Here is a 57,671-nt window from a genome sequence, read left to right on the forward strand (position 1 = left end):
AGGGCGCTTAGCTCAGTTGGTAGAGCGTCTGCCTTACAAGCAGAATGTCGGCGGTTCGATCCCGTCAGCGCCCACCATAATTTCTATCAGAAATTTAAAATCCCCTAAATTCATATTTATCTATAAATATCCTATACTTACATGTAAATTTATTTACTATGTGGTTCGGTGTAGATACAACTTTTCTATTCTAAAAATAAAGACCTTATATCTTTAATTTATTCTTTTTACTGATCGCTATTTTTTTAGTTTTTAACATTAGTATTTCTTCATGCTTTTGATGAGATTCCTCAAGCTCATTAAATTGCGTTACTAGTGGTTAAAGATAAGCATCTAGCCTGTAATTTACTAGTTCTAGCTAATATCAACTTTGTATTTGTACCGATCACTAATATTTTCACAAAAAAACTGCTATTTTTTTAAATAGCAGTTTTTTTATTAAATTATTTTTTAATATTCGTTTAAAATCCATCCACTTGCATATGCGAAATATTCCCGTAACCATGCATTGTAGCGAGTAGCTAATGGTGTCTCGGCCGCTATCCCATAAACTTGGGTATAGCCCTGTTTTTTTGCAATTGCTATTGCTCGAGGAATATGAAAATCACTTGTCACAATAGCGATTGGCTGGTCTAAGGTAATGTGGTGCTGTTCTAATAAGGGTTTACTATTTTTTAAGTTAAGCTCTGTGCTGGTGCTTTTATCTTCAAGGATCATTTGATCTCTTGCGATATGATACTTTTGTTCAAGATAACGAGACATAACCAATGCTTCGCTTTCTTTTTCTGAAAAATCAAGACCACCTGTTAGAACAATCTGTGCTTGCTGCTGTTTTAGGGCTAGAGGGGCGGCCGTATCTAAACGTTTTGCAAGAATTGTGGATGGCTGACCATTCTCAACACCGCTTCCTAAGACAATAATTGCTTTTACTGGAGGAATATTATTTGAAGTATCTTTATTTTCTTTAATAAAGCTAAAAAAATAGCCTAAGCCAATTAACCATATCCAGAAGCATAACCATCCAAAACGCCAAAGTGTGTGTAAGCGATAGTGATAGAAGAAAAAGCGTTCTAAATGATAATAAAATAAGGAATATAGGCAGAAGAAAGCACCTAAAATTAAAGGAATAACGGTACCTACATTAATTTTATTGAGACAAATTAGAACTAATCCATCTAGAAATAAAATCGAACCAATGATTGCTAGGAAAATACGGATCCACTTACTGACTTGCATTGTGCTTAGAGTTGCAATTTAAATTGCAGACAGTGTATGCAAAATCATTCTGAATGCAATAAAAAACCGAGTAAAGCATTTAAGCTATTACTCGGTTTTTGTTTTTATTGATCTTTAATAAACATCACGGCGGTAACGGCCTTGTTGTCTTAAATCATCTACCTGTTCTTCACCTAGAATTTCGATAAGTGCTTGATCGACTCCACTTGCCATACCATCAATACTACCGCATACATACAGAACAGCACCCCGTTCTACCCAGCTTACTAATTCTGCTGCATTCTGACGGATTACATCTTGAACATACATGCGTTGTTCTTGATCTCTCGAAAATGCTAAATCGAGGCGTTTTAACATTCCTGTGGTTTTCCATGCCTCAATAGTTGATTCATAGAAGAAATCACATGCTCTTTGACGTTCACCAAAGATTAACCAGTTTTCAGTGTAATCATGACGTGTACGGGTGTGTAATAGGCTCATTAAGCCAGCAATACCTGTTCCGTTACCAATGCAAATAATAGGGCGGTTATCATCAATAAGATGGAATGATTCATTGGTACGAATACGCAAAGCAATTTCATTATTAACTTGTGTATGTTGAGTCAGCCAACCTGACCCTAAACCTAAATTACCAGACGCATCAAATTGTTGGCGTACAACCAAACGAAGGACTTGCTGAGAAGGAATACTCGCAATCGAATACTCTCGCGTTGGTAGAGTAGGGAGCTGCTCTAATAAATGATCCAGATTGGCAAATGGTTCAATTTCTCCCGTTAAATCTTTGTTCCAAAGAGCTTTTTCAATTGAAATCTGTAATGAATCAACTTTTGAATTTTTAAGAATATGATGCTTTTGCAAAAAAGCGTGAATACGTTCAGGACTATTACCAGGCTGGATTTCGGCAATATCACCCGCTTGCCATATCGCTTCATGATTTGCTTTAAGTTCAATATTATAAGCAGGCTGACCTAAGCTATTTGGATTGAGTAAATCACGTTGCTGCAATGTCCAACTATCAAATACTTTTTCCAGATTTACAGCATGTAAATCTAATTTGGTTGCTTTAGTGAGAGATTGATTCCAATTTTGAATATCCGATGGGTTTGCATTATCAACTTCAATTGTATTGAAGAGAGCATGGGCACCATTTGCTTTAAGCCAAGCATCTACTGCATGGCCGAAACTACAGTAAGTGTCTGGATATTCTTTAGAGCCCAGCGCTAGAACAGCATAGTTGATGTGCTTAAGATCCACATTCAATTTTAAAAGTTTTTTAGCAAAGCTTGTAGCAAGATCAGGAGCATCACCAGTACCGTAAGTACTGATCACGAATAAGACCTGTTGATGTTGCTCTAAATCAGTTTGTGTTAGCTGCTGTACAGGTTTTACCTGAACAGGTTGATGAGCCTCCTGTAAACTTGTTGCCGTGCTCCAAGCGAGTTGTTCAGCTACGCCGGTTTGAGTTGCATAAGTAATAAGCCAAGGCTTTGCATTTGGATCAATGTATTGTCCTGCTAAAGACTGACGAGCCGCCTGTGTTAATTTTTTCTGTTTACGGCGTTTAAGATACAGCATCCACCCAGTAACCAAGAACAAAGGCATTGCTAGAGAAGCAAGCATTGCAACGAATTGATAAATTGGTCCAAAGAAGCTACCGCGGTGTACGGGTAACATGCTGCTCATAATCTTTTGATTAAGCTTTTTGTCTTCGTAAAGCTCCATCTTTTCGATGTTGCCAGTTTGATAATTATAGATGGCTTGGTTACGTGCCCGTTCGTGTTGTGGGGTAGCATCGACAAAGCTTAACTCAATTTTTCCATCATCTTTTTTCGGTAAGCTTAATGTTAGAGTCGAATAATCACGTCCAACCTGACTATTGAAGCCACTCCATGTTTGATTAAGTGCTGTAATGAGTTGAGTATTATCTAATTGAGGCTCTGATTTTTTATCATTATTACGGTCAGATTGTTTACCTTGCTGTATTCCACGATTTTGATTTTGAGGAGTAGCGCCATGATCTTGTCGTTTAGGCTGTTCAACTCCCATCACTTTGAACATGCCACTACGCCACCAATCATAAGACCAATATAGTCCTGTACATGCGAAAAGAAGATAAAAAACAATGACCCATGTGCCGACAACAGCATGTAGATCCCAAATAAAATTCCGGCCTTTGAGTTTCGGTTTAACAGCAAGCCATTGACGAGCAGAGTGCTTTTTAGGCCAACGTAAATATAACCCACTGAGTACGAAGTAAATTAGCATGAGTGCGCAGGCACCAGTAATTTGTTTACCAACTTCACCTGCTGTTAAATTACGATGAATTTGTTGTATGAGTAACAATAACTTTCGACCTTTAACATCTGGAAGAACCTCAGCGTTATAAGGGTTCACCATCATATTGTAGCCACGGCGTTCACCTTCTTTTTCAATGTTTACAATAGAAGAAGAGGTGGGGTCCTTGGCAATCGTAATGCTATTAATTTTGATTTCAGGTTGGGTTGTATTGAAATGCTGGTAAAGCTGAGCAGGAGTTAATTTTGGAGTGTTTTCAGCTTGAACAACATAACTATCAGAATTCACCCATTTTAAAATTTGTTGGTCATAAGAATAAATTGCCCCTGTAACACCCATAATGGATAAGATGAGGCCAGCAGTAATACCCAGAAACCAATGAATTTGAAATAAAATTTTTTTAAACATGGTCGAAAATGTAAATATGATGGAGATCTTGTAACGAAGTATAGCCGAAGATTGGGGAGATAATATGGATTTTGGAGATAATATTAATTTTCATTATCATTTATTTTTAGCTTAATAAAAAACCTCCCTAAGGAGGCTTTTTATAAAATCTAGAATTACAAGGTTTTTGGTTCGCCTACAGATTCTTTTAAGTGTGTGCGAATTGTGTTGAACGAGAAGTTTTTCGAATCCATGCGCTTAGGTAGGATATAAGCACCTTGTTGTTCTTGGCCTTTTGGATCTTTTACTTTGAAATTGACCAAAATAAAATCAGGTGTATTGTACCATTCGTAGATATTTTTCCATCCAATAGTACCTACGCCTTCTTGTAAGCCCATTTGTTGACGCATCACAATACCATGAGGCTGCACACCTAAACGAATACCTTTGATTTCCTGTACCGGAAATTCATTCATTTTGCGTTTAACGTACCACTCTAATCCGTATTTACGACCTAGGTAGTAAAGTACTACAGCAACAATAGCAACCCAGCAAAAAACAGTAGAGTAGTTCTTAATAAAAATAAGACCTAATATAGCTAGGGCTAAAATGACACCCATAATTGCCCAAATTTTTGTGCTGATTTTATTGGTGCTGCGCCAGATAAGAAGCTGTGCATTACGTTGTTCAGCTTCTGACACATCATAGGGAACAGGCTGAAGCGTATAAGCGTATAAAGTTTTCGCGGTCATAGTGCAAATAACAAATTGTAAACTGTTTTAAGTTTAGCATTAATTGGCATAAGTCAGGAAAGGATATTATGCCAATTTCATACTAATTTCCGACTCAAATTTATAACGATGCAAGCTCGCTGGCATCATTATCAAGATCATGACTTAGGCGTTGTTTTAGCATACTAAAACGGTTCAATACACCAAGCATGAGTGATAGCTGCTGTAAAATGATGAGTGATTTCTGGTCCTCTTCATTATTTTGACTCAAACGTTGACGTATCGTCTGAAGCATATTTTGTGCTGTAAGATCAGGCATCTCATCTCTTAATAAAGCCCCCTGAATATCATCCAGTGCTTGATCTAAGAGTTTAAGAACAGCTTGATCTTGAATGCTTTCTCGATGTGCTCCAAGTGCTGCGATATAACTTAAAAATGTATGGTTTAAACATAAAAATTCAAAGATATCCGACTTACGGGTAGGGTCAAAGTCTGGCTCTGTTGCTAAAGTTGAAATAAGTGAAGCAACCTCGGCATCTGTATTATGAGCAGCACGTCTTACAATACGGTAATTCAGCGCATGATTGCGACCTTCATGATATTGTTTAACAACTTCAGCTAAATAATTGCATTGAGCTTGTAATGAACGTCTGATGTTGCGAGGTAAGCGTCGGAATTTCCAGTCAGGCCAAATAAATGTCACTCCAAACCAAGCTAGAGCACATCCAATTAAAGTATCTACAAATCGCGGAATAGCAGCAGCCATTGCCGAGCCATCTAGATTAAAGTTAATTAATGCCAAAATTGTAATAAAAGCGGTTGCTTGAGCATATTGCTTACTGCGTAACTCAAAAAACAATACCCCGCTTAGGATTAACATTAATAGTTGTCCTTCGACAGAAGGTACGAGAAATACAATGGTAAGACCAACAATAATTCCGACTAATGTTCCGACAATTCGTAAGCGTAAGCGACGTTTGGTTGCGTTGAAGTTAGGTTGGCTTACAAATAGGGCTGTAAGCATAATCCAATAGCCGTACTCGATATTGGTCATTTGAATCAGCACATACCCAATAAAAAGAACAATTGAGACGCGAATTGCATGGCGGAAAAGTACAGATTCAGGAGTTAGATTTTGCTTTATTCGGATGACAATATCGTTCCATCCTTGTAAATCATCATCTTTAAGCTGGTTCTCTGCTTGTTTAACTTTATCAGACTGAATGTGTTGTTCCGTTTCTAAGTTGAGTAACTGAGAGTCGATAGATTTTAAATTTTGGTATAAAGCGAAGAGAGCATTTACCCATAACAGATCATAATGCTGATCACGTCTTAGTTTCTCTAAAGATAGTCTTAAGTTCTCAAAACTCTGCTTGAAGCGTTTGTTATGGTTATAAGGTTTGCGTTGTAAAATACATTCGTTTAACTCTTGGCAAGCTTTGCCTTGAACCGCCAAAATTCGTTGAAATCTAAATAAAATATCACTGTGCTGAAAAATTTTGGCTAACTTTTGATAGTCGATATGGGCTGAGTCAGCACGCTCATGAATGTCTTGAGCGACAAAATAATAATGTAAGCTTCGGCGTGTATCTTTTTGCCCACGGTCACCTTTTAAACGAGTCAATAAAGCTGTTTTTAAGTCGTTAAAAATCGTAATTAACTTACCATTTTCTAATGACAGCTCAATCATACTTTGCTGATAGCTGGCAGGAGTCATATCTACATCAAATAAATTTGATTTTGCAAATAGAAAATCACCTAGAGATGCATAAGACGCTGCGAGTTTATCTTGAAGTTGGCGAACCGGAAATAGTAAAAAGCTAATAGTAGCAATGAGGCCATACCAAGCAGCACCTGCAACTAAAAGAGCAGGTTGAATATACCAGTGATCGAAAAGGTGAACACCCAACATGGTATAGACCGAAACAACCAAACAGCCATAAGAAATAGTGGCGTAACGACGTCCTAATGAACCTAGTAAAATCCAGCCAATACATGAAGCAATCAACCCTAAAGCAAAAGCCATTGGGTAGGGGAAAAGTAGTTGTACCGAAGCTGCGGTAACGAAGAACCCAATATAAGTATAAATTAGGTTCATGATTCGCACGGAAAAGCGATCATCAATATCACTCAAACCTGCTGCGACTACACCTAAAGTGAGTGGAATAGTTGCTAATTGATAGCCTAAAAAATAAGGCACGAAAGCAGTTCCTGAAAAGGCTATCAGCATTCGCACGTTATACATAAATGTTGTGTTATAAGTCGCTCTTTTTAGGCGTTTAAACCAAGATTTCAAATGAAGTCCTTGCTGATCAACCTGAGTGATAAAGGATTTGTGTATTTCTACACCAATGTTGCACAAATCATACGATAGACAGTGTAAGCTTGTCTGTATGCAAATGAGTGAAAAATGAAATATCGTTATGTCTGAACAAACAGCCCAGCGTCAATACTCTATTGGCTGGATTATGTTGCTCGCTTTACTTACGGCTTTAGGGCCGTTATCCATTGATATGTACTTACCTGCGTTACCACAAATGGCCCATGATTTTGGGGTAAGTACGCAAATGGTGGCAAATACACTACCAGCATATTTTTTTGGTTTAGCCATTGGGCAGTTGGTTTATGGTCCTTTAAGCGATCGTATCGGTAGAAAGAAACCACTTTACTTTGGCCTCGCGCTTTATGCAGTCGCAAGCTTATTTTGTGTAATGGCTACTAATGAATGGAGCTTGATTGCGGCCCGTATTTTACAAGCTTTAGGTGGTTGTGTTGGCGTAGTCATGGCTCGTGCGGCAATACGCGATAAATTGGACGTTCAAGGCTCGGCACAAGCTTTCTCAAGCATGATGATTGTCATGGGACTTGCACCAATTTTGGCTCCTATGATCGGAGCATGGATTTTAATTTGGTTTCCGTGGCAGGCTATTTTTATTGCGCTTTCAATTGTGGGTGCGCTGTGTTGGCTGTGCGTACATTTCTTTTTTAAAGAAACTTTGGCAAATGATAAAAGGCTTAAGCTATCGCTCTATCAAGTGGTGACTTTATATGGAGCTATTTTCAAAGATGCGAGTTTCCGCTTACCTATGTTTGCAGGTTGTTTAACAGGGGCTGCATTGTTTTGCTATATCAGCTCAGCACCTGCCGTGTTTATGGATCAGTACGGACTTAATCAGCAAGAGTTTGCTTACGTGTTTGGACTAAATGCTTTTGGCATTATGTTGATGTCTTCTTTAAACAAGCATTTAACAACACGTGTTGAAATTACCAAACGCTTAAAATCGGGTTCCCTTGTGCAAGTGACTGGAGCCATCATTGTATTTATTGCTGGTTTAATCCCTGCAGCGCCTTTATGGCTTGTTATGGTAGGGTTATTTTTAGCTATTTCGGGTATTGGTTTAACAGGCCCAAATGCTATGGCGTTAGCAATGTCCAAACAAGGTGCTCGCGCTGGGACAGCAAGTGCAATTATGGGAAGTATGCAATTCGCTTGTGGCCTTTTAGGTGGCGTGCTTCTTAACTTCCTGATTTGGTCCGCATCGCTCAATATGGGCGTAATGATGGTGTTATTTACACTAAGTGGTTTTATTGTCGTATTGAAAGCGACACAACAGGTCAAAACCAAGCCATTCTCATAGCTTTTAGAGAATGGCCACTTATAGCTTATTCGTCTAGAAAAACTGTGAAATTTTCAACAGGTTCTCTAGGCGTAATAAAGGTATTTACAATGTGGTTAGGATCGGCATGACCTAATGCAATTGCACATACCAGTTCTTCGTCATCTGATGCACCTACTATATCTAAAACAATAGGGTGAAAATGATTCCAAGCTGCTTGTGGGCATGTATCTAAGCCACGTGCCTTGGCAGCGACCATCACGTTTTGGATCATCATTGCGATATCCATTTTAGAACCGATTCCCATCGTTTTATTTACGGTAAAGAAAAGGCCGACTGGTGCATCAAACAATTTAAAATTACGTAGCTGCTGTTCAGCCATTTTTTCTTTTTCGCCCTTTTTGATTTCGAGTAAACCGTAGAGTCCCCAACCATTCTCGCGGCGGCGGTCAATAAAAGGGGATATCCATTTTTCAGGGTAATAGGCAAAAGTTTCTTTATATCGTTCTGCAAGTTCAGGATTTTTTGAAACTTCAATTTGTGCAGCACAGACACGTTCAACCATTTCATCACGTTTTTTACCTGTGACCACATAGACTTTCCATGGTTGAGTGTTTGTTCCAGAAGGTGCTCGACTTGCGACTCGTAATATATCTTTAATGACTTCTGACTCAATTGGAGTATTTAAAAAAGCGCGGACAGAATGTCGAGAAGTGATAGCTTCATCAACGAGACGAACTTGTTCCAGATTCATGCGTACTCCTATATCTTTTCTTAAATACTTAATACTTTTTTGAAGTTTAATTTGATGTTTTGAAAGTACTTCATTTATAAGCAAAAAATATTAGAAAAGGGATATCCTTAAAGATATGATGATGTGTTTAGTTTGGATATAATGTCTAATTAAATCTAATGTGAATATGCCACTTTAGATCTAAATAGACAAAAAAGTATGATGTTTTTGACTATAAAAATAAATTTATAGCATCAGTTGGATTAAAAATCACTCAATTGAAAAAAAGGTATAATATGTTTAAAAACAGTACAAAACAGATGATTTTGGATAAAAAATAATCAGAAATAACATAAATTTTTAATCAAAAACATACACAAAATTTTAAATTTCTGCATAATACCGACTTTTTTACGCAGGTATGATTTCTCCATACTCATGTTAGGAAAGAAATGGCTGCATACAAAATCCCTTTACAAAAAGGATTTGAATGTAGAAATGGAGAAATACACGAGGAATAAGGAGCTTTACATGAGTTTACCGCTCATCAACAAGCAGTTCATGAAACAAGGATTGGCGATTACCATTGCAACCATGAAAATGAACGTAACTCACGCAACTACTGAGCCACAAGAAATACAACAGCTTGGTACAGATCTAAATGCACTCTTCTCCACTCAGCGGGAAAAGGGCGCAGATAGCCGCGTTATGGCGATGGCTCGTTACAGTCTTTGAAATTCATATCCATTTTAGACATTCGCTCTCAAGTATATGTAAATATGCTTATTGGCTTAAATCCAGATTTTTATAACTCGATTAATTGATGGGAATCATTAAACGAGCTGATTTAGCGGTGGTCATTTGTTAGTTTCCAAGTTTGTAGCCGAGTCGATGCATTCTGTTCACCCAAATGGGAATATGTTCAGTGGTGCGATGAATTCATTTTATCTGAAGGGTGCTTTCTCTCATGCGACCTTCAAAGGCTTAGTGCTGGGCATTATGTTGCTTAAACTTGTGACGTTAATTGCTATTCAAGTGACATTAAAAGTTTTTCCTTAAATGTACTGAAGAAGTCCCTATTTTGAGGGGCTTTTTTGTTTATTGCAGTATTTTGGCTTGTGCTATTAGCACATTAGCAAGAACGTAAGCGGACCGAGTATGAATGAACAACTCAATGCCACACTGATGTCGTGGGTACAATTTTTTAATGATCCTTTATGGGATTTTCTGGTTATTTTCTTGCTGGCTGTCGGTATTTTTTATACAGTCTTAACAGGGGCAGTGCAGATCCGCATGTTCTTGCAAAGTATCCGTGTCATGAAAAGCAGCCGTACAGAAGGCGAAGATGAGCATGGACTTACACCTTTCCAAGCTTTTGTAACGGGTCTTGCGAGCCGTGTTGGGGTGGGTAACATTGCAGGTGTGGCAATTGCGATCGCAATTGGTGGCCCTGGTGCTGTGTTCTGGATGTGGGTAACTGCTGTACTTGGTATGAGCTCTGCTTTTATTGAGTCTACACTTGCTCAGCTCTTTAAAGTTAGAGATAACAAGACTAAACAGTTCCGCGGTGGACCAGCTTACTACATTACCCAAGGTTTACGCAGTAAAACCTTTGGTGTGGTTTTCGCACTAGCACTCATTTTTACCTACGGTTTCGTATTCAACTCAGTCCAAATTAATGCGATTGCTAATGCTTCTTCACATGCTTGGGGTTGGGACAAAGCTAATCTTATTGCTCATTTAGGTGGTGTTGATCTAGAAATTTCATGGGTTGGCCTTGCGCTTGTCGTGATGGTTGCATTGGCAATTTTTGGTGGTATTAAACGTATCGCTAAATTTGCAGAGATGTTTGTACCTTTAAAAGCTGGTCTTTACCTATCTGTTGCTCTTTATATTGCAATTAGTAACTATGCAATTTTGCCTGATATTTTAAAGCTGATTGTGACTGAAGCTTTCCACTTCAATGCTGCGGCAGGTGGTTTCTTCGGTGCGGCAGTGTCAATGGCAATGATGCAAGGTATTAAACGTGGTTTGTTCTCAAACGAAGCAGGTATGGGTTCTGCGCCAAACGCAGCTGCTGCATCTGATGTAAAACATCCTGTAAACCAAGGTTTAGTACAGATGCTTGGTGTATTCGTAGATACGTTCATTGTATGTACAAGTACTGCAATCATCATCTTAGTTTCTGGCGTTTACCAAGACGCAGGTTTTGTTGGTGTTGAATTAACACAACGTGCCTTAGAAACTCAAGTTGGACATTGGGGATCTGATTTCCTAGCGGTTCTATTATTCTTATTCTGCTATTCAGCTGTATTAGGTAACTATGCTTATGCAGAAGGTAATGTACAGTTTATTAATAACAACCCGAAAGTCATGTTCATCTTCCGTATTTTCGTATTGGTGATGGTGTACTTCGGTGCAATCGGTAGTGTTCCGCTCGTTTGGTCTATGGCTGACTTGTTTATGGGTATCATGGCAACCATTAACTTGATTGCAATTTTACTATTAACGCCGATGGCACGTACTTTGTTAAAAGATTACCGCGAGCAATTAAAACGAGGCATTAAAGAGCCTGAGTTTAAAATTGACAAGTATCCGGAATTGAAGAAAAAAGTTGATTCAGATATCTGGTAAGTTTCAAAAGGCCTCTTATACATAAGGGGCCTTTTTCATATAGGCGATAAATAAAATACTTGAGTCTAAATTTTAAACATGACAAATTAAATAAATTCACTACAGCTTTTCACGAAAGTAGCAACTAAAATTGCAATCCGAACTTAATCCTCATAGTACGAAGATGGGCCATGAAACAGCTTAAATTGTGGGTTCTCGGACTCTCTATGGTGTTGGCGGGATGCCAGACCACCACACACTTGTCTGCTGCTCTAAAACCGCAAACGACAGAAGCTTATGCTCGTCCTGTCGATCAACCTTTTGCAAGAATTAAAAAAATGCAAAAACGTCCTGTTGTTGCGCTTGTATTGGGTAGTGGTGGGGCACGAGGCTATGCTCATATAGGGGTGATTGAAGTTTTAGAACAACATGGTATTCGCCCGGATTTTATTGTGGGTACGAGTGCGGGTAGTATTGTTGGGGCAATTTATGCCAGTGGTAAAACACCTGCTGAACTGCGTGATACTGCTTTAAAAATGAAAGCTGGCGATGTCCGTGACATTAGTATCGGTTTAAAAGGTTTTTTTGATGGTAAAAAAGTAGAGAACTACGTTAACCAGCAAGTAAATAACATGCCACTCGAAAAAATGAAGATTCCAATGTATGTGGTGGCAACTGAACTAAAGCATGGCACTAAGACCGTATTTAACTACGGCAATACCGGTCAAGCCGTAAGAGCCTCTGCTTCGATTCCGAGTATGTTTGTGCCGACTAAAATTGGTAAATCTGAATATGTAGATGGTGGGTTGGTGAGTCCTGTCCCAGTTGAAGTGGCTCGTGATTTAGGGGCTGATGTCATTATTGCAGTTGATATTTTAGCTCAGCCTATTTACACAGAAACATCGAATGTATGGGGACTGTTTAACCAGAATATTAATATCATGCAAGGGCGTTTGGCAGCAGAAGAGTTACAATATGCAGATGTTGTTATTCAGCCAGATTTAAGAGAAAAAGCGCATATTTTTGATGTCAAAGGCCGTGAAGCTACTATGAAATCTGGTATAGATGCAGCTAATGCCAAGCTTTCTGATATTCAGTTTGCTATTGATGAAAAAATAGCTGAACAAAATATGTCTACGGAAGGCTTGAGTGCTCAAAGCCAATAAATAAACGTTAATATTCTGAAAATTATAAAAAAAGCCCACATAGGGCTTTTTTTATGGAAGTCTAAATCTTCAATTTTTGGAATAAAATTTTTTGTATATTAGAGACATGTTGGATATGCTGAAAACTCTAATGGTTAATATGAAATATTGTTGCCGTTTTTTAAAAATAATTGATTTGTAGTGTATTGAGGCTGACTAGATAAATGATACAGCAACAGGTTAAAAATGGCTTTCCAACATTAGATGATGTTCATGCTGCCGCAGAGCGTTTGGAAGGTTTAGTTGTAAAAACTCCCTTTGTTTTCTCAGAAACCATTTCTAAAACCTTAGGGGCTGAGATGTGGTTGAAATTTGAAAACTTACAATTTACAGCTTCATTTAAAGAGCGGGGTGCTCTAAATAAACTGTTGTGTTTATCTGAGCAAGAAAAGCAACATGGTGTTATTGCAGCCTCGGCAGGCAACCACGCCCAAGGTGTAGCCTACCATGCTCAGCGGACAGGTGTGACCGCGACCATTGTGATGCCGAAATCGACACCAAACGTTAAGGTACAACGAGTACGTGAGTATGGTGCACGCGTTATTTTGCATGGGCAGGACTTTTCGGAAGCTGCTGCTGAAATGCACCGTGTTGCACAAGAAGAATCTTTAACGATTATCCACCCATTTGATGATGCTGAAATTATTGCAGGTCAAGGCACCATTGCACTTGAAATGCTCGCGGCTGTGCCTGATCTGGATATTCTAGTTGTGCCAATTGGTGGTGGTGGTTTAATTTCTGGTATTGCAATTGCTGCTAAGGCGATCAATCCAAAAATTAAAATTATTGGGGTGCAATCAGTTGTATACCCAAGTATGGCAAAACTACTTTGTAATTATCAACATGCCGTTTCAATGGGCTCTACTGTTGCTGAGGGTATTGCGGTAAAAACTCCAGGTGAGCTTACGACCCAAGTTGCTAATGAATATGTTGATGACATTGTCGTTGTCACTGAGGACATGATTGAAGAAGCGATTGCACTATTACTTAATATTGAAAAAACAGTATGTGAAGGAGCAGGAGCGACAGGTGTTGCTGCAATTATGTCGCGTCCTGATCTGTTTTTAGGTCATAAATTGGGCGTGGTGCTGTCGGGTGGCAATATTGATACACGTGTTATGGTCTCTGTGTTGCAACGTCATTTAACTCGAACAGGCCGTATGGTGCGCATACGTGTTGAATTACCGGACAATCCAGGTGCCTTAGCTCGTTTAACAGCCATTATTGCTGAGCAGGGCGGTAATATTTATGAGCTGCGTCATGAACGCTTTGCGGCAACAAGCCGTGCCAAAGAAAGCGCTGTGAGCGTTGATGTCGAATTAAAGAGTGCCTCAGACCTAGATTTGCTCATTCAAGCAATGCAATTAGAAGGCTATATTGTTCGTAAAGAAGAGATTTAATCTCTGATATCACTGTGTTATAAAAGCTGTATATGGCTCTATTGAGAGTCATATACAAGGTAATTTAAATGGATTAAATTGCCAAAAAAGGGATTAATTTACAAAAAAACGATCAAATCCTTCAATGAAACAGGAAAAACTGACAATTCTCTAAACTTTACCCTTCACAATTTTAAGGTTTAGGTTTTAGTATTCCTTTCATTGTAAATTTGAAGAAATATAGGGATATCCACGCTCAATGTTCAAATCATTTTTTCCATCACCAAGGTATTTCTTTATATCTGCGGTCATTTGGATCGCGCTCAATATGGTGCTCTGGTATACAGGTGGAGATCACTGGGGAGAGTATTTAGGCTTTCCGCAGGGTTATGCAGAGGCTGAATTGCCTATTGGTGTAAGCCGTTTTTGGTCGCCTGCTTTTTTATGGTTCTATCTTTGGTTTTTAATCTCTACTGCGCTTTTTGCTGGCTTTTGGAAAATTATTTCTAATAATCCATGGCAGCGTTGGTCAGTCTGGGGCTCTGCATTTATTTTGTTCAATATTTGGTTTGCTGTTCAGGCTAGCGTTGCGATTAATGCATGGTATGTACCATTTTGGGATTTAATCCAAAAAATGCTTTCGAGTGGAGGAGGAGATCTCTCAGCACTATATAGTGAGACAATGGTCTTTCTTTATATTGCTATGGTTGCGGTGACTCTTGCTGTGATTAATGCCTTTTTTACAAGCCATTATGTATTCCGCTGGCGTACAGCAATGAATGAATACTACACAGAGCATTGGGAAAAACTACGTCATGTTGAAGGTGCTTCGCAACGTGTGCAAGAAGACACTATGCGCTTTGCAACAATTTTGGAAGATTTAGGGGTAGAGTTAGTAAAAGCGGTTATTACATTGATTGCCTTTTTACCTATTCTATTTCAACTGTCTAAACATGTTCCCGTTTTACCAATTGTTGGTGAGTTAAATCACTCTTTAGTATGGGCCGCAATAGTGTGGTCAATTTTCGGTACAGTTCTATTAATGGTAGTAGGGATTAAGTTGCCAGGTTTGCAATTTAACAATCAGAAAGTAGAAGCGGCTTATCGTAAAGAATTAGTTTATGGTGAAGACCATGCTGATCGTGCAAAACCTGCTACCTTGCGTGAGTTATTTAGTAATGTACGTAAAAATTATTTCAGACTTTACTTCCATTATGCCTATTTTAATATGACAGCTATTTGGTATGGCCAACTTGATGTTTTATATAATTTGGTTGTTCTTTTCCCATCAATTGCTGCTGGTAAACTCACATTAGGTTTAATTCAACAAATTGCAAATGTATTTGGGCGTGTACGGGAATCCTTCCAATATTTAATTAGTTCATGGAAAACAATTATTGAACTGCTTTCAATTTATAAACGTTTAAAAGCTTTTGAGTCGATACTACACAAATAAAATATAAACCCGCGAAAGCGGGTTTTTTATAAGTATTGGATTAGTGCGTTGTATTATAAAAATTAAGGATAGGGCCAACTAAAGACTGCTGCGATTTATCTAAGGTGATTTGAATTTCTTTATAGTTAAAAGTGTCTTCATCATAATATTTAGCAATACCATGCGTTTTATTGTTCACTTGTGGAATTTGATAACTAAAAAAAGCCACTTTCTTAGAAGGGTGAACAATATTGATGAGTTTTTTAGGGTCTTTATAGCCACCGAATTCATTTTCAAGACTTTCTTTTAATAACTCTGGGAAATAGAGCGTTGCATTTGGTAGTCCGCAGCCAACACAAAATGAAGAATCATAGAGTTCTATTGCTTGTTTTTGATCTGCACTCATTATTAGAGCAAAACCAGTCCCATTAGCGCCTGCATTTGCTTGCACATCTTGCCAATTTCTTGGAACGAGCACTAAGCCTGTTTCAGGTAATGCAAGAAGCTTGAGTTGTTTTGCATGTTGAGTATCGAGTTTAAAATTAAAATGGCAGCTTTTAGGTGTACAGGTTTCAAAGTCTTTAAGTAAACCATTCTCTGTTGGGCTTTGTGCTGTAACACCATAAAACGGGACTGTAACGCCGTTTAAAAACTTTGCCTCTCCTAGAGCGTAGAATTGATTATCTGCTTTGCGGGTTGCAGCAGAGCTATAAAATTTTGGGAAATGGGGAGTAAAGCTTTTTACTTCTGCATAAGCAGTTGAAGTTAGACTGATCAATGCTGTGCTTAATAAAAAATTTAATTTTTTCATTTTTAGAAAGTAATCAATTTAAATCTTATATAAATCTAACATATTCTTTTAAACTATAAGGCAATTCAAAATTGAAAACAGTTTTTAACTTCATAATAAAACAGACCAGCAGAGACATGAAAAAATGAAAAAAATCCTTTCAATTTGCTGTTTATCAGTCATCAGTTCTTATGGTTTTGCTCAAATCATAAAAGGTATTTCATTTTCACACCAAGAATGGGAAATCTCGTGTAGCAATACGGGTACATGTAAAGCCGCAGGCTATCAAAGTGAAGAAAATGGCGATAATCCGGCATCGCTTTTATTGGTACGCAAAGCAGGGCCAAAACAACCTGTACAAGCTGAATTTGCTTTATCAGACTATGAACAAAGCATGCCAATAAATCAGCTTAAAAATATTCATTTTTATATAAATGGCAAAGATTTAGGCGCGGTGACTGTAGAGGGTACTGAGTTACCACTTATGGGTAAACTGAACAGCTCGCAAGTCAATGCTGTACTACAGCAGTCCAAACAGAAGACTGAAATTTTATTTAAAAATGCGCAGCATGAATGGAAGATTTCTGATGCTGGAATGACCGCTGTGTTATTAAAAATGGATGATTTTCAGAAGCGTATCGGAACTGTTGGTGCTTTGGTTAAAAAGGGCAGCGCCAATGAAACCAAAGTGCTTATGCCTGAGCCAAAACTACTTGTTAAACGTATTAAGACTTCAAACAAACCTTATTTAACTTTACAGCCTAAAAGTAAACAGTACCAAGCAATACACCGTAGTTTGATGGCTGCTAAACCGAATCCGAAAGAAGATGGCTTTTGTGAAGGCGTTTATGGCGGTAATAGCGATGGAGCTGAACCACAGAAAATTGAGCTATATAAACTAACCAATAAGAAAGTTCTGGCGACTACGTTGTGCTGGAGAGGTGCCTATAACGAAGGATATGGTGCTTGGGTGTTAGATGAGTCTTTAAATGGTAAGGCAACATTTGTGTCTGATTCCGCTTCAGATTTTGATAGCGGTATTATCAGTAGTGCTCAAAAGGGAAGAGGCATTGGAGACTGCTGGGCAAGTGAAGAATGGGTGTGGGATGGTAAGAGTTTTGTACATACTAAGGATATGTGGACGGGTATGTGTAAAGGCTTGGCAGCAGGTGGGGTGTGGGAACTTGATCGAATAGAGTCTGTGGTGAAATAGGTATTTTGCGGTTACAGAGTCATAACAGGTAACTTTAGTGACTCTGTGATAAAAAGAACAGATTGTTTATTGGAGCCAGACCTATGTCACATCATCTTTACGCTATTGTTCGCCGTAAGTTTTCACACCTGAGCCGTTCAATATGTGTGGCTGCTGCTGTATTGGGGACTACTCAAATTACGATGGCTGGTACAACAGTTGATCAGCTCAGTGACTGTCTGGTTAAGGCTACAACGGCTTCAGACAAAACTACTGTACTTCAATGGACATTTACAGCTTTAGCGGCTCATCCAGATTTAAAAGCATTTAGTAATGTAACGCCTGAGCAAAAAGATCAGTTAGATCAAAAACTGGCTCAGGTTTTACAGCGTGTGATTGTTGAGCAATGTTCTGTTCAGACCAAAGCTGTAATTCAGGCTGAAGGTGTGAAGGCAGTTGGGGAGGCTTTCCAGCAGTTAGGCCAAAGTGCGGGTGAAGATATTGTTAAAGACCCAGCCGTTAAACAGCAGTTGCAGGGCACATTACGCTATATCGATTTAAATAAATTGGTTACAACGTTTTTAACACCAGAAATTTGGAATAAATTAGGAATTACAAGATAAAAATCTAGTTTCCTATTTTAGTAATAAAGCCTGCTATCTAAATGCAGGCTTTATTGTATTTGGGATGAAGAGTCTTATTAGATACTAATCTTAGCGCCTAAAACTTTCACAAATTGTGCTAACCAAGCTGGATGTGCAGGCCAAGCTGGTGCTGTCACTAAATGTCCATCTGTAACTGCTTCAGTCACAGCAATATCTGCGTATTGTCCACCTGCCAATTTTACTTCGGCCGCACATGCTGGATAAGCCGAGCAGAGGCGGTCTTTTAACACATCTGCCGCAGCGAGTAACTGAGCACCGTGGCATACAGCTGCAATTGGTTTTTTCACTCTATCAAACTCACGTACAATTTCGATAACACGTTCATTCATGCGTAAATACTCTGGTGCACGGCCACCAGGAATCACTAGACCTCCATAGTCTTCGGTATTAATGGCATCAAAATCATAATTAATGGCAAAGTTGTGGCCACGTTTTTCACTATAAGTTTGTTCGCCTTCAAAATCATGAATAGCCGTCGCAATATGATCACCGTTCTTTTTATTTGGGCAAACAGCATGCACGGTATAGCCTAAACCTGTTAAGAACTGAAAAGGAACCATAGTTTCATAGTCTTCGGCATAGTCACCGACCAACATTAGAATCTTTTTAGACATGATTTATCTCTCTTTTTAAAATGTAATTTATCTAAATTCTTAATTTAAATTAGCATAGTCGGTATGTCATTTTTCAGAAAAAAGCGCATTCTTTAGTCGAAAGGTGCTTTAAAAGGATATAAAAAAGCCCCGATAAATCGAGGCTTTTTTGTTGAGTTAGCTAATGAAATTAACCAATCAATTTTTTCATTAATTCATTTACTTGAGCAGGGTTAGCTTTACCCTTAGAAGCTTTCATGACTTGACCAACAAGACCGTTAAAGGCTTTTTCTTTACCAGACTTGTACTCTTCAACCATTTTTTCATTGGCTGCAAGCACTTCTTTAATAATTGCTTCAATTGCACCAGTGTCGGTTTCTTGCTTTAAGCCTTTTTCCGCAATAATGTCATCGGCAGATTTACCTTCCGATTCCCACATAAAGCCAAAGACTTGTTTAGCAATCTTACCGCTAATGGTGTTATCAACAATGCGTGCAATCATGCCGCCAAGTTGTTCAGCAGAAACAGGAGAGTCTGCTAAGTCTAGGCCTGCTTTGTTTAAAGCACCAGAGAACTCACCCATTACCCAGTTTGCAGATACTTTACCTTGCTTCGCACCACCAGCAGCAGCCACAACAGCTTCATAGAAGTCCGCCATTTCGCGTGAGAGCGTAAGTACATGTGCATCGTACTCAGTTACACCAAAGTCTGCGATAAAGCGCGCACGGCGAGCAGCAGGGAGCTCTGGAAGTGCAGCGCGAGCAGCTTCGATTTGCTCATCTGCAATAATCACAGGTAACAAATCTGGATCTGGGAAGTAGCGATAGTCGTTCGCTTCTTCTTTAGAACGCATAGAGCGTGTTTCCATTTTGTTTGGATCGAACAAACGAGTTTCTTGGTCGATACTTCCGCCGTATTCCAAAATTTCCATTTGGCGTTCAATTTCAACATTGATCGCTTGCTCAATGAAACGGAATGAGTTGAGGTTTTTAAGCTCGCAACGTGTACCAAACGGTTGGCCCGGACGGCGTAAAGATACGTTACAGTCCGCACGGAATGAACCTTCAGCCATGTTACCGTCAGAAATACCTAACCAACGTACTAATGTGTGAATTGCTTTGATATAAGCAATAGCTTCTTCAACCGAACGCATGTCGGGCTCAGAAACGATTTCAAGTAAAGGTGTACCAGCACGGTTTAAGTCAATGCCAGACATACCTTCAAATTGGTCATGTACAGATTTACCCGCATCTTCTTCAAGGTGAGCACGAGTTACACCAATACGTTTAGTCGTACCATCTTCAAGTTGAATGTCGATGTGACCCAAGCCCACAATTGGGTTATCCATTTGGCTAATTTGGTAGCCTTTTGGAGAGTCTGGGTAGAAGTAGTTTTTACGTGCAAACACAGATGCTTGGTCGATGTATGCATCAATTCCAAGACCAAAGCGAATTGCAAGATCAACTACTTTTTCATTTAAAACAGGCAATACACCCGGCATTGCCAAGTCTACAAGGCTGGCTTGTGTATTTGGGTCTTGACCAAATTCAGTCGATGAACCTGAGAAAATTTTAGAATTGGTTGCAAGCTGAGTGTGAATCTCGATACCAATAACGACTTCCCAACCGTCAATCAATTTCAACTTTTGAGCTTCAGCCATTATGCATTCTCCTCAGCAATTGCCGCACGTTGAGTATGGAAATCGGTGTTTTGTTGGTATTGATAAACAATCGACAACAATTGTGATTCTGACCAGTAGTTACCAATTAATTGTAAGCCTACAGGTAAGCTGTCTTTATCAAAACCAACAGGAGCATTAATCGCTGGTAAGCCTGCCAAGTTCACTGCAAGTGTATAGATATCGCCTAAATACATTTCAGTTGGACTTAAGTTCGCACCAATTTTATATGCAGTTGTTGGAGCAGCAGGAGCAGCAATCACATCTACATTTTCAAATGCCTTTAAGAAGTCTTGTTGAATTAAACGACGTACTTTTTGTGCTTTCACATAGTAAGCATCGTAATAACCCGCAGAAAGCGCATAAGTACCAATGAGAATACGACGTTGAACTTCTGGACCAAAACCTTCTGAGCGAGAGCGTTTGTAAAGATCCATCAAATCAGCTGGGTTTTCACAGCGGTAGCCGTAACGAACGCCATCATAACGTGACAAGTTAGAAGATGCTTCAGCTGGTGCAATGAGATAATACGTTGGGACATACGCTTCAGTCATGTTGAGGTCGATCTCAACAAGCGTTGCACCCATTTCTTCAAGCTTTTTCAATGATTCTTCAACACGAGCTTTTACGTCTGCATCTAAACCTGCAACGTTAAAGTACTGTTTAGGAATACCAATGCGTAGACCTTTTACAGATGTGTTGTTTAAGTTTGCAACGTAGTCATCAACTTCTTTTTTAACCGAAGTCGAGTCTTTTGCATCGTGACCTGCAATTACATTCATTAAGTAAGCACAGTCTTCAGCAGAGCGTGCCATTGGCCCCGCTTGGTCTAAAGATGATGCATAAGCAATGATCCCGAAACGAGATACACGACCATAGGTTGGTTTTAAGCCTGTTAAACCGCAGAAAGAGGCAGGTTGACGGATTGAGCCACCTGTATCAGTGCCTGTTGCAAAAGGGGCAAGATCAGCCGCTACAGCCGCAGCAGAACCACCTGATGAGCCACCAGGAACGTGGTCAAGCGCCCATGGGTTGCTTGTTGCGCCAACATATGAGCTTTCAGAAGTTGAACCCATTGCAAACTCGTCCATGTTCACTTTACCTAAAGTGACAAGACCAGCTGCTTTAGTTTTTTCAACAACAGTTGCATCGTAAGGAGAGATGAAGTTGTCTAGTATTTTTGAACCGGCAGTTGTTTTAATGCCTTTGGTACAAAAGATATCTTTATGCGCAAGAGGAATACCCGTTAAAGCGGTTGCATTACCTGCTTTTAATGCAGCATCGGCAGCGTCGGCTTCAGCAAGCGCTTGTTCAGGCGTAACCGTCACGTAGCTTTTTACCAGTGGGTCAATTTTAGCAATACGTTTTAAATAGTGTTCAGTCAGTTCGCGAGATGAAAACTTCGCTTGGCTTAAGCCCTCAGCAAGTTCACGAATTGATAAGCGATGTAAATCAGTCATGAGTAAAATTTCTTTACATTCAAAATAGGGAAGATGGGTTAATTGAGTAAAAGTTATTCAATCACGCGAGGAACAAGATACAAACCATCTTGAGTTGCAGGCGCAACTGCTTGGTATTCATCTCGATGATTGCTTTCAGTTACCACATCAGCACGTAAAGGTTGAGGATTGTCAAAAGGACTTTTCAAAGGTTCTACGCCTTCCGTATCAATGCCTTTTAAGGTTTCCATCATGCCTAAAATTTTATTTAGACTTTGAGCATATTCAGCAGATTGCGTATCATTGAGCGACAATCGAGCAAGATTGGCGATTGCTGAAACTGTTTGTGCATTTAAATCTGCTGAATGCTGTGCATCCGATGTAGACATAACATCACCTAATCAGTATTAAAAATTTTCAAAATATCGTGCGTTATAATAAGCGATTGACTTGTTCAAATCATCACATTTAGTTTAAAGTTGCCACCTTGCATCCACATGAAAGTTTAACTGAGAACGAACCGTGATTCTAAAACGACTAATTGGCTTGTTTTCGCCGGATCTAGCCATTGATTTAGGTACAGCAAATACACTTATTTATGCACCAGGCCGCGGCATTATATTAAATGAACCAACAGTTGTGGCAATTCGTCACAGTGGTTCACAAAAAATTGTTGCTGCTGTAGGTCTAGATGCTAAGCAAATGCTGGGCCGTACGCCTGCGAATATTTCTGCAATTCGTCCAATGAAAGACGGTGTAATTGCGGATTTTGAAGTGACTGAAACCATGTTGAATCAGTTTATTGGTAAAGTTCACGAAAAACGTTTGTTCCCACCTGCACCTCGTGTAGTTGTATGTGTACCATGTAAATCAACTTTGGTCGAGCGTCGTGCGATTCGCGAAGCAGTATTTAATGCTGGTGCCCGTGATGTTCGTTTGATTGAAGAGCCTATGGCGGCAGCAATTGGCGCAGGTATGCCAGTTGAACAAGCATGTGGTTCTATGGTTGTGGATGTTGGTGGCGGTACAACAGAAATTGCAATTATTTCATTGCAAGGTTGTGTCTATGCTGACTCTTTACGCATCGGCGGCGATGTTTTTGATGAGCAAATCATCAATTATGTTCGTAAAGCTCACGGTTGTGTGATTGGTGAAACCACTGCTGAAATTATTAAAAAAGAAGTAGGCATGGCTGTTTCTGATGGTACAACATTAGAAATCGAAGTACGTGGCCGTAACCTTGCAGAAGGTGTGCCTCGTGCAATTACCGTAACTTCTGACGAAATTACTCAAGCCATTTCTGATCCATTACAAAGCATTGTAAGCGCTGTGAAATCTGCTCTTGAGCAAACTCCTCCTGAACTTTCTTCTGATATTGCTGAGCGCGGTATTGTGTTGACAGGTGGTGGTGCGCTACTTCGTAACCTTGACAAGTTATTGGCTCAAGAAACTGGTTTACCAGTTGTTGTTGCTGAAGATCCTCTTACTTGCGTAACCCGTGGTGGTGGTAAAGTATTAGAATTCTTCGACAACCCGAACCATGACATGCTTTTCGTCGGTTAAGTTTAAGGATTAGGCGGTGCAACCGAATATTTTTTCAAGACAGCCGCCATCTTTCCGCTCGTTCATTATTGCGGTTATTACATGTTTGGTTGTGCTGTTCTTTGATTGGCGCATGCCTTATGTAATTCAGCCAGCAAGGGATGTCTTGTACGCTGCATATAACCCAATTTATGCATTGGCTAGTTATCCGGTACTGTCGAGAGAATGGCTGAATCAACAAACAAAATCTGAAGCACAACTGCGTCGTGAAAATACCGCGATGCAGGCTGAGCTTTTACAAGCTCAAGTCCGCTTACAGAAACTTTCTGAACTGTCAGCTGAAAATACCCGTTTACGAGGACTTCTTGATACACCATTAATTATTGATGGTCGTATGGAAATTGCCGAAGTGATTGGGACAGATGCAGATCCATTACGTCATATCATCATTATTAACCGAGGGTCTACGGACCATCTAAAGGTCGGTCAAACGGTTCTGGATGATAAGGGGATTATGGGGCAGATTATTAATGTATATCCTCATAGCTCACGTGTGATGTTGTTATCAGATAAAGAACATTCACTGTCGGTACGTCTTGAACGTACAGGAATGCGGGCGATTGTTTCTGGTACAGGTGATTTGGGCCGTTTAAAAATGGAATATGTCCCGACCAGTGCGAATATTCAGGTGGGTGATAAAGTGTTTAGCTCAGGCTTGGGTGAACATTTCCCAGCAGGTTACGCAGTGGGTACAGTTGCCAAAATAAAACGCCATAATTCAGGTGAGTTTGCTGAAATTGATGTAACACCATCAGCACAATTAGCAACAGGCCATCATGTAGTTGTACTTTTCTCTGAATCATTAGCGAAGGAGCAGCCGTATGCCGATCGCTAAACTAAAACGAGAAAAGCGTAAAGATCCATTATGGGGAATTATTCTCTCCGTTATTGTGGGTTCTGTACTTATGGTTTATCCGCTATCTTATGATATTTCAGGATGGCGGCCACTATTCATGTTAATGATTATGCTATTTTGGGTAGTATGTCAGCCAACATGGTGTGGGGTCTGGTTTGCATTTGGGATGGGGATTTTTACAGACTTACTGCTTGATGCGCCTTTAGGGCTCAATGCCTTAAGTTTTGTAATTGTGACTTTTCTTACCCGTTTTTTAATTCGGGAACGCCGTATTTTAACTTTTGTTAATTTATGGACGATAGCAACGCTGGTCATTATTGCCCATTTAGCATTTATGTGGGTAACACAGACGATGGGTGGAATTCATTTTTCGATTGCTAGACATTGGCAACCTTTGATGACAAGTATCATCACGTGGCCAGTCGTCTATTATTGTTTGGCAAAATGGCGCATATAGTTTTAGCATCTAGCTCTCCTCGTCGGAAGGAGCTGTTGCAACAGCTAGGCTTAGATTTTGAAATCTATAGTCCTGACATTGATGAGTCTGTTCATGAAAATGAGCTGGTTCATCATTATGTTGAACGGTTGGCTAGAGAAAAAGCTCAGACTGTATTGAAGCTTTTTCCAGAAGCAATTGTTATTGCTGCCGATACAAGTCTGGGACTTGATGGTCAAATTATTGGTAAGCCTGAATCGAAAAATCATGCCTTTGAAATCTGGAAACAATTATCTGGACGTTGGCATGATGTGTTTTCTGGACTGTGCGTTGCGACTCAACAACAGATGTTAAGTCAGGTAGTGCAAACACAAGTTGAGTTTCAGCGCCTGACTACACAGGATATGGAAGATTATTGGACCACGGGTGAGCCTGTTGGAAAAGCGGGTGGATATGCAATTCAAGGAATTGCCTCGCAATATATTCCCCAAATTCAAGGAAGTTATAGTAATGTGGTAGGACTTCCTTTATACGAATTTGCACAGTTATTCAAAAGAGTAAAGACATAAGGGGTTGTTATCATTCTTCATTGAATAGCATTGTCGATGAACACCAGACAACGTTAAAGTTAACAGCTTCTCTGACTCTTTAATAAAAAATTTTATAATGCTTTGAGTTTATGTATGTCAGAAGAACTACTTATTAATGTCACGCCTATGGAGTGTCGGGTGGCATTAATCGAAAATGGAACTGTTAATGAACTGTATGTCGAGCGTACAGTTAAACGCGGTCTAGTCGGCAATATCTACAAGGGTAAAGTTGTACGAGTGCTTCCGGGCATGCAAGCTGCCTTTGTGGATATTGGTTTGTCTCGAACAGCCTTTTTACATATCAATGATATGGTTTGGCCTCGTTCGCAGCCTACCCCAAATGTCTTTGAGCTATTACATCCTGGGCAAACCCTTACTGTCCAAGTAATGAAAGATATGTTGGGCACAAAAGGTGCACGGCTAAGTACAGATCTTTCAATCCCTTCTCGCTATTTGGTTTTAATGCCGTATGGTAACCATATTGGTGTTTCGCAGCGTATTGAGTCTGAAGAAGAGCGAGATCGACTGCGTAATATTATTGAAGGTATTCAATCTGAGCATAATTTACCCGGTAGCGTGATTGTCCGTACGGCTGCAGAAGGTGTGGATGAGGCAGAAATTGCTCAGGACATGTGCTATCTGAGCAAATTGTGGGAGTACATACAGCGTAAGCAGACTGACGTTGCTGTTCCTTCTTTAATTTTTGAAGAACTTCCATTACCTCAACGTATTATTCGTGACTTAGCAAGCGAAGAAACTGCAAAGATTTATGTAGATTCGCGAGAGATTCACGCAAAACTGCTTGAGTTTGTGGATGAGTTTGTCCCGAATATGAAGAGTCGCCTCATCCATTATCCGGGTGAGCGACCACTATTTGATCTTTATAATGTTGAAGAAGATATTCAAAAAGCCTTACAAACTCGCGTAGCTTTGAAGTCGGGTGGTTATCTGATGATCGACCAGACTGAAGCCATGACAACGATTGACGTTAATACAGGTTCATATGTAGGTGGTCGTAGTCTTGAAGACACTGTTTTTAAAACCAATATGGAGGCGACTCAAGTTATCGCGCGTCAACTTAGACTGCGTAATTTGGGGGGGATTCTCATTATTGATTTTATTGACATGCAAGAAGCAACTCACCGTGAAGAGGTGATGCGTCAGTTTGAGAAAATGCTTGAGCGAGATCACGCGAAGACCAAAATTACTCAAGTGTCAGAACTTGGTCTGGTCGAAATGACGCGTAAACGAACTCGTGAATCATTAGAACACTTGTTATGTGAATCATGTCCAACATGCCAAGGGCGGGGTTTTGTCAAAACAGCGGAGACAGTGTGTTACGAAATATTTCGTGAGATATTACGATATACCCGCGCATTTGAGTCAACGAGTGGCTTTACTGTTGTTGCCCATCCTTCTGTGATTGACCGATTATTAACAGCAGAAGCACCAGCAGTAGCCGATTTAGAGCATTTTATTAACCGTGTTATTAAATTTCAGGTCGAAAATTTATATACGCAAGAGCAATACGATATCATTTTAAGTTAAAGTTGTAACAAGATATCGCTTAATCCTTGTTACAACTGAAATTTTACTTTCATTCATGAATTTTAAATACTACTTACATACAGTAGCCCTAGACGTTCTCCCTATTAAACGTCTTAGCAAACAATAAGAGGTATAACCCATGAATGTAAGTGAAAACTTAATTAGCAACGGTCTTAAACATGTTTTAGAAAGCACGCCAGTAAATAGCTGCTATATGTTGAATGACCAAGGTAAAGAAGTACCAATCACAACTGCAATGATTCGTTCAGTATGTCATCAGTTGCTTAACCAGTGCCGCACAATCAAAAAATAAGGGGCCAATTCAAAGCCCCTTAACTTTTTCTAACTTGCTGAATGATGTTTCAGCTGTTTCTCTGCAATAATTTCTTCAAAACGTTGAATCTCATCTTCTAAATGAGTCAAAAGGTTTTGCATTTTCGGCAAAGCATTTCGACAAGCTGTTAATCCAACTTCAAGCTTATCTAAATAACTAGTCATGGTAATATTTAGAGCTTGTCCATCCATGACAATCGAAGCAGGGTAGAGTGCATCTAATTTCGCGCCATTCCAATAAAGCGGCTCACGTGGTCCTGGTACATTGGAAATCACTAAATTGAACGCCTGACGCTTAGGAAGCATTCCTGACATGATGTTTAATCCTGCCGGACCATAAACAACTGCACTATAGTTTAAAATTTCATTCGCAGTCATGCGGCTAAAGCGTTGCTTTGAATTTTGCATGCTACGGCGAATGATTTCTAGACGTTCTAACGGTTGATCTTTGTGCGTCCCTAAATTTGCCAAAATCATGGTAATCCGGTTACTCATGTCAGAATCATCTGTACGTAATGAAGCTGGAACCATGGCAATCAGTGGCTTTTTTGGTAAGCTGTTTTGGCTAATCAAATATTCACGTAAAGCACCTGAACATACAGCCAGCACAACATCATTAATCGTTACGCCTAATGCTTTTGAAATTTTTCTAAGGCGGCTTAATTCAAATGATTGGGCCGCAAAACGACGTGAAGCACTCACTCTTTGGTTCAAAATCGACACTGGCGCCTGAAAAGTAGAAACATAATCAGGATTTTTGCCCATTTCTTTAAATATAGTCTGAGATAGCTCTTGCATAACTTTAGGAGCTATATCGAGTTGAGACTTAATGCCGCCTAAAATACTCTTAATTTTACTAGTACTTGGAGTTGGTACTTTTAGACGCTTAGCTCTTTTACTCTCAACACACCATAAGGGAACAACATGTTTCTCTTCCGGCGTTTTTGACAGAGATTTCTCGATCAAACGCATACCAGCAACACCATCTACCATTGCATGATGGATTTTAAAATACATGGCAAAACGATTGCCCTCGATTCCTTCAATAATGTCACAAGTCCAAAGTGGCTTTGCGCGATCAATTAGTGAGCTATGCTGCTGTGAAATATACACCAGAAGTTCACGAATACGGCCAGGATGAGGCAAAGCAATGTGGCGAAAGTGATGATCGATATCGAACTCTTCATCTTCATCCCAAAATAGACCACTTAAACGATTATTGAAGGGTGGAATAGGAATGCTCTTTGAGCGTTTAATATCTTCTACTAAATCATGTACAAAGGTTTCTGGTGCATTTTCAGGAATTTCAAATAAAAATAATCCACCGACATGCATGGGTTGCTGTCTTTTTTCAAGTGACAAAAAAATGAAATCAATTGGGTGTAATGGACGCATAAATCATTGTGCCTCATGCATTTTTCTAAGAAGCCCTTATATGAGCTCTTATTAGAATTATAGAACCGTAGAATTAAGTATATAGCGTTTAGAGTAGAGAAAATATGACTTTGTGTACGGAACATGACATAAAAAAAACCACTGATTTGCCAGTGGTTTTTTGATATCCAATTACTTTTTCATATTACCAGCATGTAAGCCACACTCTTTTTGAGTGGCTTCTTCCCACCACCAACGTCCTTCACGCTCATGTTGATTTGGTAATACAGGTCGCGTACATGGTTCACATCCAATAGAAACAAAACCACGCTCATGAAGAGGGTTATATGGAATTTCCATCATACGGATGTAGCTCCATACCTCAGCACTTGTCCAGTTCGCTAGAGGGTTATATTTAATGAGTTGCTTACCTGGGCCAGAGAAACCTGCATCAGCTTGTACTACAGGAATTTCTGTACGCGTACCTGGGCTTTGATCTTTACGTTGACCCGTAATCCAGCCATCTAAAGTCGCAAGTTTTTTACGTAAAGGCTGAACTTTTCGAATACCGCAACATTCTTGATGCCCATCTGTAAAAAAGCTGAATAAACCTTTTTCGTTTACCATGTTTTGAACAGCTTCAGATTCAGGGAAACAAATTTCGATATTGATATTGTAATGTTTACGAACAGTTTCAATAAATTGATAAGTTTCGGCATGCAGGCGGCCCGTGTCGAGACTAAATACACGGAAAGGTTTACCTAAGCGTGAAGCAATATCGATTAACACAACATCTTCTGCTCCCGAAAATGAAATTGCAATTTCACCTTGTTGGCTTAAGGCAAGTTCTAAAATTTCTCGAGGGCTTTTGGTTGCATATTCAGCAGCAAGAGCATCTACGATATCAATAGTCGGAATAACGGTCATGTGTGTTCCTGGCAAAAGGCTTGGGCGCATTGAGTTATGAAAAATATTCTAAAGGATAGTTGATAAAGTGCTTAGCACTTTAATTTCGATCCTTATGAATAAAATTGATTTGATCAATAACAACGCAAAACTGAAAATCTTAATGGTATGATACAGCAATTTTTAACCAACGTTGGAAGCATTCATGGAAATCGTATGCCTAGATCTTGAAGGGGTTTTAGTTCCTGAAATCTGGATCAATTTCGCTAAAAAAACAGGGATTAAAGAACTCGAAGCAACAACTCGTGATATTCCGGATTATGATGTTTTAATGACTCAGCGTCTTAATATTTTAAAACAACACGGTTTAGGCTTAAATGACATTCAAGAAGTCATTGCTGAGATGGGGCCATTACCGGGGGCAAAAGAGTTTGTTGAATGGGTGAGTACGCATTTCCAACTCGTGATCTTATCAGATACCTTCTATGAATTTGCACATCCTTTAATGAAGCAATTAGGGTGGCCAACGATTTTCTGTCATAAGTTAGAGACAGATGAAGAAGGCATGATTACCGCTTATAAACTACGTCAACCCGATCAAAAACGTGAGTCTGTTAAAGCACTGCATGGCTTGAATTTCCGTGTAATCGCTGCAGGTGATTCGTATAACGATACAACCATGCTTGGTGAAGCGGACCATGGTTTCTTATTTGATGCGCCTGCAAATGTGATTGCTGAGTTTCCACAGTTTCCAGCTATTCACGGGTACGATGCATTAAAAGAAGCAATCCGTTCAGTTTCACAGCGTACAATCCCAGCTTAAGAATAAAGAATAAAAAAGGCGCTTAAAGCGCCTTTTTTATATGCATAATTTTTTAAACTTAGAATTTATAACCAAGTTTTAAACCATAAGCGATGGCATTGTTGTCAGAAAAGTCTGCAACATATTGATCACTACCAGCTTGTGCGCCAGTTTGAGCTTTAGCATCACCCAACCAGAAGTATTTTACACCGCCAGCAAGGAAAGTTTGTGGAGTAGGACTATATTGAAGACCTAAGCCTACGTTCCAGTAACCTTCAGTTGGGCCTAAGGTTGTTACAGGATTACCCGCGCCAGAGTCCCAGCCCACAGAAACGTTACCCGCCCACTTGTCACTAAGTTTACGGCCAACACCGGCATTAACAGACCATTGGTCATCAGAGTATTCAACTAAGTTAAAACCATTTGGACGTCCAACAAGCCCACCTACAGCTTCCGATACTTTGCCGAATTTATATGGTTGGATAGAGAAGTCTTTCCAGTTTACCCATCGTACATTCGCGAATGCCACTGTATTTGCCATGATACCTGTTTGGAAATCAAGGTTTACAGATTGAGGGGTAGTAATTGTAGTTTTGCCTTCTGAATTAATAGCTTGAAGCTTAGATGCAGGAACATCTAAACCAGCGAGCACAGAAGTAAGACCAGGAAAATTTAATAAAGATAAGTCTTCATTAATATTGGTTTTATGGTCGATTTCAGAACGATAAGTTAAAGATGCTTTAAGTGCAATTTCTGGAATTTGATAAGCTGCACCTGCTAACCAACCTACACCAGTAGTTTCTTTAATATTCGCATCATAACCATTGTAAAGGCTATAAGCTTGACCTCGAAGACTTACATTACCTTTAACTGTTTGTAATACTGGACCTGCATAGAAGTTAAAGTTTTGGTTTGGTTGGAAGCCAAAAACAAAAGATAAGTTTTGTGTATCTACCTCTACTTTAGTTCCACCAGTACCTAAATATCCATTAGCCGCTGTCAAAGCACCAGCTAATGCTTTAAAACTGTCACTTGCTAGAATTTGGCCCTTTGCACCAGTTAATGTTTGTTCATTAACAGGTATACCTCTTGATTCTAATAATTGAATTGCTTTTTTAGTAACAATCCCATCAATTGCAGCAGCTGATAAAACTGAGTCAGAACCTGGATTTGAAACGAATGCGTTATTACCTGTGTATTCTGCATCTGAACCAAATGGTTGGTCATAAAGTAAACCAAAAGAGAATTTATCGTTAAGTTGTAATTTTAAGGCTGCACTTGGGAAAAAATAATCATCAGCCATATCGCCAATATTACGACTTGTTGTGCTTGATCCTGCTTCTTTACCTGCTACATCTGGGTCTAGAATAGAAATACCAGCTTCAAAGTAGTTACCAGGTTGTAAGAATGCAGACATTGACTGTCCAGAGCGATCCAATGCTGCTGCAAAAACCCCAGTTGCAGGCAGCGTTGCTAAAATCATTGCAGTGCTCAGATGTTTTAATTTCATTTTAATCTTTCCTTGAACTTCAAGACATTTTTTTAAAAGTAACAGAGTTAAACCGTTTAAACTGTGTTGCCTTCAAAGCTCCTAATTACAAGTAATAGAAGCTTTGATAACTCCATGTAACAAAAATAGCATAATTACAATAAGAGTAAATCTGTTATATGAACTGAGGAGTACTCACTTTTTATACAAATAATGCCAATAATGGGTGAAATATGAAGGAATATTTGTATTGTTAAATTAATTTAATTAATTGATATTTATATTTTTTATCTATTAGTGGTGACCTTTGTTTTTATGACATTTTTGTCACAAATTCAAGAAAAATGGTCAAAGATTTTTTTGTAAAAATATGAATTAAGTGATTATGAAATGAGTATTAGTTGTCATTTTTAGTTGATAAGTCCAGTTTCTCTACATCTGTATATTATTGATTAAATTTTATATTATTCATTTTATGAAAAAGTTTACCTTAATTTTTTTACCAATTGATCTATTTTTTGAGCGAATTTGGATTCTATATTTGAAAGTTATGTGTAATAAAAAACCGAAAATAATGATCTAAATTCGGCTATTCTATTTTTAGAGCTAAAACACAGCATTAGAGTGGGTATAACTTTTCATCAAATTGCTCAAGTTTGGGAAATTTTAATGACTCGAGCTGGTCCAGATGAGTAAGGTAGATTACATAGTCTTCAAGAAGGGTTTGTCGTGCTTCTTGGCTAATATACGGTACATGGTAAGCAATAAATGGAGGTAGGACTTCAAAACCAGCATATGCCAAAGTACCACGTTGAAGCGGCGATAAATAATTTTCGATTGGGCCGTGAATCGAGTTTTCTCCAAACATGTGTGTTCTACCACCGAGTGTTAAACACAACATCGCTTTTTTTCCTGCCATGCCACCATGGTTGTAAAACCGCTTGCCCCCATAAAAAAGTCCAGAGACAAACACACGATCAATCCAGCCCTTTAAAATTGCTGGAACAGATGTCCAATAAAGTGGGAAATTTAAAATGACGAGATCAGCTTTTTTTATCTTTTCAATTTCTGCTTGAATATCTGGAGCTAGAAGCTGATTTTTGCTGGCATTTCTTTGTTCAAGTGCATAGTTAAAATAATCAGGTTGGTTAAGCTCTAAAAAATCTTCTTTGGATGCAACCGGGTTAAATTGCATCGCATATAAATCTGAAATTTCTACGCTGTGCCCCAATTCTTCTAAGGTTTGCTTAGCTGTACTTTTTAGAGCAGTGGTGAAAGACTGGGGTTCTGGATGAGCATGGACAATCAGAATGTTCATAGGGGAGGACCTGTATTCTTTTCAGAAATTGTGCTGTCTAGTGCAATTCAGCGGATTTTGTTTTGAATAACTATGCATCAATTTAAAAGCATGGCATAGTTCATGAACTGACAGTTTTTACCATTTCGCGCCATTTTATTTTGCTGATTGGGTTATTTATGAATCCAGAATTACCCGGAACTTATATTAATTTAATCGTCGAGACTGTTAAGCGGTGGGGGGTCTTTGGTGAGCAGCTTTTAAATGGAAGTGGAATAACTTTAGACCAATTAGAACAGCCTTACTGGTACGTTGAATTCAACATTTTAAATCAGCTTATTGAGCGGGCGATCGAGTTATGCAAAGAGCCAGCATTAGCTGGATATTTAGCTTTAAGCATGACGGCTTCATGTTATGGTTCAGTCGGAATGGCTGCCATAGTTTCTCCAAATTTAGAAGAGGCGCTGAAAATACTTGAACAATTCATTGGTTCACGTTGTAAGGTTTTTAAACCGGAATTAAAACAAGAAAATAATGATGCATGTTGGTCAATTCATCAGCCTGTTAATCAATTTCAATTGAGTTCAAATGCCAATATTTTTTTGTTAGTCGGTTTTGTTCAAATTGCAAAAAAATTAACAGGGCTTTCTCATTTGGGAAAAGTTGAATTACAAATGCCAGAGCCGATAGGTTTTTCACAAATAGGTCATCAACTGGCTGTCACTTATTTATTTAACCAAAAGCGTAATCGTTGGATATTTCCAAAAGAGTATTTAGCACAACCTGTATTAACGGCAGACCCAATGCTAGCGCCGTTGTTAAATGCACAATGTAAGCGGGATATAGAGAAATTAAACTTAAAAAGTGGTTGGAAAGGCCAAGTCAAACAAGTTGCCGAAAAATTGCTTTTAAATGGGAATATTGACGCATTAAAAGTTGGGCAAGTGGCTCATATCATGAATATGTCTGAGCGAACTTTGCAACGCTATTTAGCTCTTGATCATACTAGTTTTACCCTCTTGGTAGATTCACTGAAAAAGGAGCATGCCCAGAAACTTTTAGCTCAAAATAACATGTCGATCGAAAAAGTCGCTTTAATGCTAGGTTATGCCGAGACTTCTCACTTCACTCGTGCGTTTAAGCGCTGGATGGGGATGACGCCTAAATATTTCCAAACCCAGCATAAAATGGCGGATTCAAATTAAAGGGCCACAAATTTAAATTCATGGCCTTTCATTTATTATTTGAGTCAATTAAGTAGATTGTTCTGGCTTAGATGAGAGTGATTCAATTACTTCAAAATAGCTAGGTGGTGCCGGAACATGTCCTCGGTCTCTCAATAGACGGTGCATACGCGGCAATTTGAAGTAGGGCACCGAAGCCATTAAATGATGTTCCATGTGGTAATTGACATGAATAGGGGCCACAAAGCTTCTAGCAATCCAACCTGCACGTGTTGTACGGGTATTAGTTAAAGCTGTATTAGTCGTTTGCATCCCTGCATGTTCGGCCATGGAGCGAATTCTTAAAAATAATGGAAATGGTGTTAAATACGCTAAAGGCCATAACCAATAAAACCGTTGTTGACCAAAAGCTTTTAAGACACCATAAAGAGCTACATTGGTCGCAATGGCTCCGCTACTGTTTTTTATAATACTTTTAGCATAGTCAACGAAGTCTTTATTACTTCGGTCTAGCCAGGCTTGATCATTTGCAACGGTCCATTTCATTAAATCGAGATCCATTAACACTCGACCAAAGCTAAACTTTAATCCCGTCATACCCGTTAAGTCGCGTAAGAATTTACGAGTAAGCGATTTCTTGCTTACAGGAAAACCAGAAACTAACGAAAGATCTGGATCATCTGGAGTAGAGGTTTTTGCATGATGACGGACATGATGTACGCGATATTTTTTTAGATCATTCCAGATTGGACGGGCACATAGCCATTCACCTACAAAGTCATTTATTTTTTTATTTTTGAATAAGCTCTTATGAGATGCATCATGCATCAAAATTGCTAGGCATAACTGGCGACCTGCCAATATAGCTAAAGCTAGCATACAAGCAAGTAATTTGCCCCAGCTAGGTAAGTAATCCCACATCATGATTAAGCTAGCAAATGTTCCGCCAATAACAGCCCACGTACTTGCAACCGCCCAAGCACCGTATATATCTGAGGGTTGTGTGAGTTCCTGTATTTCTTCTCTGCTAAATAGATCCGTCACACTCACTTGTGCATTCATTTTTATTCTCCCAAATCAGATTTTGGCATTCATATTTTATATTACAAATATAATCATAAAATTTTAAAAAGTGAAATATTTGTTTGTAAAAAAATAAATCGCCTGTTAGTGGGCTAATTCATTTTCATAAAGTTTTTGCCATAGCTTTTGTCCAATCGAATCGAGCTGCTGTACATTTTGAGCAAACTGATTGCGGGCATGTTCATCAACAAATGGAGAGGGCAGTAGAGGATCATTCATGAGTAAGGTAATTGTTTCACGTCCTAATAACAAAGCTTGGGTAGCGGCCTCATTTAAGGATAAATTTTTATAGTTCAAAAGCCATTCTTGAATATCTTGACTATACATTTCATAGTTCTTTTCAAGCTGTTTGGTATCCCACAAAGAAGGAATTAACGAAGCTGTTTTTGCGTCAAATTTTTGAATAATAGAAATTTTAGCTTCATTTTCAAGACCCGCTAAAATGAGCTCTTCACATGTTTTTTCAAAGCTATACGCTAAATTATCTGGACGTATATAAATTCCAGTTTCGAGTTCTCTAAAACCAAATTGACTTAAAGCGCGTTCTCTCTTTTTTAAAGCGGTCCGATCAATACGACCTAAAGTTCCAGTAAAGACTGCCAGATATTGATGTTGCCATTCTTTAGTCTGCTTAATGCCATTTTTACGATTCAAAATAACTTTTGCCCAGTCTTTGGTGGATGGCGAAAGTTGATAAATACCGCGTTCTACACTTTCTATCATGCCTTCATTTAATAGCCGCGTTGTAGCCACACGAATACCATTGTCACTCATATTAAAAAGTTTAGCGGCAATCAATATTTGTTTAATGGTTAGCTGAGGGTAGGCCGAGGAAAGAAATAAATCGATAATGAGATGGCGTGCATTAATTTTGGTATTTTTCATTCAGATTGAATTTTTGATATGGGTTGCATTTGATCAGAATAATATCATGTTTTTTTAAGGACTTTTTAAGATCATTTTGTAGAGTAAGTAAAGGTAAAAAGCTTTGTCTATAACAAGAAAAACTTTAGCAGTTCTTAACCAAGTTTTATCTTTTTACGATAGTTAACCCAAGTTTGTCATCATGATGTGATACATTATCGCACTTTAAATAAACTGCCTTTAACTAGGGGCAATAACCACAAACGTTAGAAATGATCTGATATTGAACATGTGTTAAGTCTAATTTGAGACTTACCAATTGCGATAAAACAAATTTTAGGTCGTTCTAATGATTAACTTTCTTTGAGCAAGTTATGGAAAATTTTGAAGTTATAAAAGCACTGTTTTTAGGCTTTGTCGAAGGCTTAACTGAATTTTTACCCATCTCGAGTACAGGCCATTTAATTTTATTTGGTCATATTATCGATTTCCACTCAGACGGCGGTCGTGTATTTGAGGTCGTAATCCAGTTAGGTGCTATTTTGGCAGTGTGCTGGTTATACCGACAAAAAATTATTAACTTGATTAAGGGATTTTTTAGCGGTGATGTGGAGTCACGTCATTTTGCGATTAGTGTGCTTATTGCATTCTTTCCAGCAGTCATTATTGGCGTTTTAGCTGTCGACTTTATTAAAAGTGTTCTATTTAGCCCAATTGTGGTTGCGATTGCCTTAATTGTCGGTGGCCTGATCATTTTCTGGGTTGAATCTAGACAGTTTGAACATAAGACACTTGATGCAACTAAAATTACTTTTAAGCAAGCGCTTTTAGTGGGTCTTGCTCAGTGTGTGGCGATGATTCCAGGAACTTCACGTTCAGGCGCAACAATTGTAGGCGGAATGTTTGCGGGCTTATCACGTAAAGCTGCTACAGAATTCTCTTTCTTCCTTGCTATGCCAACCATGTTGGGTGCCGCAACTTTTGACTTAGTTAAAAATGCTGACGTACTGACTGCCGATAATATGATTAATATTGGGGTAGGTTTCGTTGCTGCTTTTATTGCCGCATTGTTTGTTGTAAAAGCATTAGTACTGTTTGTAGAACGTCATACGTTACGTGTATTTGCTTGGTACCGAATTGTACTTGGTGTAATTATTTTGATTGCAGCAATGTTCTTTAATTTATCGGCTTAAATAGCCTGATAAAGTGAAAAAACCTAGAATGCTCTAGGTTTTTTTATGCCTAAAAATTGATTTGAATTGCCTATTTATACAAAGTAAACGTAAGACAGATGTTTTCATTTTAGGTTCATTGTTATATTGATTATTAGATTACCTCTCACAATAAAACTATGCCGCAAAATCATCTTACAGAACATTTGGTCGATGCATTTTTGCACTTGGCTCCAGCAGAAGGTCTCTATCCTACTTTTATCTCTAACATCACCTTAATGCGGGTAGATCATTCCACACCACCTATTGCCGTGCTGCAAGAACCCTCAATTGTTTTAGTGATACAGGGGGTAAAGCGCGGATATATTGGTAAAGAAATCTTTCAGTTTCAACAAGGGCAGTGCTTATTCATCTCAATTGCAATACCGTTTGATTGCGATACTGTTGTTGAAAATAATGAACCAATGCTAGCGATAGCCATAAAATTTGAACCACAAATGATGACTGATCTCATTACTAAAATGGATAAACAGCAACAAGTGGTTACTGAAGATGCTCATTCAGAAGATTTAAAATTAAGCTGTGGGCTTAGAGTGATTGACATGAATACCACCATTTCTGAGGTTGCTCTCAGATTGCTCAATTTACTTCGCTCTAAACAAGATACTTTTATATTGGGTGATCAAGTTAAAAGAGAATTGGTTTATCGTGTGGTGCAGGCTTCAGGTGGCAATCTAGTCGAGAGCTTATCTGCTATGGCAAGTCGAAATGGCGTGATTTATACCATTTGTGAAATTATTCAACGTGATTATTATCATAACTTAACGGTTCAAGAATTGGCGAAACAAGCGGGCATGAGCATCTCGCTTTTTCATCAAACTTTTAAAAAGGTGACGAATTATTCGCCCTTACAGTACATCAAAATTACTCGGTTACATAAGGCACGTGAGTTAATTATGAACAATAAAATGGGAGTCGCAGAAGCCGCCTATGAAGTTGGATATGTTAGTGCTTCACAATTTAGCCGAGAATTTAAACGACTGTTTGGCGTTCCACCCAAGTCCTCAATTATTTAACATAGATTAGTATTTGAAATATAAATCAAACATGGAGCATTTTATGACCCTTCCAACAACCATGAAAATTATTGAAATTACGGCTCCTGGTGGACCTGAGGTTCTAAAAGTTCAAGATGCTAATATTCCAGAACCTCAAGCAGATGAAGTCTTAATTGAGGTAAAGGCTGCTGGAATTAATCGCCCTGATGTATTGCAGCGCATGGGTTTATATCCAATGCCTAAAGGTGTTACTCAAATACCCGGACTTGAAGTCGCTGGTGTTGTGGTTGCTGTAGGTGACGAAGTAGATCAATTCAAGGTTGGCGATAAAGTTTGCGCCCTAACAAATGGCGGCGGTTATGCAGAATATTGTGCGGTAACTGCAACTCAAGTATTACCAATACCTGAAAATTTATCATTTACTCAAGCTGCTGCGATTCCGGAAACATTTTTTACGGTTTGGGCAAATCTTTTTGATATTGGCCGTTTAAAGAAAGATGAAACCGCACTGATTCATGGTGGGGCAAGTGGTATTGGAACCACAGCTTTAGCGATTTGCCACGCTTTAGGGATTAAAACTTTTGCTACGGTTGGTAGTGAAGATAAAGTTGAAGTACTCTCAAATTTAACTACAGCAATTAACTATAAAACCCAAGATTTTGAGCAAGAAGTTTTGAAACATACTCAAGATCAAGGTGTTGATGTTATTTTGGATATTGTGGGTGGTTCTTATTTCACAAAAAATTTAAATCTATTAAAACGTGATGGCCGACTTGTCATTATTGGTTTTATGGGTGGACGAATCGCAAAAGAATTTGATTTACAAAAACTGATTTTAAAACGTGCCACAATTACGGGTTCAACGATGCGAGCACGTAATAGCCAAGAAAAAGCACAAATTGCCCAATCTTTGCATGAGCATATGTGGCCATTATTGGCACAAGGTAAGTGTTTACCGCAAATCTATAAGACGTATGCTTTTTCAGATGTACAAAGTGCTCATGCATGTATGGAGCAAGGTAATCATATTGGAAAGATTGTTTTAGAAATGAATGCATAACGCTATAATCATTGAAGTTTAGGTGAACGACAGGTTCGCCTAAACTGAATTTTATAATTCTAGATTCTGCCTATTTCTCTATAAAAATTGCCAAATTCTATTGTCAGATTGCACCAGTTCTATAACTTCACCTATAAATTGAGTAAGAAATAACAATTGGTTCTTACCTTATTATTTCTTTCCATACTGATGAAAAAGGATAGTAACAATGAATACCGCAAATATTGATGATAAAAATCCTACTCCAGATTTGGCTGAAGATAATGCCTTTTTCCCATCACCTTATTCTCTAAGCCAATATACTGCTCCTAAAACAGATTACGATGGCACGACTTATTCAACTCCCTATGCAGGCAATAAAAAAGTTTTAATGATTGCAACTGATGAGCGTTATATCCAGATGCAAAACGGTAAGTTCTTCTCAACAGGTAACCATCCTGTAGAAATGCTTTTACCGATGTTTCATTTAGATAATGCTGGCTTCGAAATTGATATTGCGACACTTTCAGGAAATCCGGCCAAACTTGAAATGTGGGCAATGCCAAAGCAAGAACAAGTGGTGTTAGACACCTTTCAGAAATATGCAGATAAATTAAAAAATCCATTAAAGCTAGCTGATATTTTAGAAAACGTAGTCGGCGAAAACTCGCCATATGCGGCTGTATTTATTCCGGGTGGGCATGGCGTATTAGCTAAAATTCCACATAGTCTTGAGGTAAAGAACGTCCTTAAATGGGCGGTTGAACAAGATAAATTTATTATTACGTTATGTCATGGTCCAGCTTCATTACTGGCTGCGGCAGTAGATGAACAGCCAGAAAACTATATTTTTAAAGGCTATCAAATTTGTGTATTCCCTGATTCATTAGATAAGGGAGCAAATATTGATATTGGTTATATGCCGGGGGGTTTGCCTTGGCTAGTGGGAGAAAACCTTGAAAAGCTCGGTGTCAAAATTTTAAATAAGGGCATTACAGGCCAATGTCATAGAGACCGTAAATTGCTAACTGGCGATAGTCCGCTTGCTTCTAATAATTTAGGAAAACTTGCAGCTGAAACATTGTTGGCTGAAGTGAAGGATTAACGTATTAAGTATGTGCGCCCTGCGGGACTCGAACCCACGTCGGTCGCTTAGGAGGCAACTGCTCTATCCAGTTAAGCTAAGGGCGCATAATTTTATGATTATAAACAAAAAAGCTATTGCGAAGGCAATGGCTTTTTTACGTTTTAGGTATTAAAACTTTTGCCATAGTGGGCAATAAAGATAAAGTTGAACCATTCAATGGTTTTGAACACTTATGTCTTGTAGAAAAACAGTTTAGAAAGCTAAAAAATCACAAAAAATTCATGTTGATCTTTCTATGATCTGAAGCAAAACACGAAAAGGTTTAAGACAAGCAATCGAGTAGGTGAAGTTATTCCTAGAAGGTTGTTTGTTAAAAATCAGATTTGGCTATCGTATAATTCAAAAGGGCATAACATGAAAAAAATTGATGAACAGGACTTATCTAGAATTATTGAAATGGCATGGGAAGATCGCACTCCATTTGAAGCGATTGAGCGAGAGTATGGCTTAAGCGAAAGCGAAGTTATTCGTTTAATGAGATACAACCTAAAAACCAATAGTTTTAAACTTTGGCGTAAACGTATGGCAGGGCGTAAAACTAAGCATCAGCAATTACGTTCACCAGAGGTTGAACGAGCTTACTGTTCTCGTCAGTATAAATATGCATAACTTCTAATTTTATTGTCGATGAAATTTTAATACTTACAACGCGTAATTTTCTAATGATGAATAAAAAAAGCCATTGTCTAGACAATGGCTTTTTAGATTTATTTATTCTTCAGGATTCTCAATGGAATCCAGTTTTTTAGGATTTAAATAGTCAAAAAGTACAAGCATTGCCGTAATCCAAATAGGGATCATCATTACTGACTCTTTGAAGCCTTGAGTCCACATAATATAGAGAACCACAGCAATAAACGCTAAAACTAAGTAATTACTAAAAGGTGACCATAACGCTGGAAAAGATGTCTTAATATTCGCGTGCTTAACAAAGCGTCTATACTTCAAATGAGTAATTGATATCATTGCCCAGTTTAGAACAAGTGCACCAACTACAACATACATGAGATGTCCAAGGGCATCTTCAGGTACAAAGTAATTTAAAAGAACGCAACCAAAGATTAATAAAGCAGAAAGCAGAACAGCGGGAATAGGAACACCCTGTTTATTGGTTTTTGCAAAAACTTTTGGTGCATTCCCTTGTTGAGCGAGACTGTAGAGCATACGGCTATTTGCAAACATCCCACTGTTATAAACAGATAGCGCAGCAGTTAAGATAATAAAGTTAAGTAAGTGTGCAGCCCAACCAATTCCCATTTGGCTAAAAATCATAACAAATGGACTTTTGTCGAGACCGCCAAGATCTAATTGGTTCCATGGCACTAATGAAAGTAAGATTGCCAATGAACCGATATAGAAAATCAAGATACGGAAAACGACTTGGTTAATTGCTTTTGGAATGGTTTTTTTCGGATCTTTTGCTTCTGCTGCGGCCATACCAATCAATTCAATACCACCAAAGGCGAACATCAAGAAAGCCAACATATAGAAGAGGCCGCTAAAGCCATTTGGAAAAAATCCACCATGAGACCAAAGGTTACTAAATGAAATATTTGAGCCTACATCTGCTGTAAATAGCAAATAGAGTCCAAAAACAATCATAGAGATGACCGCAGCAACTTTGATAATAGCGAGCCAGAATTCGGACTCACCATAAAATTTGACGTTTGTTAGGTTAATTGCCGTAATCACGACAAAGAAAAATAAGACAGACGTCCACGCTGGAATATGAGGCCACCAATAATTAATATATTTGGCCACTGCGGTGAGTTCGCTCATCGCAACCAGAACGTAGAGTATCCAATAATTCCATCCAGTTAAAAATCCGGGAAATTTCCCCCAGTATTTATACGCAAAATGGCTGAACGATCCTGCAACAGGTTCTTCAACAATCATTTCTCCCAGGTGGCGCATAATTAAAAAAGCAATTAAGCCACCAATGGCATATCCTAAAATAATGGATGGTCCCGCAGATTGAATCACTTGCGCCGAGCCTAAAAATAATCCGGTACCAATTGCTCCACCCATAGCAATTAATTGGATATGTCGATTTTTTAGTCCTCGTTGAAGTGTAGAAGATTCGTTGGTCAAAGGTCTTCACTCACTATGAATAAGTAAATTATTCTAATAGATGGAGTTATTTTAGCCTAGACTACAAATTAATAAGCAGTGACTGAAAAGTAATTATAAAAACAATTTAAAATCATAATCTTGCTTTTAATATTTCTATTTCGAGTGAAAAGTACTCTAAAAAATATAATTTCAGATAGACTTTTTTTCTTAGATTTTGCTTAGATTAAGTCATTGCAAGAGCATTGTTAAATTCACAAAATATGCTCGCGTCAATACGATTGATGTATAAAGCAGATCGCTATCTCTTGGCCTTAAAACAATTTAAGATGAAGAGAAGGGTAAACAAGAATGCTTGTTTTGATATAGAAGAACATAATAGTAAGGATAACAGTTGATATGAGCTCAGTACCGCAAATTAAAATTCCAGCAACTTATATGCGTGGTGGAACTAGTAAAGGTGTCTTTTTTAAACTTGATGATTTGCCAGAAAGAGCTCAAGTTGCAGGTCAAGCAAGAGATCAGCTGTTACTACGTGTCATTGGTAGTCCGGATCCTTATGGAAAACAAATTGATGGAATGGGTGGTGCTACTTCGAGTACGAGTAAAACCGTTATTCTCGCGAAAAGTTCTCAGCCAGATCATGATGTTGATTATTTGTTTGGTCAGGTTTCAATTGATCAAGCTTTTGTAGATTGGAGTGGTAACTGCGGTAATTTGACTGCGGCTGTTGGTTCTTTTTCGATTTCAAATGGTTTAGTTGATGCCGATCGTATTCCGGAAAATGGCCTCTGTACCGTTCGAATCTGGCAAAAAAATATTCAAAAAACCATTATTGCGCATGTGCCTATTACCAATGGACAGGTTCAAGAAACTGGAGACTTCGAACTGGATGGGGTGACGTTTCCTGCCGCTGAAGTTCAAATTGAGTTTTTAGACCCAGCCGATGACGGTGAAGACGGCGGTGATATGTTCCCAACAGGGAATGTTGTTGACCAATTAGATGTTCCTGATATTGGCCGTTTCCAAGCGACATTCATTAATGCAGGTATTCCAACTATTTTCTTAAATGCAGAAGATTTGGGTTACCAAGGTACAGAGCTACAAGATCATATTAATAGTGATGCAGCAGCACTAGCACGTTTTGAAAAAATCCGTGCCTATGGTGCGGTACAGATGGGTTTGATTAAAGATATTTCAGAAGCGGCTGCGCGTCAGCACACACCCAAAATTGCTTTTGTTTCTAAACCGAAGAGCTATACGGCATCAAGCGGTAAAAACGTTTCAGAGAGTGATGTTGATTTACTGGTTCGTGCTTTGTCGATGGGTAAACTTCACCATGCCATGATGGGCACAGCAGCAGTAGCAATTGGTACGGCAGCTGCCATTCCGGGTACATTAGTAAATTTAGCAGCTGGCGGTGGTGAACGTGAAGCAGTACGCTTTGGTCATCCATCTGGGACATTACGTGTTGGTGCTCAAGCAGAACTTACTAATGGCCAGTGGGTTGTTAAAAAGGCAATTATGAGTCGTAGTGCACGCGTGTTAATGGAAGGTTGGGTACGCGTTCCGGGTGACAGTTTCTAAAAGTCACTTAAGAATCAAAAAAGCCTCTCCACTTTGTAGAGGCTTTTTTACATGGGCCTTCGAAAACTCATCACGCACTTTTCACAGTGAATCGTGTATGATGTAGCGCATGAATGCTTCAAGACATTCAATAAAATTTCTCTACTGATTTTATCGAGGCGACTGTGTCATCACTCTCTCAAGTTAATGCGGATGTTTTAAAACAAGCTCAACAACGTATTCAACAAGATTTATTGACGACATTGGCCGCATTTTCAATTCCAGAGCCTTTAAAAAGTGCAGTACACCATGCAGTCATGCTTGGTGGAAAGCGTGTGCGTCCAGCTTTGTGTTATGCCACGGCCTCTTTACAGCCAAATCCGAATTTTGCTGCGGCTCGCCGTGCTGCTGTTGCAGTTGAACTTATTCATTGCTACTCACTAGCGCATGATGACTTGCCTTGTATGGACAATGATTTACTGCGTCGTGGTCAGCCGACTTGCCATGTTGCGTTTGGTGAAGATACTGCTTTGCTTGCAGGCGACATTTTACAATCAATGGCTTTTGAGGTTTTAGGAAGCCGTTTGTTCGATGAACAAGGCCAGGGCACCGATGCCGCGATTGTATTAAAACAAATGCAGATTTTAGCAACTGCCAGCTCCAAAATGGTCTGTGGACAGGTATTAGATTTGCAAGCTGAAGGTAAGCAAATTACTCAAGACGAACTTGAAAATATCCATCGCAATAAAACTGGTGCGCTCATTCAGGCGGCCATTATGATGGGTGCAGTGACTATCTTCTCTGGAACAGATCAAGCAATTCCAAAGTTGCGTCAATATGGGCAGACGATTGGTTTGGCTTTTCAGGTATTAGACGATATTCTCGATATTACTTCGAGTACTGAAACCTTGGGTAAAACTGCTGGTAAGGATGAGCAAGTACAAAAGTCGACGTACCCAGCCTTAATGGGGCTCGAACAAGCAAAGGCCTATGCAAAAGAATTGCATGATCACGCTTTTGAAGCCTTAGCTCATTTTGGTGACGATGCAAAAGAATTAGTAGATATCTCACAATTTCTTTTAGCACGTACCAATTAATAATATTAAATCAATATTCGTGCTTCTATTCATATTCAATGAATAAGGGAGAAAAGAATGAATGGTGCTCAGCTTCATCAAACTGCAATTGAAATCGCGCGTAATCTTCCCTTTAGTCAACAGACCCATCCATTTGGGCCAGACTATGAAGTTTTTAAAATTTTAGAGAAAATGTTCATGTTGACCGCAGAAGTCGCTGGCGTCAAAATGGTTAATGTTAAATGTGATCCCTATAAAAGTCAGGAATATCAGGAACTCTATTCATTTATTATTCCGGGATATCACATGAATAAAAAGCACTGGATTTCGATTACACCGCATAAGAACTTAACAAGAGATTTACTTCAAGATTTAATTCGCGACTCTTATGATTTGGTTGTAAAAAAACTCCCTTTGAAAGATCAGAAAAGATTAAAAAACCAATAATATAAAAGATAAAAAACGGCGACATAGTAGTCGCCGTTTTGTTTTCAAATACTTATTTAAAGTAAACACATTAATTATGTTTTCCCATAATACCGCGAATTGTATTTAAAACATCGGCAGGTAAAACCACAGTTTTAGCATTGCTTGATTTCGCCATATCTTGCATCGCTTTCACATATTGTTCACCTAAAAGGTAAGCAACAGGAATCTCTTTATCACCAACCGCACTGGTTACCATTTCAATTGCTTTTTGAGATGCTTCTGCTAAGACCACTTGAGCTTCAGCATCACGTCGAGATGCTTCTAAACGACCTTCTGCACTTAAAATAGCAGCCTGTTTTTCACCATCGGCTTTAGTAACGGCAGCACGACGTTGACGCTCTGCCGCAGCTTGCTCTTCCATAGCGGCTTGCATGGTATGAGAAGGTTGAATATCTTGAATTTCAACAGTTTTTAAAGTAATACCCCAATCTGAAATATCATCAGAAATCGCAGCTTTGAGCTTGGCTTTAATATGATCTCGTGAAGACAATGCATCATCTAGATCCATTTCACCTACAATAGAACGTAACGAAGTTTGTACAAGGTTTTGAATCGCCCATGTATAGTTTTCAATACCATAGACCGCTTTTTCTGGTGTGGTTAAATTAATGTAGGCCACTGCATTCATTAGTAATACGGCGTTATCACGTGTAATTACTTCTTGAGATGGAATATCAAGCACAATATCTTTCGTGGTAATTTTATATGCCACTTCATCTACATAGGGAATCACAAAATTAAGCCCAGGATTAAGTGTCGAATGGTATTTACCTAAACGTTGAACAATCCACTTATAACCCTGAGGAACAATACGTACCCCTTTAAAAATGGTGACAGCCACAAAAGCCAAAAAAGCTAAAACAATAATAGTACCGACTGGCATGAAAATACCCTCTCTTTATCTTTAATGTTTATGAAGTACCGTGGGACTGGACAATTAAGTCATTACCCGAAATATCAATAACTCTCACTCGATCACCGACTTTGACCGGATTAGTGCTTCGACAGTTCCATTCATCAGCCCCTAAAATAGGCATTGGAAAGCGAACAATAATTTGATCATGATCAAGACCGGTTTGAATCACCATACCAATTTGACCAATAGTCGCTTCACGGGGTAATCCCGCTTTAGTTTTATCAATTGATAATGGTTTAATAAATTTGAACCAAAGAATGGTGCATAGCACTGACAGAACTATCCATAATACAATTTGCGTTGTGAGGCTAATATCTGGAAATAACCAGTAGAGAAAGCACACCATAATGGCGGCAATACCAAACCAAAGCGCGGCAAAGGCGGGTAGAATCAGCTCGGAAAGAATAAGTAATATACCCAATACAAACCAGTGCCAAGGTTGTATAACAAACTCCATAGATCTGCTCTTTTATATATCTTTATGATGGGTAAAAGTGACTTAATATCACTTTTACCACTGTAGCAGATGATGGGGAGTGTGGATAGAAAAAAACCACCTCAATTAGAATTTAGGGCGTGGTGCAGGCTTAAATGCAGCTGGAGATTTTTTGAAGTTTGCAATTGCAGTTTCAACTTGGCGTATTTGCGCTTGAGCAGCTTTTTCACCTTCCAAAATTGCCTGATTACTTGATTTGAGGTCAAGAGTACCTAGATGACCAACTTTAGGTTGAATCACTACATTAGCTTGCTTGAGTTCTTCATTAATACTTTGTTGACCCATGATATTAATGGTTTGATCAAGTAGTCCCCACATATTGGCTGGGCGATTCCCTGCTGGACGTGCAGAAATATCAACCGCAATCACAATATCTGCACCCATATCACGAGCTGTTTTAACGGGAATAGGGCTAACTAATCCACCATCTACATATTTCTGTTTGCCAATAGTTGCAGGAACGAACACGTTGGGAATACTGCACGATGCACGAACTGCTTGCCCTGCATTACCTTTAATAAAGTCAGCTTTTTGACCATTATCAAGGCGTGTTGCAACCGCTGCAAAACGAATGGGGAATTTCTCAATTGGTTTGTTACCCACGTTACGGTTCACGTAGTCCTGTAACTTTTGTCCGAGAATAATACCCTGACGATTCAGGGTTAAATCACGGATATCTGACTCTTGTAATTTCAAAGCCAGACTTTGCAATTGATAAGGCGTTTGTCCACTTGCGTAGATACTTCCAACAAAGCTACCGGCACTGGTACCTGTGACAATTTTAGGTTTAATTCCGTGAGACTCTAAAACCTTGATTACACCAATATGTGAAAATCCTTTTGCTCCACCGCCACCTAAAGCAAGTGCAATCACAGGTTCACGGGCTTTCATTGAGGTTGTCGGTGTTGGTGTTTTGCTAAATTTATCACAGCCAAAGAGTGCTAGAGAGATAAATCCAATACTGGCAAATTGAGCAATTTTCATCTTTAAAAAATAATCTACATCGAGATAAATGAAGAGGGCTCATAAGACCAGATTTGTTCATTTTTTGCTAGGTTTTTTTCACTAGATTTTGTAAAGGTTCAGCAAGCCAATTACGATTTTTCGGTGAAATTTTTCCTTCATAACGCTCAAAAATCTTTTCTAAATCTTCTTCATAGTTGCCGCTTGGATTTAAGTGCCCTAAACAGTGAATAGTCTTATGATCATAATCAAAAGAAAACATGACAATGGGAATATGAGCTTTTGCAGCAATATGGTAAAAACCACTTTTCATTTTTTTTGCTTTCTTACGTGTGCCTTCGGGCGCCATTCCAATCCAGATCTTGTCATAGTTTTGAATGGTTGCAACGACTTGCTCCGTAAGTCCATTGGCAGTGTCACGTTTAACAGGAATGACTCCAGCCCAATCTAAAGCTCGTTTAAACGGTGGTTTAAAAAGGGCATCTTTACCTAATACCGTAATTTGAATACCTAATCCAAAAATTGCAAGAAAGCCATACCATCCATCAATATTGGAAGTATGGGGGGAAATAATTGCCACTGCTTTTGGAAAATTAGGAACTTCGCCTTCAATTGTCCAGCCTTGCGCTAAAAAAAGTTTTTTAAATAGTGCTCGGCTTAAAGCAGTACCGCGTTGAGGCACCAAATCAGGTAAATTAGGGAAATGTTGATCCATATTTTTTTAAATTTTAACTTGTCCTAGTTTTATCTTAATCTTTTGAAATATATGCTTCATTGGCAAAATGTAAGAACAAAATGACATTTGATGTTATTCCTCATTAAACAAATAAAAAGTAGGTTTCTATGGTACGGCAGCAAAATCTTTATCTTCTGCTATTTTCCTTATATTGGGCACAAGGACTGCCTGTTGGGTTCATGACGCATGCTTTACCCGTGATCTTAAGGGCAGAAGGAGTATCCCTCGCCCATATTGGTGGCTTTGGCTTATTAATGTTGCCGTGGTCAATCAAGATTTTTTGGGCGCCGTGGGTCGACCGACATGCACTTTCCCGTCTAGGGCACTACCGTAGTTGGATTTTACCTACCCAGTTTCTGACTGTGGGTGTGCTGTGCATTTTGTCTTTTTTCCCCGTTCAAGCTTTAGATCAACCTATTTATTTATTCGCCTTTTTTATTTCACTTCTTTTTATGAATTTAACAGGAGCAACACAAGACATTGCTACCGATGCTTTAGCAGTCAATTTGTTGAAACATGACCAGCAGCATTGGGGTAACACATTTCAGGTGATTGGTTCGCGCTTAGGGTTTATTGTGGGGGGAGGCGCCGTACTTTGGTGCTTAGACTGGTTAACATGGCAACCCACTTTTTTGCTATTAGCAACTTTAGTATTTTTAAATACTTTACCTATTTGGTTATTTAAAGAACCTCAACATACTTTTCGTTCAAAGCGCGAGCTCAAACTTAATCAACTAAATCTAACCACAAAAATTAAGGCTTATTTGAGTTACTTTTCTCAAAATAAAGAACTCCGTTCTTGGTTAGTGGTGCTGATCACTTTTAAAGTAGCAGACGGCTTAGCTGGGCCATTACTCAAACCTTTAATGGTGGATATGGGGCTAAGTTTTACCCGAATTGGTGTTTATATCACGATGCTAGGTGCAGTAGCCGCACTCGCTGGAGCGGCAATGGCAGGGGGAGTACTTAAGTACTTTTCAAGACCAACAGCATTAATTGTTTTTTCAGTTTTTAAAATTATGAGTCTAGGAGCCTATGCTTATTTAGCCTATGCCTATGAACAAAAAAATCAGTTGAATGTCTGGGTTATCTATACAGTCAATGCTTTAGAAGATGCATTCTCGGCAATGCTGTTAGTGGTTATGTTGACTCTAGTCATGTATTACAGTCGAAAAGAATATGCGGGGACAGATTTTACGTTTCAGGTTTCAGTCATGGCGACTGTGAGTGGTCTTCTTTATAGTTTTAGTGGGGTGATTGGAGATGTGCTCGGTTATTTCCATTATTTGATAGCTATTGTCATTATTGGAGTGCTCAGTTTACTGCCTATTTACTTCTGGAAACATGCGAAACTACAGGAAAAATAAAGTTAACTAAATGAAATAAAGAAACTTAATGTCGATTAAGTATTAATCTAAGTGTGCTCTAATACATTTGTCTATGTTTCTTAAAATGTATATTTTTAGCTATTTTAATGCTCAATTAATTGTGCCATCTTGTTTGAGTAGCAAATGGAAGCTAAAAGGAGAAAAAATGGATTTGGATAACAATAAAAATCATGTGAATCAATCAAAATGGACAGAAAAATGTTCAATTAGATTGGTTATTAGCCTAAAGTCTAAAAAAGAATAATGAAATAACGATTTAATCATTCTATAAGATAAGAGAGTTGTGTAGGATTCGTTACAACATGAAGTTAAGGTAAAAATCTGTAAGACAAAGTATGTTTTTTATGTCTTTGGTTATCGGTTTTTAGTCTTACACAACGTTGAAATTGGTTTTGGTTGCGGTAATAAAATTAATGTAACCAATGTGGAGGAGAGTTGATTTTTTAGCCCCTAATTTAATGGCGTAAATCAACTTGGCATGGATAGGCAACATAAAATATATTTTTAGGAGTTTTTGATGGATCTATTCCTTAATCGTAAATCTTTCGTTATTAAAAGTTTAGCTCTTACAGTAACAGCTTTAATGATGAGTGGGGCACATGCTGCGACTTCCGACAAAGCGGAAATTCAACAGCTTCGTAAAGAAGTTGAAGCGCTTAAAGCTTTAATTCAAGAACAACGTCAAGTTCAGCAACAACAACAGCAAGTACAGCAGCAACAGCAAGTACAGTTAGCAGAAGTTAAGGCACAACCTCAAGCTGCTGCGCCAGTTTCACCTTTAGCATCATTAAAGTCTAAAGCAGGTGCTGATGTGAACCTATATGGTTTTGTTCGTGGAGATGCTAACTATATTATTGAAGGTGCAGATAATGACTTCAATAAAGTAGCTGAGTCAAAAGGTGAAGCGACTGATAAAATTCGTGCTACAGCGAAAACGACTCGCCTTGGTTTAGATTTTACTGCTCCAGTAAGTAATGCCAAAGTAGGTGGTAAAATCGAGGTTGACTTTGCGGGTACGAATGATGGATTACGTATTCGTCATGCTTACTTAACGTATAACAACTGGTTATTCGGTCAAACAACTTCAAACTTCTTGTCTAACCATGCACCAGAAATGATCGATTTCTCGACAAACATTGGTGGTGGTACAACGCGTGTTCCACAAGTACGTTATAACTATAAACTTGGGCCAACAACTCAATTGTTTGTAGCTGCTGAAGAAGGTGATAGCACTGGTCTTTCTGGTACAAAAGATGCAGATGGTGCTTGGGTAAATGACAGTATTAAATATAGCTTACCAGTCTTAACTGCCAAAGTAACTCAAGGTTATGCTGATGGAAAAGGTAATGCTTCAGCTCGTGCATTAGTTGAAAACTATAAATCAAAAGCTGGTGGTGACAACCAAACTGGTTGGGGTGTTGCTGTTGGTACCGACTTTAAAGTATCTGATCCTTTAAAACTCTTTGCTGATGCATCTTATGTGGTAGGTAATAGTAACTATCTATACGGTAGTAATAAGGCCTATACAATTGTAGATGGTGATATTGAGCAAAATGAATTTGTAGCTGTACAAGTGGGTGGAACGTATAAGATTTTGCCTAACTTACGTTCTACATTAGCGTACGGTGCTCAGTTCTCTGATGATGGTACTGATTATGCTAAAGCATATGCAGCAGGGAATGAAAAAGTTCAGCAAGCATGGATTAACTTTATCTATACACCAGTTAAACCAATTGATTTAGGTGTTGAATACGTAAACGGTAAACGTGATACATTTGATGGTAAGTCTTACAAAGATAACCGTGTTGGTTTAATGGCTAAATATAGTTTCTAAAAACAATATTTAGTTAAAAGCTCACAAGACGAGGTTAAATTTAACCTCGTCTTTTTATTATACAAAATTTAAAAAAGTAGCATGTATTAACGTCTTTGAATTAGATCATTTTTTATTTAAGTCATTTTTAAGTTTCCATTTCTACAGTAAAGCATCATAAAAAGATTGTAGTCACCCAAGATGCTGAATTTTTTTTCCACTTTAAAAAATAAACAGATTTCACTGTTTATGTTTAACTTTATTATAGCCAGTTGGTTAGGGGCAATTCTAAATATTGGTTTTTATCGCCAAGTCCATCTTTTAACTCCATATTTTGGAATAAAGGCTATTCTATTTTTAGCTGCTACTGTACTTATTGTGGTTGCTGCTTATTATGCGGTTTTACAGATTTTAAACTGGAAATGGACCGCTAAAATTTTTGCAATTTTACTGGTCGTGATTGGTGGTTTTAGCTCTTATTTCGTGAATACCTTAGGCGTAATTATCTCGCCCGATCAGATTCAAAATATGATACAAACCGATGTATCTGAAGTTTCTGATCTAATTTCATTACGTTTTGGACTCTGGACAGTTTTCTTTGTTGTTTTACCTATTATTTTAATTACTCAGGTAAAACTTAAAAGAGAAAAAACATCTCATTTATTGTTGAAAAAAATTAGTTCAATCATTGCTTCTTTCGCAATCGTTGGTCTTTTGCTATTTGTTTATTATGTTGATTTCGCAGCGATCTTTCGTGAGCATCGTGATCTAAAAGGTATGATTTCACCTCAAAATAGTATTTCATCTTTAATGTCTTATTATCATAAAAAGGCACCTAAGAAGAACTTGCCATTAATACACTATGGTGAAGATGCTCATCAAATTCAGCAAGTACAAAGCAACTTGCCTAAATTAATGGTTTTAGTTGTAGGCGAGACTGCACGTGCAGAAAGTTTTGCATTAAATGGTTATTCGAAAAATACGAATCCGGAGCTTTCTAAACAGGAGGTTTTGAATTTCTCGCAAGTTAGCTCATGTGGTACAGCAACAGCTGTATCGGTTCCATGTATGTTCTCTGGCATGCCACGTGTTGACTATGATGAACAACTTGCAAGTCATCGTGAAGGTTTATTAGACATTGCCAAGCGTGCGGGCTATCAAGTGACTTGGATTGATAATAACTCTGGGTGTAAAGGGGCTTGTGATCGTGTGGAGGAATACCAAATACCAGAAAAGTTAAAGCAAAAATGGTGTAAAGATGGCGAATGCTACGATGATATTTTAATTGATAGCTTAAATGAGTATTTAGCGACTATTCCTAAAGAAGACATCCGTCCGCGACTCATTGTTTTACATCAAGTCGGAAGTCATGGTCCAGCCTATTACAAGCGTGCGCCTGCCCAATATCAACCGTTTAAACCGACTTGTGACACTAATGCGATACAGGGTTGCTCTCAAACGGAGTTATTAAATAGTTATGATGACACGATTGTATATACAGACCATGTATTAAGTCAGATCATTAATAATTTAAAAGATCTATCGAAATATCAAACAGGTTTATGGTATTTATCTGATCATGGTGAATCAACTGGTGAACATGGTTTATATTTACATGGCTCACCGTATGCAATTGCACCGAGTCAACAAACGCATGTACCAATGATGATGTGGTTTTCTGATAAATGGAAACAACATAATCTTGCACAAGTAAGTTGTTTAAGCCAACAAACTAAAGAAAAGTTAAGTCAGGATAATTTATTCCCAAGCTTATTAAGTTTGTTAGATGTAAAAACTCAGGTCATCAACCCTCAACTGGATATGTTGCACTCTTGTGCTCATGTGAATTAAAGCGAGCCTAAAACATGACAAAAATCTTGATGATTGAAGATGATTTTATGATTGCAGAGTCAACAATAACGTTGCTGCAATATCATCAATTTGAAGTGGAGTGGGTTAATAATGGCTTAGATGGCCTAGCCCAGTTGGCTAAAAATAAATTCGATTTAATTCTTTTGGACTTAGGGCTACCGATGATGGATGGCATGCAGGTCTTAAAGCAAATCCGCCAAAGAGCTGCGACTCCTGTTTTAATTATTTCAGCACGAGATCAGTTACAGAACCGTGTTGATGGCTTAAACCATGGTGCAGATGATTACTTGATCAAACCATACGAGTTTGATGAGTTACTCGCTCGTATTCATGCGCTATTACGCCGTAGTGGGGTAGAGGCTCAGCTTGCAAATCATGAGCAGCTTTTACAAAGTGGTGATCTGGTTTTAAATGTTGAACAGCACATTGCTACCTTTAAAGGACAGCGTATTGATTTGTCTAATCGTGAGTGGGCAATTCTGATTCCTTTAATGAGCCACCCAAATAAAATCTTTTCTAAAGCAAATCTTGAAGATAAGTTATATGATTTCGATAGTGATGTGACCAGTAATACGATTGAAGTATATGTGCATCACCTGAGAGCTAAACTCGGGAAAGACTTTATCCGAACTATTCGAGGATTGGGTTACCGTTTAGGGCAATCGTAACTTAATTTTGGAACTTCTTAACAGTGCATTATTCATTAAAAAAACGACTGATTTGGGGCACCTCAATTTTCAGTGTCATTTTAGGTTGTATATTAATTTTTACTGCTTATAAAGTTGCACTGCAAGAAGTTGATGAAATTTTAGATACGCAAATGCGTTACTTGGCTGAACGAACAGCTGAATATCCATTGAAAACGGTAAGCAGTGAGTTTGATTTTCATAAAACTTATCATGAAGAAGACCTGTTTGTAGATATTTGGGCTTATAAAGACCAAGCCCATTTATCACACCATCTCCATTTATTGGTTCCACCTGTTACACAAGCTGGCTTTTACTCACATAAAACCAGTAATGGCTTAATCCGTACCTATGTTTTGCCATTAAAGGATTACCAGATTCAGATTAGCCAGCAAGAAAAGGTTCGTGAGGCTTTTGCTTGGGAACTTGCAGGTAGCATGTTCATTCCATATTTGATTATCTTACCATTTGCTATTTTTGCTTTAGCTGCAATTATTCGCCGAGGTTTAAAGCCGATAGATGACTTTAAAAATGAACTGACTCATCGTGACTCAGAAGAGCTGACGCCTATTGAAGTCTCAGATTATCCTCAAGAACTGCTACCTACAATTGATGAAATGAATCGTCTTTTTGAGCGCATTTCTAAAGCACAAAATGAGCAGAAACAGTTTATTGCAGATGCAGCCCATGAACTCAGAACTCCTGTGACTGCTCTAAATTTACAAACCAAGATTTTAATTAGTCAGCTTCCTGAGCATGAATCGCTGCAAAATTTGAGTAAAGGATTAGCGCGTATTCAGCATTTGGTGACACAGCTTTTAGCGCTAGCTAAGCAGGATGTTTCTTTAAGTGTGATTGAGCCAACGAGGGCTTTTCAGCTTAATGATGTCGCTTTGAATTGTGTTGAACAGCTTGTTAATTTAGCTATGCAAAAAGAGATCGACTTGGGCTTTGTTCGGAATGAACCAATTGAAATGCACAGTGTTGAGCCAACTGTTCATTCAATTATTTTTAACTTAATTGATAACGCAATCAAATATACGCCTCATGAAGGGATGATTAATATTTCAGTTTTCACAGCTACAGATGGAGATGCCTGTATACAAATTGAAGATAGCGGCGCGGGGATCGACCCAGAACATTATGATAAAGTTTTAAAACGTTTTTATCGTGTACACCACCACCTTGAAGTGGGCAGTGGTTTAGGTCTATCCATTGTTGACCGAGCAACTCAACGTTTAGGTGGGACTCTGACACTAGACCGAAGTTTAGAGCTTGGTGGACTTTCGGTCTTGGTTAAACTTCCAAAGATTTTACATGTTTACGAAACAAGAACTTGATTTATGCAAGTTCTTGTTTGATTTGTTTCTCAAATTCAAAGCGGTGAATACAAACGGCGTAAAATAAAATATTTACCGCCCAAACGACCCAACCTGTCCATAAATTATGACTTAGGAAATGTGCTCCACGCATCATTTGTGCCCATCCCATCATAAAGCCTAATAGAATGCCTGCAATGAGATAAAAATAGGCACGTTTCGGTTGTTCAAGACGATAAACAAAATAACCTGTCATTAAAATAAAGCCAGCGCTTGCATGGCCGCCCGGAAAACAATGCCCATGTTTCGCAGTAAAATCCCATACATAACTTAAAGCAGTCGGATGAACCATATTCCAAGGGCAGGCATGAGCTGATTGTGATTTTAATAAGCCAACTATACCGCTACCAATCATGCTCACAAAAAACATATAACCATATTGCCAGCGATAAAGCTTTAATTTCTCAATTTTAAATGACGCAAGCCATAGGCCAAAAAAGATGACATAAATACCAGTAATGATCTGTTTTACAATTTCATGATTAAGTCTTTCCAGATACCAATTGTCTCGATTGAAAAAATGACCTGTTGAATCAATCCAAGGCTGGATGAGGTACATATCAATTTTCCCACCCACTGGAAAAACGATTAAAAGCAGGAAAAAACTGAAAAACAGAAAAATGATATTAATTTGGAAAAATTGTTTTTGTTGATTCATGCCATGTAACATCAATTAGATTATGGGTAAAGGCATTACATAAAATAAAACTTAAATTGCTCTTAAACTATACTGAAGAAAGAGGTTCAATCTTCTTTAAAAAATAAAAAAGCGACGAGAAGTATCGTCGCTTTGAGCACTTTAGAAAGTATTAAAACATACCCTCTTCAGAGTTTGCCGAAATTTTATGAATAGACAAATCTGCACCACGAAACTCGTCTTCTTGAGATAAGCGAATGCCAATGGTCGCTTTAAGAATTCCATAAACAATAAAGCCGCCAGCAAGCGCAATGGCTATTGCGAGTGCTGTTCCGATGAGCTGTGAGATGAATGAGACACCTCCCAAACCACCCAGCCATTGTTGACCAAATAAACCTACTGCAATACCACCAAATGCGCCGCATACGCCGTGTAAAGGCCATACACCTAATACATCATCAACTTTGAGTTTGTTTTGAGTATAGGTGAATAGATAAACAAACATAGCCCCAGCTGCACCACCAATAACAAGTGCACTGATTGGATGAACAATATCAGAGCCTGCACAAATTGCGACTAAACCAGCAAGTGGCCCATTGTGTAAGAAACCAGGGTCATTTTTCCCAATCGCATTGGCTGTAATTGTACCGCCAACCATTGCCATGAGCGAGTTAATAGCAACTAACCCAGAAATAGCATCAACACGCTGCGCACTCATCACATTAAAGCCAAACCAGCCAACAATTAAAATCCATGAGCCAAGCGCTAAAAATGGAATAGAAGAAGGGGGATGAGCACTTACACGACCATCTTTCT

At 38.6% G+C, this 57,671-nt stretch carries 54 protein-coding genes and 2 tRNA genes (1 of these 56 running past the window's edge); 32 read left to right on the forward strand and 24 right to left on the reverse strand.

The genetic code is table 11. The features are described from left to right. Position 1 precedes the first annotated feature (1 nt). A tRNA-Val gene (locus RMB06_RS02755) sits at positions 2-77 on the forward strand. Between the two features lie 373 nt (positions 78-450). On the opposite strand, the gene RMB06_RS02760 is transcribed toward RMB06_RS02755, so the two are convergent. The 4 genes from RMB06_RS02760 to yccS all read right to left on the reverse strand — a co-directional run bounded on the left by RMB06_RS02760 (position 451) and on the right by yccS (position 6,945). Next, positions 451-1,236, reverse strand: a complete 786-nt coding sequence (locus RMB06_RS02760; RefSeq protein ID WP_311078190.1) for a YdcF family protein — start codon at positions 1,234-1,236, stop codon at positions 451-453. Between the two features lie 114 nt (positions 1,237-1,350). Next, positions 1,351-3,939, reverse strand: a complete 2,589-nt coding sequence (locus RMB06_RS02765; RefSeq protein ID WP_311078192.1) for a sulfite reductase flavoprotein subunit alpha — start codon at positions 3,937-3,939, stop codon at positions 1,351-1,353. 155 nt (positions 3,940-4,094) lie between these two features. After that, positions 4,095-4,670, reverse strand: a complete 576-nt coding sequence (locus tag RMB06_RS02770; RefSeq protein WP_014207549.1) for an SdpI family protein — start codon at positions 4,668-4,670, stop codon at positions 4,095-4,097. 100 nt (positions 4,671-4,770) lie between these two features. After that, positions 4,771-6,945, reverse strand: a complete 2,175-nt coding sequence (gene yccS, locus RMB06_RS02775) for a YccS family putative transporter (protein ID WP_017400237.1) — start codon at positions 6,943-6,945, stop codon at positions 4,771-4,773. Between the two features lie 127 nt (positions 6,946-7,072). On the opposite strand from yccS, the gene RMB06_RS02780 reads away from it, so the two are divergent. Next, positions 7,073-8,287, forward strand: a complete 1,215-nt coding sequence (locus RMB06_RS02780) for a multidrug effflux MFS transporter (RefSeq protein WP_014207547.1) — start codon at positions 7,073-7,075, stop codon at positions 8,285-8,287. Positions 8,288-8,312: 25 nt separating this feature from the next. On the opposite strand, the gene RMB06_RS02785 is transcribed toward RMB06_RS02780, so the two are convergent. Further along, on the reverse strand, positions 8,313-9,020 hold the full coding sequence (locus RMB06_RS02785) for a nitroreductase (RefSeq protein ID WP_199984811.1): 708 nt from the start codon (positions 9,018-9,020) through the stop codon (positions 8,313-8,315). A gap of 510 nt (positions 9,021-9,530) precedes the next feature. Between RMB06_RS02785 and RMB06_RS02790 the strand changes: the two genes are divergently transcribed. The 6 genes from RMB06_RS02790 to sbmA all read left to right on the forward strand — a co-directional run bounded on the left by RMB06_RS02790 (position 9,531) and on the right by sbmA (position 15,652). Beyond that, entirely contained in the window at positions 9,531-9,734 is a 204-nt protein-coding gene (locus RMB06_RS02790; RefSeq protein ID WP_086399865.1) for a hypothetical protein, read from the forward strand. Positions 9,735-9,917: 183 nt separating this feature from the next. Beyond that, positions 9,918-10,058 (forward strand): hypothetical protein, encoded by a 141-nt coding sequence (locus tag RMB06_RS02795; RefSeq protein ID WP_014207545.1) that lies wholly within the window; start codon positions 9,918-9,920, stop codon positions 10,056-10,058. 99 nt (positions 10,059-10,157) lie between these two features. Further along, complete coding sequence (locus RMB06_RS02800) at positions 10,158-11,633, forward strand: sodium:alanine symporter family protein (RefSeq protein ID WP_033850752.1); 1,476 nt, start codon at positions 10,158-10,160, stop codon at positions 11,631-11,633. Positions 11,634-11,803: 170 nt separating this feature from the next. Further along, complete coding sequence (locus RMB06_RS02805; protein WP_005804673.1) at positions 11,804-12,778, forward strand: patatin-like phospholipase family protein; 975 nt, start codon at positions 11,804-11,806, stop codon at positions 12,776-12,778. Between the two features lie 203 nt (positions 12,779-12,981). Then, positions 12,982-14,217: a threonine ammonia-lyase gene (locus tag RMB06_RS02810; protein ID WP_311078199.1), complete on the forward strand. Its 1,236-nt coding sequence runs from the start codon at positions 12,982-12,984 to the stop codon at positions 14,215-14,217. A 238-nt stretch (positions 14,218-14,455) separates the two neighbouring features. Further along, entirely contained in the window at positions 14,456-15,652 is a 1,197-nt protein-coding gene (gene sbmA, locus RMB06_RS02815) for a peptide antibiotic transporter SbmA (protein ID WP_063099543.1), read from the forward strand. A gap of 40 nt (positions 15,653-15,692) precedes the next feature. Here sbmA and RMB06_RS02820 read toward each other — a convergent pair whose 3' ends face one another. Then, positions 15,693-16,442: a DUF4850 domain-containing protein gene (locus RMB06_RS02820; protein ID WP_311078203.1), complete on the reverse strand. Its 750-nt coding sequence runs from the start codon at positions 16,440-16,442 to the stop codon at positions 15,693-15,695. Between the two features lie 124 nt (positions 16,443-16,566). On the opposite strand from RMB06_RS02820, the gene RMB06_RS02825 reads away from it, so the two are divergent. Together RMB06_RS02825 and RMB06_RS02830 are read left to right on the forward strand one after the other, a co-directional pair. Continuing rightward, positions 16,567-17,634 carry a DUF1176 domain-containing protein gene (locus RMB06_RS02825; RefSeq protein WP_311078205.1) on the forward strand — a complete coding sequence of 356 codons (1,068 nt, stop codon included), beginning with the start codon at positions 16,567-16,569 and terminating at the stop codon, positions 17,632-17,634. Positions 17,635-17,717: 83 nt separating this feature from the next. Then, positions 17,718-18,236 (forward strand): hypothetical protein, encoded by a 519-nt coding sequence (locus RMB06_RS02830; RefSeq protein WP_311078207.1) that lies wholly within the window; start codon positions 17,718-17,720, stop codon positions 18,234-18,236. Between the two features lie 77 nt (positions 18,237-18,313). Here the strand turns inward: RMB06_RS02830 and RMB06_RS02835 are convergent, their stop codons facing one another. From RMB06_RS02835 to gatC, 4 genes are all read right to left on the reverse strand, one after another. After that, entirely contained in the window at positions 18,314-18,892 is a 579-nt protein-coding gene (locus RMB06_RS02835) for a DJ-1/PfpI family protein (protein ID WP_311078209.1), read from the reverse strand. A gap of 169 nt (positions 18,893-19,061) precedes the next feature. After that, positions 19,062-20,531: an Asp-tRNA(Asn)/Glu-tRNA(Gln) amidotransferase subunit GatB gene (gatB, locus tag RMB06_RS02840; protein WP_311078211.1), complete on the reverse strand. Its 1,470-nt coding sequence runs from the start codon at positions 20,529-20,531 to the stop codon at positions 19,062-19,064. After that, positions 20,531-22,009, reverse strand: coding sequence for an Asp-tRNA(Asn)/Glu-tRNA(Gln) amidotransferase subunit GatA (gatA, locus tag RMB06_RS02845; RefSeq protein WP_311078212.1), 1,479 nt, complete (start codon positions 22,007-22,009; stop codon positions 20,531-20,533). Before gatA ends, gatB begins: the two co-directional genes overlap by 1 nt. Positions 22,010-22,062: 53 nt before the next feature. Beyond that, a complete protein-coding gene (gene gatC, locus RMB06_RS02850) occupies positions 22,063-22,377 on the reverse strand; it encodes an Asp-tRNA(Asn)/Glu-tRNA(Gln) amidotransferase subunit GatC (protein WP_000107699.1) in 315 nt (104 codons plus the stop codon). 133 nt (positions 22,378-22,510) lie between these two features. Here gatC and RMB06_RS02855 point away from each other — a divergent pair, with 133 nt between their 5' ends. From RMB06_RS02855 to RMB06_RS02880, 6 genes are all read left to right on the forward strand, one after another. Then, the gene (locus RMB06_RS02855; RefSeq protein WP_000601379.1) at positions 22,511-23,551 is read left to right on the forward strand and encodes a rod shape-determining protein; all 1,041 of its coding nucleotides are present in this window, start codon (positions 22,511-22,513) and stop codon (positions 23,549-23,551) included. 16 nt (positions 23,552-23,567) lie between these two features. Continuing rightward, positions 23,568-24,425, forward strand: coding sequence for a rod shape-determining protein MreC (gene mreC / locus RMB06_RS02860; protein WP_002116449.1), 858 nt, complete (start codon positions 23,568-23,570; stop codon positions 24,423-24,425). Then, the gene (gene mreD, locus RMB06_RS02865; RefSeq protein WP_002116279.1) at positions 24,412-24,903 is read left to right on the forward strand and encodes a rod shape-determining protein MreD; all 492 of its coding nucleotides are present in this window, start codon (positions 24,412-24,414) and stop codon (positions 24,901-24,903) included. Before mreC ends, mreD begins: the two co-directional genes overlap by 14 nt. Then, positions 24,891-25,451: a Maf-like protein gene (locus RMB06_RS02870; protein WP_025465969.1), complete on the forward strand. Its 561-nt coding sequence runs from the start codon at positions 24,891-24,893 to the stop codon at positions 25,449-25,451. Before mreD ends, RMB06_RS02870 begins: the two co-directional genes overlap by 13 nt. Before the next feature lie 114 nt (positions 25,452-25,565). Continuing rightward, positions 25,566-27,020 carry a ribonuclease G gene (rng, locus tag RMB06_RS02875; RefSeq protein WP_005064412.1) on the forward strand — a complete coding sequence of 485 codons (1,455 nt, stop codon included), beginning with the start codon at positions 25,566-25,568 and terminating at the stop codon, positions 27,018-27,020. A gap of 139 nt (positions 27,021-27,159) precedes the next feature. Continuing rightward, positions 27,160-27,333, forward strand: a complete 174-nt coding sequence (locus tag RMB06_RS02880) for a PA1571 family protein (protein WP_002116397.1) — start codon at positions 27,160-27,162, stop codon at positions 27,331-27,333. A gap of 29 nt (positions 27,334-27,362) precedes the next feature. On the opposite strand, the gene RMB06_RS02885 is transcribed toward RMB06_RS02880, so the two are convergent. Continuing rightward, positions 27,363-28,748 carry a wax ester/triacylglycerol synthase family O-acyltransferase gene (locus RMB06_RS02885; RefSeq protein ID WP_069036157.1) on the reverse strand — a complete coding sequence of 462 codons (1,386 nt, stop codon included), beginning with the start codon at positions 28,746-28,748 and terminating at the stop codon, positions 27,363-27,365. A gap of 171 nt (positions 28,749-28,919) precedes the next feature. Then, positions 28,920-29,654, reverse strand: a complete 735-nt coding sequence (locus RMB06_RS02890) for a phosphoadenylyl-sulfate reductase (RefSeq protein ID WP_005064416.1) — start codon at positions 29,652-29,654, stop codon at positions 28,920-28,922. Between the two features lie 184 nt (positions 29,655-29,838). Between RMB06_RS02890 and thrH the strand changes: the two genes are divergently transcribed. Continuing rightward, on the forward strand, positions 29,839-30,456 hold the full coding sequence (gene thrH / locus RMB06_RS02895; RefSeq protein ID WP_002116438.1) for a bifunctional phosphoserine phosphatase/homoserine phosphotransferase ThrH: 618 nt from the start codon (positions 29,839-29,841) through the stop codon (positions 30,454-30,456). Positions 30,457-30,514: 58 nt separating this feature from the next. On the opposite strand, the gene RMB06_RS02900 is transcribed toward thrH, so the two are convergent. Continuing rightward, positions 30,515-31,945 (reverse strand): OmpP1/FadL family transporter, encoded by a 1,431-nt coding sequence (locus RMB06_RS02900; RefSeq protein ID WP_199992940.1) that lies wholly within the window; start codon positions 31,943-31,945, stop codon positions 30,515-30,517. Positions 31,946-32,543: 598 nt separating this feature from the next. Then, a complete protein-coding gene (locus RMB06_RS02905) occupies positions 32,544-33,242 on the reverse strand; it encodes an NAD(P)H-dependent oxidoreductase (protein WP_068527776.1) in 699 nt (232 codons plus the stop codon). A 158-nt stretch (positions 33,243-33,400) separates the two neighbouring features. On the opposite strand from RMB06_RS02905, the gene RMB06_RS02910 reads away from it, so the two are divergent. Further along, positions 33,401-34,426 carry an AraC family transcriptional regulator ligand-binding domain-containing protein gene (locus RMB06_RS02910; RefSeq protein ID WP_311078219.1) on the forward strand — a complete coding sequence of 342 codons (1,026 nt, stop codon included), beginning with the start codon at positions 33,401-33,403 and terminating at the stop codon, positions 34,424-34,426. Between the two features lie 48 nt (positions 34,427-34,474). Here the strand turns inward: RMB06_RS02910 and RMB06_RS02915 are convergent, their stop codons facing one another. Both RMB06_RS02915 and RMB06_RS02920 read right to left on the reverse strand, forming a co-directional pair. Then, positions 34,475-35,467, reverse strand: a complete 993-nt coding sequence (locus RMB06_RS02915) for a fatty acid desaturase family protein (RefSeq protein ID WP_311078221.1) — start codon at positions 35,465-35,467, stop codon at positions 34,475-34,477. A 105-nt stretch (positions 35,468-35,572) separates the two neighbouring features. Further along, positions 35,573-36,373 carry a PaaX family transcriptional regulator C-terminal domain-containing protein gene (locus tag RMB06_RS02920; protein ID WP_311078223.1) on the reverse strand — a complete coding sequence of 267 codons (801 nt, stop codon included), beginning with the start codon at positions 36,371-36,373 and terminating at the stop codon, positions 35,573-35,575. Between the two features lie 353 nt (positions 36,374-36,726). Between RMB06_RS02920 and RMB06_RS02925 the strand changes: the two genes are divergently transcribed. From RMB06_RS02925 to hchA, 4 genes are all read left to right on the forward strand, one after another. Then, positions 36,727-37,545 (forward strand): undecaprenyl-diphosphate phosphatase, encoded by an 819-nt coding sequence (locus tag RMB06_RS02925; RefSeq protein ID WP_311078225.1) that lies wholly within the window; start codon positions 36,727-36,729, stop codon positions 37,543-37,545. 158 nt (positions 37,546-37,703) lie between these two features. Next, positions 37,704-38,600, forward strand: coding sequence for an AraC family transcriptional regulator (locus tag RMB06_RS02930; RefSeq protein ID WP_311078227.1), 897 nt, complete (start codon positions 37,704-37,706; stop codon positions 38,598-38,600). A gap of 31 nt (positions 38,601-38,631) precedes the next feature. Then, positions 38,632-39,642 carry an NAD(P)H-quinone oxidoreductase gene (locus RMB06_RS02935; protein ID WP_311078230.1) on the forward strand — a complete coding sequence of 337 codons (1,011 nt, stop codon included), beginning with the start codon at positions 38,632-38,634 and terminating at the stop codon, positions 39,640-39,642. Positions 39,643-39,850: 208 nt separating this feature from the next. Continuing rightward, the gene (gene hchA / locus RMB06_RS02940; protein ID WP_311078232.1) at positions 39,851-40,726 is read left to right on the forward strand and encodes a glyoxalase III HchA; all 876 of its coding nucleotides are present in this window, start codon (positions 39,851-39,853) and stop codon (positions 40,724-40,726) included. Positions 40,727-40,739: 13 nt separating this feature from the next. Here hchA and RMB06_RS02945 read toward each other — a convergent pair. Beyond that, positions 40,740-40,812 (reverse strand) — tRNA-Arg (locus tag RMB06_RS02945). A gap of 310 nt (positions 40,813-41,122) precedes the next feature. Between RMB06_RS02945 and RMB06_RS02950 the strand changes: the two genes are divergently transcribed. Next, entirely contained in the window at positions 41,123-41,377 is a 255-nt protein-coding gene (locus RMB06_RS02950) for a TIGR03643 family protein (protein WP_002116175.1), read from the forward strand. 102 nt (positions 41,378-41,479) lie between these two features. Here RMB06_RS02950 and RMB06_RS02955 read toward each other — a convergent pair whose 3' ends face one another. Beyond that, a complete protein-coding gene (locus RMB06_RS02955) occupies positions 41,480-42,859 on the reverse strand; it encodes an amino acid permease (protein ID WP_031946772.1) in 1,380 nt (459 codons plus the stop codon). A 378-nt stretch (positions 42,860-43,237) separates the two neighbouring features. Here RMB06_RS02955 and prpF point away from each other — a divergent pair, with 378 nt between their 5' ends. The 3 genes from prpF to RMB06_RS02970 all read left to right on the forward strand — a co-directional run bounded on the left by prpF (position 43,238) and on the right by RMB06_RS02970 (position 45,927). Next, positions 43,238-44,425, forward strand: coding sequence for a 2-methylaconitate cis-trans isomerase PrpF (gene prpF / locus RMB06_RS02960; protein ID WP_311078235.1), 1,188 nt, complete (start codon positions 43,238-43,240; stop codon positions 44,423-44,425). A gap of 164 nt (positions 44,426-44,589) precedes the next feature. After that, a complete protein-coding gene (locus RMB06_RS02965; protein WP_311078237.1) occupies positions 44,590-45,501 on the forward strand; it encodes a farnesyl diphosphate synthase in 912 nt (303 codons plus the stop codon). 57 nt (positions 45,502-45,558) lie between these two features. After that, positions 45,559-45,927 carry an MmcQ/YjbR family DNA-binding protein gene (locus tag RMB06_RS02970; RefSeq protein WP_086265299.1) on the forward strand — a complete coding sequence of 123 codons (369 nt, stop codon included), beginning with the start codon at positions 45,559-45,561 and terminating at the stop codon, positions 45,925-45,927. 70 nt (positions 45,928-45,997) lie between these two features. Here RMB06_RS02970 and RMB06_RS02975 read toward each other — a convergent pair whose 3' ends face one another. From RMB06_RS02975 to RMB06_RS02990, 4 genes are all read right to left on the reverse strand, one after another. Continuing rightward, entirely contained in the window at positions 45,998-46,852 is an 855-nt protein-coding gene (locus RMB06_RS02975; RefSeq protein WP_032006515.1) for an SPFH domain-containing protein, read from the reverse strand. Positions 46,853-46,880: 28 nt separating this feature from the next. Further along, the gene (locus RMB06_RS02980; protein WP_086265300.1) at positions 46,881-47,342 is read right to left on the reverse strand and encodes an NfeD family protein; all 462 of its coding nucleotides are present in this window, start codon (positions 47,340-47,342) and stop codon (positions 46,881-46,883) included. Positions 47,343-47,447: 105 nt separating this feature from the next. Then, the gene (locus tag RMB06_RS02985) at positions 47,448-48,365 is read right to left on the reverse strand and encodes a patatin-like phospholipase family protein (RefSeq protein ID WP_014207516.1); all 918 of its coding nucleotides are present in this window, start codon (positions 48,363-48,365) and stop codon (positions 47,448-47,450) included. 67 nt (positions 48,366-48,432) lie between these two features. Further along, the gene (locus RMB06_RS02990) at positions 48,433-49,059 is read right to left on the reverse strand and encodes a lysophospholipid acyltransferase family protein (RefSeq protein WP_069141422.1); all 627 of its coding nucleotides are present in this window, start codon (positions 49,057-49,059) and stop codon (positions 48,433-48,435) included. Between the two features lie 128 nt (positions 49,060-49,187). On the opposite strand from RMB06_RS02990, the gene RMB06_RS02995 reads away from it, so the two are divergent. The 6 genes from RMB06_RS02995 to RMB06_RS03020 all read left to right on the forward strand — a co-directional run bounded on the left by RMB06_RS02995 (position 49,188) and on the right by RMB06_RS03020 (position 56,179). Continuing rightward, positions 49,188-50,447 (forward strand): MFS transporter, encoded by a 1,260-nt coding sequence (locus tag RMB06_RS02995; RefSeq protein ID WP_311078245.1) that lies wholly within the window; start codon positions 49,188-49,190, stop codon positions 50,445-50,447. A gap of 73 nt (positions 50,448-50,520) precedes the next feature. Beyond that, positions 50,521-50,712: a hypothetical protein gene (locus RMB06_RS03000; protein WP_086265301.1), complete on the forward strand. Its 192-nt coding sequence runs from the start codon at positions 50,521-50,523 to the stop codon at positions 50,710-50,712. Positions 50,713-50,985: 273 nt separating this feature from the next. Continuing rightward, entirely contained in the window at positions 50,986-52,302 is a 1,317-nt protein-coding gene (locus RMB06_RS03005) for a DcaP family trimeric outer membrane transporter (protein WP_309171702.1), read from the forward strand. A gap of 180 nt (positions 52,303-52,482) precedes the next feature. Further along, positions 52,483-54,132: a phosphoethanolamine--lipid A transferase gene (locus RMB06_RS03010; protein WP_311078249.1), complete on the forward strand. Its 1,650-nt coding sequence runs from the start codon at positions 52,483-52,485 to the stop codon at positions 54,130-54,132. Positions 54,133-54,146: 14 nt separating this feature from the next. After that, positions 54,147-54,821, forward strand: a complete 675-nt coding sequence (locus RMB06_RS03015; protein ID WP_002116411.1) for a DNA-binding response regulator PmrA — start codon at positions 54,147-54,149, stop codon at positions 54,819-54,821. A 23-nt stretch (positions 54,822-54,844) separates the two neighbouring features. Then, a complete protein-coding gene (locus tag RMB06_RS03020; protein ID WP_311078251.1) occupies positions 54,845-56,179 on the forward strand; it encodes an ATP-binding protein in 1,335 nt (444 codons plus the stop codon). 1 nt (position 56,180) lies between these two features. Here RMB06_RS03020 and RMB06_RS03025 read toward each other — a convergent pair whose 3' ends face one another. Beyond that, a complete protein-coding gene (locus tag RMB06_RS03025; RefSeq protein WP_311078254.1) occupies positions 56,181-56,888 on the reverse strand; it encodes a phosphatase PAP2 family protein in 708 nt (235 codons plus the stop codon). 139 nt (positions 56,889-57,027) lie between these two features. Beyond that, positions 57,028-57,671 carry the 3' portion of an ammonium transporter gene (locus tag RMB06_RS03030; RefSeq protein WP_311078256.1) on the reverse strand. It continues 544 nt past the right edge of the window, so only the last 644 of its 1,188 coding nucleotides appear in the window; its start codon lies off the right edge, out of view; its stop codon occupies positions 57,028-57,030.

This window comes from Acinetobacter sp. V104_13, assembly GCF_031798995.1.
Taxonomy (GTDB): Bacteria; Pseudomonadota; Gammaproteobacteria; order Pseudomonadales; family Moraxellaceae; genus Acinetobacter; species Acinetobacter pittii.

Bases quoted from the DNA above. Each gene is read 5' to 3' on its own strand.
- RMB06_RS02920 (WP_311078223.1), bottom strand. From the start codon at position 36,373: ATGAAAAATACCAAAATTAATGCACGCCATCTCATTATCGATTTATTT.
- RMB06_RS02995 (WP_311078245.1), top strand. From the start codon at position 49,188: ATGGTACGGCAGCAAAATCTTTATCTTCTGCTATTTTCCTTATATTGG.
- hchA (WP_311078232.1), top strand. From the start codon at position 39,851: ATGAATACCGCAAATATTGATGATAAAAATCCTACTCCAGATTTGGCT.
- RMB06_RS02935 (WP_311078230.1), top strand. From the start codon at position 38,632: ATGGAGCATTTTATGACCCTTCCAACAACCATGAAAATTATTGAAATT.
- RMB06_RS02950 (WP_002116175.1), top strand. From the start codon at position 41,123: ATGAAAAAAATTGATGAACAGGACTTATCTAGAATTATTGAAATGGCA.
- RMB06_RS02830 (WP_311078207.1), top strand. From the start codon at position 17,718: ATGTCACATCATCTTTACGCTATTGTTCGCCGTAAGTTTTCACACCTG.
- RMB06_RS02985 (WP_014207516.1), bottom strand. From the start codon at position 48,365: ATGAAAATTGCTCAATTTGCCAGTATTGGATTTATCTCTCTAGCACTC.
- RMB06_RS02760 (WP_311078190.1), bottom strand. From the start codon at position 1,236: ATGCAAGTCAGTAAGTGGATCCGTATTTTCCTAGCAATCATTGGTTCG.
- RMB06_RS02975 (WP_032006515.1), bottom strand. From the start codon at position 46,852: ATGCCAGTCGGTACTATTATTGTTTTAGCTTTTTTGGCTTTTGTGGCT.
- prpF (WP_311078235.1), top strand. From the start codon at position 43,238: ATGAGCTCAGTACCGCAAATTAAAATTCCAGCAACTTATATGCGTGGT.
- RMB06_RS02980 (WP_086265300.1), bottom strand. From the start codon at position 47,342: ATGGAGTTTGTTATACAACCTTGGCACTGGTTTGTATTGGGTATATTA.
- RMB06_RS02805 (WP_005804673.1), top strand. From the start codon at position 11,804: ATGAAACAGCTTAAATTGTGGGTTCTCGGACTCTCTATGGTGTTGGCG.
- RMB06_RS02795 (WP_014207545.1), top strand. From the start codon at position 9,918: ATGTTCAGTGGTGCGATGAATTCATTTTATCTGAAGGGTGCTTTCTCT.
- RMB06_RS03015 (WP_002116411.1), top strand. From the start codon at position 54,147: ATGACAAAAATCTTGATGATTGAAGATGATTTTATGATTGCAGAGTCA.
- RMB06_RS02835 (WP_311078209.1), bottom strand. From the start codon at position 18,892: ATGTCTAAAAAGATTCTAATGTTGGTCGGTGACTATGCCGAAGACTAT.
- RMB06_RS03005 (WP_309171702.1), top strand. From the start codon at position 50,986: ATGGATCTATTCCTTAATCGTAAATCTTTCGTTATTAAAAGTTTAGCT.
- RMB06_RS02770 (WP_014207549.1), bottom strand. From the start codon at position 4,670: ATGACCGCGAAAACTTTATACGCTTATACGCTTCAGCCTGTTCCCTAT.
- RMB06_RS02915 (WP_311078221.1), bottom strand. From the start codon at position 35,467: ATGAATGCACAAGTGAGTGTGACGGATCTATTTAGCAGAGAAGAAATA.
- RMB06_RS02780 (WP_014207547.1), top strand. From the start codon at position 7,073: ATGTCTGAACAAACAGCCCAGCGTCAATACTCTATTGGCTGGATTATG.
- RMB06_RS02765 (WP_311078192.1), bottom strand. From the start codon at position 3,939: ATGTTTAAAAAAATTTTATTTCAAATTCATTGGTTTCTGGGTATTACT.
- gatC (WP_000107699.1), bottom strand. From the start codon at position 22,377: ATGTCTACATCGGATGCACAGCATTCAGCAGATTTAAATGCACAAACA.
- RMB06_RS02785 (WP_199984811.1), bottom strand. From the start codon at position 9,020: ATGAATCTGGAACAAGTTCGTCTCGTTGATGAAGCTATCACTTCTCGA.
- gatA (WP_311078212.1), bottom strand. From the start codon at position 22,009: ATGACTGATTTACATCGCTTATCAATTCGTGAACTTGCTGAGGGCTTA.
- mreD (WP_002116279.1), top strand. From the start codon at position 24,412: ATGCCGATCGCTAAACTAAAACGAGAAAAGCGTAAAGATCCATTATGG.
- gatB (WP_311078211.1), bottom strand. From the start codon at position 20,531: ATGGCTGAAGCTCAAAAGTTGAAATTGATTGACGGTTGGGAAGTCGTT.
- RMB06_RS02825 (WP_311078205.1), top strand. From the start codon at position 16,567: ATGAAAAAAATCCTTTCAATTTGCTGTTTATCAGTCATCAGTTCTTAT.
- RMB06_RS02885 (WP_069036157.1), bottom strand. From the start codon at position 28,748: ATGCGTCCATTACACCCAATTGATTTCATTTTTTTGTCACTTGAAAAA.
- RMB06_RS02905 (WP_068527776.1), bottom strand. From the start codon at position 33,242: ATGAACATTCTGATTGTCCATGCTCATCCAGAACCCCAGTCTTTCACC.
- RMB06_RS02990 (WP_069141422.1), bottom strand. From the start codon at position 49,059: ATGGATCAACATTTCCCTAATTTACCTGATTTGGTGCCTCAACGCGGT.
- RMB06_RS02910 (WP_311078219.1), top strand. From the start codon at position 33,401: ATGAATCCAGAATTACCCGGAACTTATATTAATTTAATCGTCGAGACT.
- RMB06_RS03010 (WP_311078249.1), top strand. From the start codon at position 52,483: ATGCTGAATTTTTTTTCCACTTTAAAAAATAAACAGATTTCACTGTTT.
- sbmA (WP_063099543.1), top strand. From the start codon at position 14,456: ATGTTCAAATCATTTTTTCCATCACCAAGGTATTTCTTTATATCTGCG.
- RMB06_RS02900 (WP_199992940.1), bottom strand. From the start codon at position 31,945: ATGAAATTAAAACATCTGAGCACTGCAATGATTTTAGCAACGCTGCCT.
- RMB06_RS02925 (WP_311078225.1), top strand. From the start codon at position 36,727: ATGGAAAATTTTGAAGTTATAAAAGCACTGTTTTTAGGCTTTGTCGAA.
- RMB06_RS02890 (WP_005064416.1), bottom strand. From the start codon at position 29,654: ATGACCGTTATTCCGACTATTGATATCGTAGATGCTCTTGCTGCTGAA.
- thrH (WP_002116438.1), top strand. From the start codon at position 29,839: ATGGAAATCGTATGCCTAGATCTTGAAGGGGTTTTAGTTCCTGAAATC.
- RMB06_RS02870 (WP_025465969.1), top strand. From the start codon at position 24,891: ATGGCGCATATAGTTTTAGCATCTAGCTCTCCTCGTCGGAAGGAGCTG.
- RMB06_RS02820 (WP_311078203.1), bottom strand. From the start codon at position 16,442: ATGAAAAAATTAAATTTTTTATTAAGCACAGCATTGATCAGTCTAACT.
- RMB06_RS02880 (WP_002116397.1), top strand. From the start codon at position 27,160: ATGAATGTAAGTGAAAACTTAATTAGCAACGGTCTTAAACATGTTTTA.
- RMB06_RS02970 (WP_086265299.1), top strand. From the start codon at position 45,559: ATGAATGGTGCTCAGCTTCATCAAACTGCAATTGAAATCGCGCGTAAT.
- rng (WP_005064412.1), top strand. From the start codon at position 25,566: ATGTCAGAAGAACTACTTATTAATGTCACGCCTATGGAGTGTCGGGTG.
- RMB06_RS02790 (WP_086399865.1), top strand. From the start codon at position 9,531: ATGAGTTTACCGCTCATCAACAAGCAGTTCATGAAACAAGGATTGGCG.
- RMB06_RS03025 (WP_311078254.1), bottom strand. From the start codon at position 56,888: ATGTTACATGGCATGAATCAACAAAAACAATTTTTCCAAATTAATATC.
- RMB06_RS03000 (WP_086265301.1), top strand. From the start codon at position 50,521: ATGTTTCTTAAAATGTATATTTTTAGCTATTTTAATGCTCAATTAATT.
- RMB06_RS02810 (WP_311078199.1), top strand. From the start codon at position 12,982: ATGATACAGCAACAGGTTAAAAATGGCTTTCCAACATTAGATGATGTT.
- RMB06_RS02800 (WP_033850752.1), top strand. From the start codon at position 10,158: ATGAATGAACAACTCAATGCCACACTGATGTCGTGGGTACAATTTTTT.
- RMB06_RS02930 (WP_311078227.1), top strand. From the start codon at position 37,704: ATGCCGCAAAATCATCTTACAGAACATTTGGTCGATGCATTTTTGCAC.